55 protein-coding genes and 2 tRNA genes (1 of these 57 cut by a window edge) are annotated in these 54919 nt (G+C 68.3%); 30 read left to right on the top strand and 27 right to left on the bottom strand.

The features are described from left to right. Positions 1 to 204: 204 nt before the first annotated feature. Entirely contained in the window at positions 205 to 1788 is a 1584-nt protein-coding gene (locus ML539_RS13260) for a methyl-accepting chemotaxis protein (protein WP_243324600.1), read from the bottom strand. 250 nt (positions 1789 to 2038) lie between these two features. Here ML539_RS13260 and ML539_RS13265 point away from each other — a divergent pair, with 250 nt between their 5' ends. Beyond that, positions 2039 to 2881, top strand: a complete 843-nt coding sequence (locus ML539_RS13265; RefSeq protein WP_243324602.1) for an RMD1 family protein — start codon at positions 2039 to 2041, stop codon at positions 2879 to 2881. 10 nt (positions 2882 to 2891) lie between these two features. Here ML539_RS13265 and ML539_RS13270 read toward each other — a convergent pair whose 3' ends face one another. Together ML539_RS13270 and ML539_RS13275 are read right to left on the bottom strand one after the other, a co-directional pair. Beyond that, positions 2892 to 3413 carry a DinB family protein gene (locus tag ML539_RS13270; protein WP_243324604.1) on the bottom strand — a complete coding sequence of 174 codons (522 nt, stop codon included), beginning with the start codon at positions 3411 to 3413 and terminating at the stop codon, positions 2892 to 2894. 52 nt (positions 3414 to 3465) lie between these two features. Continuing rightward, positions 3466 to 4989, bottom strand: a complete 1524-nt coding sequence (locus tag ML539_RS13275) for an acyl-CoA carboxylase subunit beta (protein WP_243324606.1) — start codon at positions 4987 to 4989, stop codon at positions 3466 to 3468. A gap of 55 nt (positions 4990 to 5044) precedes the next feature. Between ML539_RS13275 and ML539_RS13280 the strand changes: the two genes are divergently transcribed. From ML539_RS13280 to ML539_RS13310, 7 genes are all read left to right on the top strand, one after another. Next, on the top strand, positions 5045 to 6244 hold the full coding sequence (locus tag ML539_RS13280; RefSeq protein ID WP_243324607.1) for an MFS transporter: 1200 nt from the start codon (positions 5045 to 5047) through the stop codon (positions 6242 to 6244). A gap of 29 nt (positions 6245 to 6273) precedes the next feature. After that, positions 6274 to 7401, top strand: coding sequence for an MFS transporter (locus tag ML539_RS13285; RefSeq protein ID WP_243324608.1), 1128 nt, complete (start codon positions 6274 to 6276; stop codon positions 7399 to 7401). A 133-nt stretch (positions 7402 to 7534) separates the two neighbouring features. After that, positions 7535 to 7972, top strand: a complete 438-nt coding sequence (locus ML539_RS13290) for a MarR family transcriptional regulator (protein ID WP_243324609.1) — start codon at positions 7535 to 7537, stop codon at positions 7970 to 7972. 1 nt (position 7973) lies between these two features. Further along, complete coding sequence (locus tag ML539_RS13295; protein ID WP_243324610.1) at positions 7974 to 8744, top strand: HAD-IIB family hydrolase; 771 nt, start codon at positions 7974 to 7976, stop codon at positions 8742 to 8744. Next, positions 8734 to 10197 (top strand): trehalose-6-phosphate synthase, encoded by a 1464-nt coding sequence (locus ML539_RS13300; protein WP_243324611.1) that lies wholly within the window; start codon positions 8734 to 8736, stop codon positions 10195 to 10197. The genes ML539_RS13295 and ML539_RS13300 overlap by 11 nt, the downstream gene beginning before the upstream one ends. Before the next feature lie 28 nt (positions 10198 to 10225). Further along, complete coding sequence (locus ML539_RS13305; protein ID WP_243324612.1) at positions 10226 to 10648, top strand: MscL family protein; 423 nt, start codon at positions 10226 to 10228, stop codon at positions 10646 to 10648. 53 nt (positions 10649 to 10701) lie between these two features. Next, entirely contained in the window at positions 10702 to 12330 is a 1629-nt protein-coding gene (locus tag ML539_RS13310) for a mechanosensitive ion channel family protein (protein WP_243324613.1), read from the top strand. Between the two features lie 54 nt (positions 12331 to 12384). Here ML539_RS13310 and ML539_RS13315 read toward each other — a convergent pair whose 3' ends face one another. Further along, entirely contained in the window at positions 12385 to 13152 is a 768-nt protein-coding gene (locus ML539_RS13315) for an SDR family NAD(P)-dependent oxidoreductase (RefSeq protein WP_243324615.1), read from the bottom strand. Between the two features lie 17 nt (positions 13153 to 13169). Next, complete coding sequence (locus ML539_RS13320) at positions 13170 to 14525, bottom strand: aminotransferase class I/II-fold pyridoxal phosphate-dependent enzyme (RefSeq protein ID WP_243324617.1); 1356 nt, start codon at positions 14523 to 14525, stop codon at positions 13170 to 13172. Between the two features lie 162 nt (positions 14526 to 14687). Here ML539_RS13320 and ML539_RS13325 point away from each other — a divergent pair, with 162 nt between their 5' ends. The 3 genes from ML539_RS13325 to ML539_RS15580 all read left to right on the top strand — a co-directional run bounded on the left by ML539_RS13325 (position 14688) and on the right by ML539_RS15580 (position 18157). Further along, positions 14688 to 15833, top strand: a complete 1146-nt coding sequence (locus ML539_RS13325) for an acyl-CoA dehydrogenase family protein (RefSeq protein ID WP_243287611.1) — start codon at positions 14688 to 14690, stop codon at positions 15831 to 15833. Between the two features lie 382 nt (positions 15834 to 16215). Beyond that, positions 16216 to 16419 (top strand): cold-shock protein, encoded by a 204-nt coding sequence (locus ML539_RS13330; protein WP_243287612.1) that lies wholly within the window; start codon positions 16216 to 16218, stop codon positions 16417 to 16419. 58 nt (positions 16420 to 16477) lie between these two features. Then, the gene (locus ML539_RS15580; RefSeq protein ID WP_279341659.1) at positions 16478 to 18157 is read left to right on the top strand and encodes a tetratricopeptide repeat protein; all 1680 of its coding nucleotides are present in this window, start codon (positions 16478 to 16480) and stop codon (positions 18155 to 18157) included. A 10-nt stretch (positions 18158 to 18167) separates the two neighbouring features. On the opposite strand, the gene ML539_RS13340 is transcribed toward ML539_RS15580, so the two are convergent. Beyond that, positions 18168 to 19226, bottom strand: coding sequence for a tetratricopeptide repeat protein (locus tag ML539_RS13340; RefSeq protein WP_243324618.1), 1059 nt, complete (start codon positions 19224 to 19226; stop codon positions 18168 to 18170). Positions 19227 to 19300: 74 nt separating this feature from the next. Here ML539_RS13340 and ML539_RS13345 point away from each other — a divergent pair, with 74 nt between their 5' ends. The 5 genes from ML539_RS13345 (at position 19301) to ML539_RS13365 (ending at position 24190) form a co-directional block, all read left to right on the top strand. After that, positions 19301 to 20221, top strand: a complete 921-nt coding sequence (locus ML539_RS13345; protein ID WP_243324620.1) for a formyltransferase family protein — start codon at positions 19301 to 19303, stop codon at positions 20219 to 20221. Positions 20222 to 20307: 86 nt separating this feature from the next. Beyond that, positions 20308 to 21366, top strand: a complete 1059-nt coding sequence (locus tag ML539_RS13350) for a beta-ketoacyl-ACP synthase III (RefSeq protein ID WP_243324621.1) — start codon at positions 20308 to 20310, stop codon at positions 21364 to 21366. A 49-nt stretch (positions 21367 to 21415) separates the two neighbouring features. Then, positions 21416 to 22615 carry a DUF819 family protein gene (locus ML539_RS13355; protein ID WP_243324623.1) on the top strand — a complete coding sequence of 400 codons (1200 nt, stop codon included), beginning with the start codon at positions 21416 to 21418 and terminating at the stop codon, positions 22613 to 22615. Between the two features lie 60 nt (positions 22616 to 22675). Continuing rightward, entirely contained in the window at positions 22676 to 23026 is a 351-nt protein-coding gene (locus ML539_RS13360) for a hypothetical protein (protein ID WP_243324624.1), read from the top strand. Positions 23027 to 23143: 117 nt separating this feature from the next. Beyond that, positions 23144 to 24190, top strand: coding sequence for an SPFH domain-containing protein (locus ML539_RS13365; protein ID WP_243324625.1), 1047 nt, complete (start codon positions 23144 to 23146; stop codon positions 24188 to 24190). Between the two features lie 94 nt (positions 24191 to 24284). Here the strand turns inward: ML539_RS13365 and ML539_RS13370 are convergent, their stop codons facing one another. From ML539_RS13370 to ML539_RS13385, 4 genes are read right to left on the bottom strand one after another with little or no spacing between them, the layout of a single operon-like run. After that, positions 24285 to 25223 (bottom strand): cation diffusion facilitator family transporter, encoded by a 939-nt coding sequence (locus ML539_RS13370; RefSeq protein ID WP_243324627.1) that lies wholly within the window; start codon positions 25221 to 25223, stop codon positions 24285 to 24287. Further along, complete coding sequence (locus ML539_RS13375; RefSeq protein ID WP_243324628.1) at positions 25223 to 26008, bottom strand: enoyl-CoA hydratase-related protein; 786 nt, start codon at positions 26006 to 26008, stop codon at positions 25223 to 25225. Before ML539_RS13375 ends, ML539_RS13370 begins: the two co-directional genes overlap by 1 nt. Further along, a complete protein-coding gene (locus ML539_RS13380; RefSeq protein WP_243287621.1) occupies positions 26008 to 26220 on the bottom strand; it encodes an acetyl-CoA carboxylase biotin carboxyl carrier protein subunit in 213 nt (70 codons plus the stop codon). Before ML539_RS13380 ends, ML539_RS13375 begins: the two co-directional genes overlap by 1 nt. A gap of 49 nt (positions 26221 to 26269) precedes the next feature. Continuing rightward, positions 26270 to 26506 carry an acetyl-CoA carboxylase biotin carboxyl carrier protein subunit gene (locus ML539_RS13385; RefSeq protein ID WP_243287622.1) on the bottom strand — a complete coding sequence of 79 codons (237 nt, stop codon included), beginning with the start codon at positions 26504 to 26506 and terminating at the stop codon, positions 26270 to 26272. Between the two features lie 130 nt (positions 26507 to 26636). Here ML539_RS13385 and ychF point away from each other — a divergent pair, with 130 nt between their 5' ends. Further along, positions 26637 to 27737 (top strand): redox-regulated ATPase YchF, encoded by a 1101-nt coding sequence (gene ychF / locus ML539_RS13390; RefSeq protein ID WP_243324630.1) that lies wholly within the window; start codon positions 26637 to 26639, stop codon positions 27735 to 27737. A 3-nt stretch (positions 27738 to 27740) separates the two neighbouring features. Here ychF and htpX read toward each other — a convergent pair whose 3' ends face one another. Genes htpX through ML539_RS13410 form a run of 4 tightly spaced genes read right to left on the bottom strand, consistent with a single transcriptional unit; the run spans position 27741 to position 31008 of the window. Continuing rightward, a complete protein-coding gene (htpX, locus tag ML539_RS13395; protein ID WP_243324632.1) occupies positions 27741 to 28580 on the bottom strand; it encodes a zinc metalloprotease HtpX in 840 nt (279 codons plus the stop codon). Between the two features lie 51 nt (positions 28581 to 28631). Beyond that, on the bottom strand, positions 28632 to 30212 hold the full coding sequence (locus ML539_RS13400) for a PP2C family protein-serine/threonine phosphatase (protein WP_243324634.1): 1581 nt from the start codon (positions 30210 to 30212) through the stop codon (positions 28632 to 28634). 17 nt (positions 30213 to 30229) lie between these two features. Next, positions 30230 to 30667: an ATP-binding protein gene (locus ML539_RS13405; protein ID WP_243324636.1), complete on the bottom strand. Its 438-nt coding sequence runs from the start codon at positions 30665 to 30667 to the stop codon at positions 30230 to 30232. Positions 30668 to 30669: 2 nt separating this feature from the next. Further along, positions 30670 to 31008 carry an STAS domain-containing protein gene (locus ML539_RS13410; RefSeq protein ID WP_243324638.1) on the bottom strand — a complete coding sequence of 113 codons (339 nt, stop codon included), beginning with the start codon at positions 31006 to 31008 and terminating at the stop codon, positions 30670 to 30672. A gap of 138 nt (positions 31009 to 31146) precedes the next feature. Between ML539_RS13410 and ML539_RS13415 the strand changes: the two genes are divergently transcribed. From ML539_RS13415 to ML539_RS13470, 12 genes are all read left to right on the top strand, one after another. Further along, complete coding sequence (locus ML539_RS13415; protein WP_243324641.1) at positions 31147 to 32289, top strand: hypothetical protein; 1143 nt, start codon at positions 31147 to 31149, stop codon at positions 32287 to 32289. Between the two features lie 81 nt (positions 32290 to 32370). Continuing rightward, positions 32371 to 32664 carry an FYDLN acid domain-containing protein gene (locus ML539_RS13420; RefSeq protein ID WP_243324642.1) on the top strand — a complete coding sequence of 98 codons (294 nt, stop codon included), beginning with the start codon at positions 32371 to 32373 and terminating at the stop codon, positions 32662 to 32664. A gap of 44 nt (positions 32665 to 32708) precedes the next feature. Continuing rightward, positions 32709 to 33629, top strand: a complete 921-nt coding sequence (locus ML539_RS13425) for an amidohydrolase family protein (RefSeq protein ID WP_243324644.1) — start codon at positions 32709 to 32711, stop codon at positions 33627 to 33629. Between the two features lie 302 nt (positions 33630 to 33931). After that, a tRNA-Arg gene (locus tag ML539_RS13430) sits at positions 33932 to 34008 on the top strand. A 25-nt stretch (positions 34009 to 34033) separates the two neighbouring features. Continuing rightward, positions 34034 to 34118 (top strand) — tRNA-Leu (locus ML539_RS13435). Positions 34119 to 34151: 33 nt separating this feature from the next. Further along, positions 34152 to 35816: a trigger factor gene (gene tig / locus ML539_RS13440; protein ID WP_243324645.1), complete on the top strand. Its 1665-nt coding sequence runs from the start codon at positions 34152 to 34154 to the stop codon at positions 35814 to 35816. 75 nt (positions 35817 to 35891) lie between these two features. Next, positions 35892 to 36488, top strand: a complete 597-nt coding sequence (gene clpP / locus ML539_RS13445; RefSeq protein WP_243294996.1) for an ATP-dependent Clp endopeptidase proteolytic subunit ClpP — start codon at positions 35892 to 35894, stop codon at positions 36486 to 36488. Next, positions 36488 to 37615 (top strand): histidinol-phosphate transaminase, encoded by a 1128-nt coding sequence (gene hisC, locus ML539_RS13450; protein ID WP_243324646.1) that lies wholly within the window; start codon positions 36488 to 36490, stop codon positions 37613 to 37615. Before clpP ends, hisC begins: the two co-directional genes overlap by 1 nt. Next, on the top strand, positions 37616 to 39304 hold the full coding sequence (locus ML539_RS13455) for an ATP-dependent DNA helicase RecQ (protein ID WP_243324647.1): 1689 nt from the start codon (positions 37616 to 37618) through the stop codon (positions 39302 to 39304). A 185-nt stretch (positions 39305 to 39489) separates the two neighbouring features. After that, the gene (locus tag ML539_RS13460; protein WP_243324648.1) at positions 39490 to 40941 is read left to right on the top strand and encodes a NapC/NirT family cytochrome c; all 1452 of its coding nucleotides are present in this window, start codon (positions 39490 to 39492) and stop codon (positions 40939 to 40941) included. A gap of 35 nt (positions 40942 to 40976) precedes the next feature. Next, the gene (gene cmk / locus ML539_RS13465; protein ID WP_243324654.1) at positions 40977 to 41642 is read left to right on the top strand and encodes a (d)CMP kinase; all 666 of its coding nucleotides are present in this window, start codon (positions 40977 to 40979) and stop codon (positions 41640 to 41642) included. After that, positions 41639 to 42193, top strand: coding sequence for a hypothetical protein (locus ML539_RS13470; RefSeq protein WP_243324656.1), 555 nt, complete (start codon positions 41639 to 41641; stop codon positions 42191 to 42193). Before cmk ends, ML539_RS13470 begins: the two co-directional genes overlap by 4 nt. Before the next feature lie 79 nt (positions 42194 to 42272). Here the strand turns inward: ML539_RS13470 and cydB are convergent, their stop codons facing one another. The 12 genes from cydB to ML539_RS13530 all read right to left on the bottom strand — a co-directional run bounded on the left by cydB (position 42273) and on the right by ML539_RS13530 (position 53037). Next, on the bottom strand, positions 42273 to 43319 hold the full coding sequence (cydB, locus tag ML539_RS13475; protein ID WP_243324658.1) for a cytochrome d ubiquinol oxidase subunit II: 1047 nt from the start codon (positions 43317 to 43319) through the stop codon (positions 42273 to 42275). A gap of 9 nt (positions 43320 to 43328) precedes the next feature. Then, complete coding sequence (locus ML539_RS13480; RefSeq protein WP_243324659.1) at positions 43329 to 44663, bottom strand: cytochrome ubiquinol oxidase subunit I; 1335 nt, start codon at positions 44661 to 44663, stop codon at positions 43329 to 43331. A gap of 290 nt (positions 44664 to 44953) precedes the next feature. Next, a complete protein-coding gene (locus ML539_RS13485; RefSeq protein WP_243324660.1) occupies positions 44954 to 45364 on the bottom strand; it encodes an OsmC family protein in 411 nt (136 codons plus the stop codon). A 10-nt stretch (positions 45365 to 45374) separates the two neighbouring features. Next, positions 45375 to 45749 carry a carboxymuconolactone decarboxylase family protein gene (locus tag ML539_RS13490; RefSeq protein ID WP_243324664.1) on the bottom strand — a complete coding sequence of 125 codons (375 nt, stop codon included), beginning with the start codon at positions 45747 to 45749 and terminating at the stop codon, positions 45375 to 45377. Between the two features lie 17 nt (positions 45750 to 45766). Next, positions 45767 to 46117 carry a rhodanese-like domain-containing protein gene (locus ML539_RS13495; RefSeq protein ID WP_243324666.1) on the bottom strand — a complete coding sequence of 117 codons (351 nt, stop codon included), beginning with the start codon at positions 46115 to 46117 and terminating at the stop codon, positions 45767 to 45769. Next, positions 46117 to 46440 (bottom strand): thioredoxin, encoded by a 324-nt coding sequence (gene trxA, locus ML539_RS13500; protein WP_243324669.1) that lies wholly within the window; start codon positions 46438 to 46440, stop codon positions 46117 to 46119. The genes ML539_RS13495 and trxA overlap by 1 nt, the downstream gene beginning before the upstream one ends. Before the next feature lie 56 nt (positions 46441 to 46496). Then, positions 46497 to 46661, bottom strand: a complete 165-nt coding sequence (locus tag ML539_RS13505) for a DUF6132 family protein (protein WP_243304550.1) — start codon at positions 46659 to 46661, stop codon at positions 46497 to 46499. A gap of 5 nt (positions 46662 to 46666) precedes the next feature. After that, positions 46667 to 46879 carry a DUF2892 domain-containing protein gene (locus ML539_RS13510; protein ID WP_243324670.1) on the bottom strand — a complete coding sequence of 71 codons (213 nt, stop codon included), beginning with the start codon at positions 46877 to 46879 and terminating at the stop codon, positions 46667 to 46669. A gap of 9 nt (positions 46880 to 46888) precedes the next feature. Further along, positions 46889 to 50191, bottom strand: a complete 3303-nt coding sequence (locus ML539_RS13515; RefSeq protein ID WP_243324680.1) for an efflux RND transporter permease subunit — start codon at positions 50189 to 50191, stop codon at positions 46889 to 46891. Further along, positions 50181 to 51311, bottom strand: a complete 1131-nt coding sequence (locus ML539_RS13520) for an efflux RND transporter periplasmic adaptor subunit (protein ID WP_243324681.1) — start codon at positions 51309 to 51311, stop codon at positions 50181 to 50183. Before ML539_RS13520 ends, ML539_RS13515 begins: the two co-directional genes overlap by 11 nt. Next, a complete protein-coding gene (locus ML539_RS13525) occupies positions 51308 to 52657 on the bottom strand; it encodes a TolC family protein (RefSeq protein ID WP_243324683.1) in 1350 nt (449 codons plus the stop codon). The genes ML539_RS13520 and ML539_RS13525 overlap by 4 nt, the downstream gene beginning before the upstream one ends. 50 nt (positions 52658 to 52707) lie before the next feature. After that, positions 52708 to 53037, bottom strand: a complete 330-nt coding sequence (locus tag ML539_RS13530; RefSeq protein ID WP_243287650.1) for a metalloregulator ArsR/SmtB family transcription factor — start codon at positions 53035 to 53037, stop codon at positions 52708 to 52710. Between the two features lie 235 nt (positions 53038 to 53272). Here ML539_RS13530 and ML539_RS13535 point away from each other — a divergent pair, with 235 nt between their 5' ends. Then, complete coding sequence (locus tag ML539_RS13535) at positions 53273 to 53791, top strand: HAD hydrolase family protein (RefSeq protein WP_243324684.1); 519 nt, start codon at positions 53273 to 53275, stop codon at positions 53789 to 53791. Between the two features lie 249 nt (positions 53792 to 54040). On the opposite strand, the gene ML539_RS13540 is transcribed toward ML539_RS13535, so the two are convergent. After that, a protein-coding gene (locus ML539_RS13540) for a M3 family metallopeptidase (protein ID WP_243324686.1) crosses the window boundary here: on the bottom strand, positions 54041 to 54919 show its 3' end. The gene runs 1215 nt beyond the window's last position; 879 of the gene's 2094 nt are visible here — the last part of the coding sequence; the start codon falls outside the window, past its right edge — the gene reads right to left on this strand; the stop codon is at positions 54041 to 54043.

The raw sequence follows: 54919 nt of genomic DNA on the forward strand, positions 1-54919 counted from the left end.
GCACGGCCGCCAGGGCGAGGGTGGCGAGCAGGGTGCGGAAGGGGTGTCGCATGGAGCCTCCAGAGATTAGGTGTTTCACCATGCAATTCAGTCTAGGCGCTTCCAATGAAGTTGCAACACCTTTTTTTGAAAATCGCCGCCCCGACCCCTGAACGCCCCGTTTCGCGAGGGGCGATGCTGGGGAACCCAGCGTCTCCGCCTGGGTCAGGTGGCCGCGTTCAGGTCCGCCAGATGGCGGCGGACGCCCGACGGATCGGGCTTCGGGCCAGTATTCATACCGGCATTCGCGCCGGGAGTGGCTCCCGGCCGCTCTCCTCCGGTCCGGAAGAACCCGAGGGTGGCCTGGAGGTGCGCAGCCTGGGCAGACAGCTCCTCCGCCGTCGAGGCCATTTCCTCCGCGGCTCCGGCATTCTCCTGGATCACGCGGCTGAGCTGCTGGATGGCCGAGTTGATCTGTCCCGCCCCCGTGGCCTGCTCCCGGGAGGCGGCGCTGATCTCCTGGACCAGCTCGGCGGTTTTCCGGATGTCGGGCACCAGCTTCGCGAGCATCTTGCCCGCCCGCTCGGCCACGTCGACGCTGGCCGAAGACAGCTGGCTGATCTCGCCGGCCGCCACCTGGCTGCGCTCGGCCAGCTTGCGGACTTCGGAAGCCACGACCGCGAAGCCCTTCCCATGCTCGCCGGCCCGCGCCGCCTCGATGGACGCATTGAGGGCGAGGAGGTTGGTCTGCCAGGCGATGTCGTCGATGATCTCGATCCGGGCGGCGATGTCCTTCATGGCCGCCATGGCCTCCGCCACCGCGGCTCCGGTCTTCCCCGCGTCGCCGGCGGCCTGCATGGCCATCCGTTCCGTCTGGCTGGCGTTGTCCGCGTTCTGCCGAATGGTGGCGTTCATCTCCTCGATGGAGGCGGCGGCCTCCTCGGCCGACGCCGCCTGCCGGGAGGTGCCGCTGGAGAGCTGCTCGGCGCCGATCGCGATCTGATGGCTGCCCCGGGCCACCTCGGCCGCGGCGCCCCGGATCTCCGTCACCACCTGGTTCATGCTCTCCATCATCTTCTTCATGGCGTAGAGCACCCAGCTGGCTTCGTCCCTCCCGGGCACCTGGATCTTGACCGCTAGGTCGCCCTTGGCGAGCTGCTTGACTGCCTCCACGCTCAGGCGGAGCGGCTTGGCGACGCTGCGGGCGATCGCCAGGGTGAACAGGATGAAGAGGAAGCCGGCGAGGCCCAGGCCGATGGCGAGGAGGCTCCGGGTCCTCGCCATGCTGGCGACTTCCGCGTCCTTCTTGGCGGTGAAGACCTTCTGCTGCTCTCCAATGAGCCTGATCAGGAGACCCTTGGCCTCGCGCCAGGCGGGCTTCTCCTTCTGCACCAGCAGCGCCGTGGCGGCATCCTGGTGCCCCAGGGAAGCCTGGCGCTGGACCTCGACCTGAAGGGCGTGGTCCTCGGCCCAGAGGGCGAGCAGGGTCGGCAGGCGTACCCGCATGCCTTCGGGGGCCAGGCGCTCCGCGTGGGCCAGGGCCTCGGCCGACTGCCGGTAGGCTTCTTCGAAATTCTGCCTGGCCTGGTCGTCGGCTGGATCGATCAGGAGATTCCGGGTGGCTTGGCCCATCTGCAGGCCTTCGGCCTGGGCCCGGTTGAGGTCCACGAGCAGCCGGAGGTCCCGATCGACCATCGCCGTGATCGAAGCCTCCATCTGGCGCCGCTGGACATGCGACAGCACCCCGATCGTGCCGAGGCTCAGGACGGTGAACCCGAGGAGCAGGTTCAGCTTCCATCTGATCGTCATGTTCTTGAACACCAGGGGCCCCTCCGGGAAAGGTGACGTAACAATAAATGGCAATGCTCAATAAGTAACAAGCAATATGGGGGCCAGCGACCTCGTCACGGCCCATTTCATGGACCGCATGCAGTTGACGCCTTAAATCGCCCAGAGGCAGAAACATCAGGTCGATCAAATCCTGTCCACCCGGTCAACGCCTGACCAGAAGGCCCCGAATCGGCTCACCCCCAGCCGCCACCGGGCCTACATTGGAGCCATGGACCCGGGATCCCAGGCGCTCCGGCGCGCCCCCCTGCTCTCCGAGAGGCCCGCCGACGGGGTGCTGCTCCGGGCGGAATACTTCCAGGGCCAGATCGACTTCCGGGCTTTCTGCGCGACCTACCCCCACCACCGGGTGCTGTCCACCAACCCCCTGGTGCTGGAACCCGAGGCCGGAACCTGGGTGTACCTCGCCCGGTTCGGGGCGGCGGTGTTCTGGGGCGCCTCCCCCGAGGTCACGGCCTCGGTCCTCCAGGACCTGGCGCGCCTGCCGGGAACGGGCGCGCGGGCCGAGGCCGCCCGGGACGAGCTGCGGGTCCACCTCGGCGCCGAGGCGGACCGGGTGGGCTTCTCGGAGGTCTGGCTGCGGGAGCTCACCCTGGACAAGCTGAAGATCGTCTCGCTCGCCCTCGCCCAGAGCGTGGCCCTGGATGCGGTGGAGGCGGAGGTGAGCCAGGCCCTGGCCCGCTTCGGACCGGTGGTGACCGCCCTCCGCGAGGAGGGACGCCTGGTGCCCGGCCAGAAGGATCTGCTGCGCACCGTGGGCTTCGCCATGGCGGTGCGCGCGGCGGTGCTGGACACCCTCACCCTCTTCGACGACCCGCCGGAGACTTGGGAGAGCGAGGCGCTGGCCCACCTGGATGGGGCCCTCTTCGACCAGTTCGACCTGGAGGAGCGCCTGTCCGCCGTGAACCAGAAGGTGGCCTACCTCCAGGACGCCGGCGCCACGGTGCTGGACGTGCTGGCCCACCGCAAGGACCAGCGGCTGGAGTGGATCATCATCGTGCTCATCCTGGTCGAGGTGGTCCTCTTCGTCTGGAAGGAGTTCCCCCTGAAGTGAGCCGAAAAGGCTACACCTTCGGCGCCGCCATCCCGAACTGGGCCCAGCCCTCCTTCGTCGGCCCATAGATGCTGGGCACATGCAGGCCGGCCTGGCGCATGAGGACCGTCATCTGGCCCCGGTGGTGCGCCTGGTGGCTCACGAGCACGTAGAGCGCGAAGGCGCCCGTCCAGGTCTCGCCGTAGAGCGTGAAGTTCCGCCCCAGCTCCGTGTTGCTCCAGCTGCCCATGTGGTCCAGCAGGGAGTCGCTCACGACGCGGTAGGCGGCGACGATCTCGGCCATGGTGGGCGGCGGCGGCGTGGCGATGAAGCCGTCGGGGCCCAGCCCCACCGGGCCCTTCACCTTCAGGCCCAGGTTCTGGGGCAGCTCCAGGATGGTCTCCACCAGGTGCCAGGCCATGCGCCGCAAATCCCGGTGCTGCTCATCCACAGCCTGGTGGGCCGCGGCGTCCGGAATGGCCTCGAAGACGGCCAGGGTCTTCTCCGCCTCCTGCTGCCAGATGGTCTTGAAGTCCTCCACGCGACGGAACATGCGGCCTCCGGAAAGATCCCCGGAAGCATAGCGCAAACCCGCGCGGAGGAGGTCAGACCGGCGTGACGCTCCTGCGCTTGGCGGGCCAGGACTCGCGTCGGCGGGCGCGGGCGAGGCGGGTGATGAGCTCGCGCCGGAGGTCGGCGGGATCCACGATGGCGTCCACGTGCAGGTCGGCGCCCAGCTTCTTCAGGTCGATGTCCTCGTTGTACTCGTCGCGGAGCTGCTGGACGTAGGCGGCCCGCTCTTCTTCGGGCTTCTCGGCGATCTTGTTGGCGAAGACGGCGTTCACCGCGGCTTCGGCGCCCATGACGGCGATGCTGGCTGTGGGCAGGGCCAGGGTGGCGTCGGGGTCGAAGCCCGGGCCGCTCATGGCGTAGAGGCCCGCGCCGTAAGCCTTGCGCACCACCACGCAGATGCGCGGCGTGCTGCAGGAGGCCATGGCACTGATCATCTTCGCGCCGTGGCGGATGATGCCCTGCTTCTCCACGGCGCTGCCGATCATGAAGCCCGGCACGTCGCTGAGAAACACCAGGGGGATGCCGAAGGCGTCGCAGAGCGTCATGAACCGGGTGGCCTTGTCAGCGCTGTCCACGAAGAGCACGCCGCCCTTCACGCGGGGCTGGTTGGCCAGGATGCCCACGGGCTTGCCCTCGAGGCGGGCGAGGCCCGTGATGATCTCGCCGGCATAGAGCTTCTTCACTTCCAGGAAGCTCCCCTCGTCCACCAGGCCCTCGATGAAATCCTTCATCTGGAAAGGGGAGTTGATGTCCTTGGGAACCAGTGCGCCCAAGGCTTTCGCTTTGGGCGATACCGCCTTCGGCGGAGCGGCGGGCAAGGCGTCTTCGCAGTGCCGGGGGAAGTAGGAGAGATACTGGCGGCAGAGGGCGATGGCCTCCTGCTCGGTCTTGCAGAGGAAGTCGCCGCAGCCGCTCACGGAGCAGTGCATGCGGGCGCCGCCCAGGTCCTCCAGGCTGATCTTCTCGCCGATGACCATCTCCGCCATGCGGGGCGAGCCCAGGTACATGCTGGCGTTGCCCTCCACCATCATCACCACGTCGCAGAAGGCGGGGATGTAGGCGCCGCCCGCGGCCGAGGGGCCGAAGAGCAGGCAGACCTGGGGCACCAGGCCCGAGAGCGCCACCTCCATGTGGAAGATGGTGCCGGCGTGCCGACGGCCGGGGAACATGTCGAGCTGGTCCGTGATGCGGGCCCCGGCGCTGTCCACCAGGTAGAGCATGGGGACCTTCATGCGCATCGCCACTTCCTGGATACGGATGATCTTCTCCACCGTCCGCGCGCCCCAGCTGCCGGCCTTGATGGTGCTGTCGTTGGCCATGAGCGCCACTGGGCGGCCATCCACCGTGGCCGTGCCCGTGATGACGCCATCGGCGGGCAGGTCCTTGTGCAGCGCGTTGGCGAAGAGGCCGTCCTCGCTGAAGCTGCCCTCGTCCACCAGCAGGTGGATGCGCTCCCGGGCGAAGAGCTTGCCGGCCTCCGTGTTCTTCTCGTGGGCCTTGGCCGCGCCGCCTTTCTTGATGCGCTCAACTTCCGAATGGAACTGGTCCAGCTGCATGGGTGCCTCGGGATGGATCCTTCAGCATAGCGGCCCGGCGTGCGATCCTGGAGGGATGCAAGACGCAGACGGGTCGCGGCGGACCGGGTTCCTGACGGTGCCTTTTCTCGTCGTCTGCGTTTTTTATTTCCTGGTCTTCGCCGCGGGCTACCAGCTCTTCCCCGTGGTGCCCCTGCGGCTCCGGGAGTTCGGCGCCAGCCTGGCGGAGAGCGGGCGCTTCCAGACCGCCTTCATGCTGGGCTCGGGCTTCGGGGCGCTGGTTACGGGTCCCCTGGGCGACCGCCTGGGGCCACGCCGCGTGCTGCGGGTCGCCACATTGGCGGTGGTGGGGATCCTCCTCGTCTACGCCCTGCTGAGAGTCCGCTGGGTGTTCTACCTGCTGGCGCCCCTGCACGGCCTGCTCTGGTCGGCCCTGCGCACGGCCTCCGTGGCCAAGGTGGGCGGCATCCTGCCCCTGGCCCACCGGGCCCAGGGGCTCTCGATCTTCGGCCTGACGGGCCCCGGCGGCGTGGCCGTGGGCCCCCTGGTGGGGCTCTGGCTGATGCCCCACCTGGGCTTCTCATGGATGCTGGCCCTGCTGGCGGGCGTCTTCGTGGCGCTGCACCTGCTGATCGGCTTCCTGCCCCGCGAGGAGCCCCGCGAGATCGAAGCCGCGAGCCTGTTCCAATGGCCGGACCGCAGTGTGTGGGGTGCGGTGGCCGTCATGGGCCTGGTGGGCCTCAGCTTCGGCCCCATGCCGCCCTACAGCGCCCAGGAGGCGAAGGCCCTGGGCCTGCCCTGGCCGTCCGCATTCCTGACCTGCTTCGCCCTGGGCATGATGGGCATGCGCGGCCTGCTCGCCCTCACCGGCATGGGCCGGCGGCCCGTGGCCCTGCTGCCGTGGATGGCCGCGCTCACCGCCCTGGGCTACGGGCTGCTGGCCTTCCTGCCGGGGGGCCTGGCCCGGCACCTGTCCTCGGGCCTCGTCTACGGCGCGGGCTACGGCATGGTGCACACGCTCATGCTCACCCATGTCATGGAGACCACGCCGCCCCACCACCGGGGCGCGGCCACCGGCGCCTTCTTCTTCGCCTTCGACGCGGCCACCGCCATAGGGTCCCTGGGCCTGGGCTGGGTCATGCAGCACGCCAGCTTCCGCTGGGGCTGGGCCGTCGGGGCGGGCCTGATGACCCTGTGCGTTCCCGTGGCGCAGCGCGTGGTCCGCAGACCGGCCGTGACATCCGTGCCGGGGGCCTCTGTCATCGTAGAGGGATGACGGATCTTTCGAGCCCGCGGCCGCGCCTGATGACGCGGCAGTTTGCCCTCGTCTGGGCCATCACGTTCGTGACCTTCTTCGCGGCCTTCCAGCTCTTCCCCACAGTGCCGCTGCGACTGCGCGCCCTGGGGGCCAGTCTGGCGGAAAGCGGCCGGTTCATGAGCCTCTTCACCGCCGGCAGCGCCCTGGGCGCGCTCTTCACGGGCCCGCTGGGCGACCGCGTGGGACACCGCCGCCTGGTGGTCACTTCCGCCTCGCTCTATGCGCTCTTCCTGGGCGCCTACGCAATGATGCCGGTGCGCTGGGGTTTCTACGCCCTCGCCTTCCCGCACGGCATCGTCTGGTCCGGCCTGCTGACGGCCACCATGGCTTCCCTCTCCCATGTGTTGCCGGAAGATCGCCGCGCCGATGGCCTCAGCCTCTATGGCCTGGCCAGCCCCGGGGGCGTCATCGTGGGCCCGCTGCTGGGCCTGTGGATCCACCAGCATTGGGGGTTCGCCCCCATCGGGTGGTACCTGGCCGCCCTGTTCCTGGCCCTCGCCGGCCTGGGCACCACCCTGCCCAAGGACCAGCCCCACGGCCGGGCCGAGGGTTTCCAGCGGCCGGACGCGTCGGCCCTGGGCCCCAGCCTCGTGCTCTTCTGCGTGGCCCTGGGCTACGGGGCGCTGGGGAGCTACACGGCCCAGGAGGCCCTGGCCCTCGGCATGCCCCTGCCCTCCGCCTTCCTCTCCTGCATGGCCCTGGGCATGGTGCTGATGCGCATCGCCATGCTGCGGACGGGCTTCGGCAGGCGCCCCATCCGCCTGCTCCCGGCCATGCTGGTGGGCGCCCTGGCGGGCATGATCCTGCTGGCCGCCCTGCCCGGAGCCCTGGCCCGCCATGTGACTTCCGCCGTGCTCTACGGGGCCGGCTACAGCATGGTCCACACCCTGCTCAACGCGAAGCTCCTGGAGACGGCCGACCCCAAGCGCCGGGGCGCGGCCTTCGGGGCCCTCCTCTTCGCCTTCGACTCGGGCATCGGCCTCGGCAGCTTCGGCCTGGGCTGGATCATCGGCCACCAGGGCTACCGCATGGGCTGGGCCCTGGGTGCGGCGGCCATCCTGGCCTCTCTGCCCGTGGCCCTCCGGCTCAGCCGGCCTGCGACCGTCTGCCCCTGACCCCTGGATCTTGGCCTCTGGAAGAGCCAAGTCCAGGCCCCGGCTTGACGTCATTTTAATTTGAGTGCAAACTATTTGAATGCAAATTAATAACTCTGAGACTCAGGAAAAACACCTCCACGCCGAGGAGGTCATGCAAAGCCTGAGGCGCATCGTCAAGGCGCTGCACGACTACTCGATGCGGGTGGAGAAGCAATGCGGGCTCACCGGTCCCCAGCTCTGGGCCCTCTGGGAGTTGAACCGGGCCGGCACGCTCTCGCTGAAGGCCCTCTCGAAACAGATGCACCTCGAACCCAGCACGGTCACGGGTGTGGTGGAGCGCCTCCACAAGCGGGGCCTGCTCACGCGGGAGCCCGACCCCGCCGACCGCCGCCGGGTGATGCTCTCCCTCACGGCGGAAGGGTCCCAGCTCCTCAAGGGCGCGCCGCATCCGGCCCAGGGGCAGCTCCTCTACGCCCTCCACGGCATGGACCTCGACTCCGTGGCGAGCCTCAACCAGTCCCTGAAGCGGCTCGCCTCGGACATGGAGGTGGATGCGACCGACGCCCGGTTCTTCTTTGCGGAGGGCTAGGATGGCGGTCTTCCATCTCGCGACCGACCTGGATGGCACTTGGCTGCCGGACCCCGGCCAAGTTCCCGACCTCCGACGGCTGGAGGCGACCCTGCTCGCGCAACCCGGGGCGGTGCTCACCTTCGCCACGGGCCGAACCTTCCTGTCCGCGCTCGAAGCCATCGAGCGGTGGGGCCTCCTGCCCCCGCAGCACCTGATTTCCGATGTGGGGACGGCCCTCTTCCACCGCAGGCCCGATGGCTCCTGGGAGGAGGACCGCGCCTGGGCCGACCGCGTGGCCGGACACTGGGACGCTGGCGCGGCGCAGCGCCTCCTCGAGGCCGGCCTGCCCGACGGCCTCCAGGTCCAGCCGGGCCTGGCCCCCATCCGCAGGCTCGGGCTTCAGCGGGCCGCAGGCGCGGACATGGCGGAGGCTGGGCGGAAGCTCCACCTGGCCTGCGAAGCTCACGGGCTGAAGGCTGACATTCTGCCGTCCCACGATCTCTACTTCGACGTCCTCCCGCCAGGCGTCCACAAGGGCGCGGCGCTCGCGTTCCTCCAGCAGACCCAGGATCTCCCGCGGCCCGTGGTGGGCTGCGGAGACTCCGCCAACGACCTGGGCCTGTTCGAATTCGCGGACCACCCCGTTCTCATGCCGACCGGGCTCGATGACCGGGAAGCGCCTCCCGCCCTGATCCGCCGGGCCCGCAGGGCCTCCTTCCCCGGCCCCCGGGGGATCCATGAGGCCCTCGCCGCCTTCGGCCTGCTTGATGAGGAGGAACATGACCATTGACCTGATCGCATCCGAACGGGAACCCTCCCAGCTCATCGTGGCCTCGCATCGGGGACCCTTCGCCCAACAGCCCGAGGGCGGGTGGCGCCGCAGGGTGAACGGCGTGTTCGGCGCGATGGAGCCGGTCATGCGCGCCACCGGAGGAACCTGGGTCTGCTGGGGCCTGCGGGAAGAGGGTGAGGTCATGCCGGAGCGGCACCGGACCGTGCTCATCGAGGAGGAGGAGCGGTTCCGGATCCACGAGGTGCTCCTGACGGGCGAGGAGGCCAAGGAGTTCTACGAGGGATTCACCACGGAATCCCTCTGGCCGATCCTCTTCTGCTTCCCCAGCAGGCTCCAGTTCACACCGGGACTCTGGGACACCTACCGGATGGTGAACGAGCGCTTCGCCCATGCCATCGCCCGCCTTGCGGCCCCCCGGGCCACCGTCTGGGTGCAGGACTTCCACCTGATGCTCCTTCCCGGGCTCCTGCGCAAGCTCCGGCCGGACCTCAAGCTGGGGTTCTTCCTCCACACGGCCTTTCCTCCCCCGGATGTGTTCGGCATCCTGCCCTGGCGGGAGGAGCTGCTCGACGGGGTGCTGGGATGCGACCTCGTCGGGTTCCACATTCCGCTCTACGCCACGAATTTCGCCCGGAGCTGCGGCCGGTTCCTGGGCGCCAAGCCCCACTGGCGGAGGAGCAACCTGGAAAGCCACGCCCTCGCCCCCACCCTGGTCTGTGATTCGCTGATGCACGGCGGACGCGCGGTGAAGCTCCTCTCCCTGGGCATCGGCGCCGCGAGGGAGGACCTGGAGCGCCTCGTCGACTCTCCCGAGGCCAAGGCCTACGCCTCCGACCTGAGGTCCCAGATGGCGGTGGATCATCTGCTCCTCTCGGCGGAACGCCTGGACTATGTGAAAGGCCCCGTCGAGCGCGTCAAGGCCATGGAGGCCCTCTTTGACCGGCATCCGGAATGGATCGGCCGGGTGACGCTCCTCCAGATCGCCGTCCCGAGCCGGGAGGGGGTGCCGGAGTTCGAGCGGCTCCGCGATCAGACCCACCAGGCCGTCGGGGAGGTGAACAGCCGCCTCGGCACGCCCACCTGGCTCCCCATCATCAATCTCGGCAGGACGCTGCCCCTCAAGGAGCTGGTGGGTCTCTACCTGGCCGCGGACGTCTGCCTCGTGACGCCCCTGCGCGACGGCATGAACCTCGTCGCCAAGGAATACGCCCTCTGCCGCGAGGACGGCGCGGTGGTCCTCTCGGAATTCGCCGGCGCCGCCTTCGACCTCCCGGGCGCGGTGCTCGTCAATCCCTTCTCCCCCGAGCATGTGGCCGAGGGCATCCACACCGCGCTCACGCTGCCCGCCAGTGAGCGGAAGAAGCGGTTCCGGGCCATGCGCCGCGTCAGCCGGAACCGGGATCTCGGCTGGTGGCGGAAGGCATTCACGAAGGAACTGGAGGAGGCCTAGCCTCCGCCCGGACCGGTTCGGAGTCGGCATGCATGTGAAAAAGGCGCTGGAGGAGTTCGAGGGCTTCGCGCTGCGTGGGAACGTCCTGGATTTCGTCATGGCCGTGGTCATCGGGGGCGCCATCGGACGGATCATCACCGCCTGCGTCGATGGCCTGGTGATGCCCACCTTCGCATTCTGGTTGAGAGAAACCCAGTGGGAGAAATGGACCTACTGGCAATGGCGGATCGGCCCGGTGATCTCGGCGATCTTGGACTTCCTGGCCAAGGTCGGAGTGATGTATCTGCTTCTGATCAAGGGGCTTGGAAGCCTGCGAAGGGGGGCCGAGACCGGGGGTTCGGGGGTGGGATCCAGGGTCTGCTCCTTCTGCAGGGAGCCCATCCACCCCGAGGCCACCCGCTGCCGGTGGTGCGGGAGCAGCCTGCCGGCCCCCCTGGTTCCCGGGAAGTAGCCCGCCCGGCCGATGGAGGTACCATCGAGGCACCTGCCCCACGGGAGTCCGCCATGACACCATGCAGGACCCTAGTCCGGACCGCGACCTTCCTCCTTCTCGGCGTCCTGCTCCCGCTTCAGGCGGTCGCCCCGACGCCCCAGGGCTTCCCTGTGAGCCACCATGGCGTGGAATTGTTCCGGATCTCCACGGGCCTCGGCGCCTTCTCCGCCGAAGAGCGTGCGAAGGCGCTCGAAGGGAGGCTCGCGGAACTGGACAGGAACCCTTTCGCCCCCCTCCCGCCCCTGCGGGTGATCCAGGAGGGGCCTGATGCCCAGGTCACCGCAGGAGACGTGATCCTGTTCACCGTGACGGAGGCCGATGCAGCCGCGGCGGGCACCGAAAAGTCGGCCCTTGCGGAGCAGCGCCGGGCCGCCGTGGAGCAGGTCCTCGTCCAGTTCCGGCCCGCCAACCGCCTGAAGCGCCTGGCCGCCGGCGCCGCCCTGGCGCTCCTGGCCAGCCTGGCGGCCTGGGTCCTCTACCGGCTGATCCGGCGCCTGATGGGGGCCCTCAGGATCAGGCTTGAGCCTCGCGCCCTGGCCATGGCCGCCCAACTGAGATTCCAGGACCTGGAGCTGATCCCGAAGGACCGGGCCCGCCAGCTCCTGAACCTCCTCGGAGGGGGCCTGCAGATCCTGGTGCTCCTCGTCGTGGGCTACGCCTACCTGAGTGTGCTGTTCGGGATGTTTCCCTGGACCCGCGGGCTGACCTGGCGGTTGTTCCATGCCGTCCTGCAGCCTCTGAGCGTGGCAGGGCGCGCCATCCTGGACTACCTTCCGAACCTGTTCTACCTGGCCATCATCTTCCTGGGAACCCGGTACGCGCTCCGGTTCCTCCGCCTGATCTTCGAAGCCATCCAGGACCATCGCCTGAAGTTCGCCAGCTTCCACCCGGACTGGGCCGACCCCACCCACAAGCTGGCCAAACTCGTGACTCTGGCCATCGCCCTCGTGCTGGCCTTCCCCTACCTTCCCGGTTCGGGGTCCGAGGCCTTCAAGGGCGTCAGCCTCTTCCTCGGCGTCATCGTCAGCTTCGGTTCCTCGGGCGCCATGGGGAATGTCATCGCAGGCGTCCTGCTCACCTACATGCGCCCCTTCCGGATCGGGGACCGCGTGCAGATCGGCGACGCGACCGGCGACGTGATCGAACGTTCGGCCCTGGCCACGCGGCTCCGCACGATCAAGAACGTGGAGATCAGCATCCCCAATGCCACCATCCTCGCAAGCCAGGTGCACAACTACTCCGCCAGCGCCGGGGAGGGCGGCCTCATCCTCCACAGCACAGTCACCATCGGGTACGACGTGCCCTGGCGAACGGTGCATGGCCTGCTGTTGGATGCGGCCGTCGCCACAGAGGGCCTCCTGGAGGTCCCCGCGCCGTTCGTCCTCCAGACCAGCCTCGACGATTTCTACGTGTCGTACCAGATCAACGCCTACACCCTGGAACCCAGGCGCATGGCCGACCTCCAATCGAGCCTTCACCAGCACATCCAGGAAGCCTTCAACCGGGCCGGGGTGGAGATCATGAGCCCCCACTACCGCGCCCTGAGGGACGGGAACACCGCCACGGTCCCCGAGTCCCATCGCCCTCCGGATTACCGGGCTCCCGCCTTCCGGGTGGACCTGGAGCGGGAGGACACCTAGAGGGCCCGGGGAGGAAATCCCTCCCGCGCAACCGGCCTGTCGGATGGGTGAACGTCAGCTCCGGCGGTGCAGCTTGTAGGCGCTGGCCTGATCGACGCACTTCACGAGGATCTCGTCGATGTTCACGTGGTCCGGGAGCATGAGGCACCAGCGCACGCACTCGGCCACATCAAAGGCACTGAGGGGCTTCACACCCTGGTAGACCGCGGCGGCCTTGGCGCCGTCCTTGAGCCGGACGTTGGAGAACTCGGTCTCGGCCATGCCGGGGTCCACGGAGGTCACGCGGATCTGCTCGCCGTTCAGCTCCAGGCGCAGGCTGTGGGCCATGGCCTTCACGCCGAACTTGGAGGCGCAGTAGACGCTGCCGCCCTCGTAGGGCTGATGGCCCGCCGTGGACCCGATGAAAAAGACGTGGCCCCAGCCGGCCTTGCGCAGGTGCGGCAGGCCCGCACGGACGGTCTTCACCACGCCTTCGACGTTGGTGCGCATCATGGCTTCCAGGTCCTCGTCCGGCGTTTCCCACATCTTGTAGGTGCCGCTGGCCAGGCCCGCGTTGGCGATGAGGACGTGGAGGCCCCCCAGCTCGGCGGCGGCCTCCGCCACGAACGTATCCACGCTGGCGGTGTGGCGTGTGTCCACGGCCCCGGCAAAGACCTTCACGCCATGGGCCTTCTGGAGCTCGTCGGCCAGGGCCTGCACGCGCTCCACCCGGCGGGCGCCCAGGGCCAGGTGGCACCCCTGCGAGGCCAGCAGCCGCGCCATGGCTTCGCCGAAGCCGCTGGACGCGCCGGTGATGAGGACGATGGGGTGCTCAGGGCGCATGGCGTCTCCTGTGGGATTCAGCGGTAGTTCCGGTGGAATTCGCCCAGGGCTTCGACGACCTTCTGGAGCTTGTCCGTGGGCGGCAGGATGGTGGTGCGGAAGTGGGCCGTGCTATCGGCCTGGCCGAAGCCGGAGCCGGGCACCACGCAGATCCCCGTCTGCTCGAGCAGCGCCATGGCGTAGTCGAAGTCCGTGCGGCCGGGCGGCAGCGTGATGCTGGGGAAGGCGTACATGGCACCCGCGATCACGTTGCAGGCGATGCCCTCGATGCGGTTCAGGCCCTCGGCCAGCAGGATGGCCCGCTGCTTCAGCGCGCCGAGGATGGCGGCCTTCTCCTCGGCGTACCGGGCGTACGAGGGCATGCCCGGCTTCGGAGGACGCACCATCGCGCAGGTGGCTGCCTGGCCCGCCAAGTTGGCGCAGAGGCTCACGCTCTGGAGCTTGAGGATCTGGGCGGCCACGTCCTCGGGCACGTTCCGGTACTCGAAGTAGCCGCCGCGCACGCCGCACTCGCCCAGGAAGCCTTTGGAGCAGGAGTGGAAGCTGAAGAGGGAGACCTCCTTCGCCTCCATCTGGTGGAGCACCTTGGCGAAGGACACGAACTCGTCGCCCGGCAGGTAGATGTTCTCCTGGTAGACCTCGTCGGCCAGGATCGAGAGTCCGTGATCCCTCGCGAACCCGATGACCATCTCGATGTTGGCCTCGTCCAGCACCGCGCCCGTGGGATTGCCCGGGTTGATGACGCAGATGGCCTTCACGTGGGTGCCTTCGGCCTTCGCCTGGGCCAGGGAGGCCTCCAGCATGGCGCGGCTCAGCTTCCACCCGTTGGCCTCGTCCAGGTAGTAGGGCACCATGCGCCCCTCGTACAGCGTGATGGTGGCCGAGTACAAAGGGTACTGAGGGATGGGGATCATGATGCCGTCCTGGGGGCCGGCGATGAGCAGGCGCAGGATGGTCTGCACGCCCTTGCTGGCGCCGTCCGTCAGGAAGATGGCGTCGGGATCCACCCGCATGTGGTCGCGCTCCAGGATGAATTCGGCCACCGCCTCGCGGATGAACCGCACGCCGCGGCTCTCGCTGTAGGCGCCGAGGCCGTGCTTCGTCCCGGCGAGGATGGCCTTGGCGGTCTCGATCACATCGGGCGGGAAGATTCCGGGGGCCAGGTCCATCAGCGCCGGATATTCGCAGAGGGCTAGGATCTGGCGGTTCCAGGTGAGCGCCTTCTGGCCCAGGGACTGGGGGTTCCCGATGTTGCAGTAGATGATCTCGCGGCCCTGCTTCTCCAGTTCCGCGGCCCGGGCCACGATGGGGCCCCGCACGGCGTATTCGGTCTCGAGGACGGCCTTGCCGAGGTCGGTCAGATGAATGGTCATGGGCACTCCAACCCTTGAGTTTAACCCGGGGCCGCACTGTGACCGCCGTCATCCTACTCCGCGACAGGGCCTCCGGCCTTGGGCGGCGCGGGGTGGGCCGCTAGACTGGACCCTCCGGACCCATCCGCACGCCATTCCACCTCCCTATCTGAAGAGGCATCCATGCTCGGTTTCTCGCTCACCCCCGAACAGCTGGCCGAAAAAGAACGGGCCCATACCTTCGCCGAGAAGATCATGCGCCCCGTGGCCCGCAAGTACGACGAAACCGGCGAGTGGGCCGTGGACGTCTACAAGGCCGCCTTCGACTACGGCTACCTTCAGGCCCTGGTGCCCGAGGACTGCGGCGGCCCCGGCGCTTCCCAGATGGATGAGGCCATCGTCTGCGAAGAGCTGTCCTGGGGCTGCGGCGGCCTCTACACCTCCATCATGGCCAACGGCCTGGCCATGACGCCCCTCCTCATCGCGGCGAGCCCCGAGCAGAAGAAGAAGTGGCTGGGCATGATCGCCGAGGAGCCCAAGTTCGCGGCCTTCTCCCTCTCCGAGCCCAACGCTGGCTCCGACGCTGGCGGCATGAGCTGCCGCGCCGAGAAGAAGGGCGACAAGTACATCATCAACGGCACCAAATGCTACTGCACCAACGGCGGCTACGCCGACTGGTACGCGCTCTTCTGCAGCACCGACCCCAGCAAGGGCGCCCGCGGCACCAGCTGCATCGTCGTGCCCCGCGATACGCCGGGCCTGGTGGTGGGCAAGGCCCTGGACAAGATGGGTCAGCGCGCCAGCAACCAGGTGGAGCTCTACTTCAACGACGCCGAGGTGCCCGCCGAGAACCTCCTCGGCAAGGAGGGCATGGGCTTCGTCATCGCCATGAAGACCCTGGACCAGACCCGCGCCGCCGTCGCCGCCGGGGGCGTGGGCGTGGCCCGCGCCGCCTACGAGATCGCCCTGCAGTACGCGAAGACCCGCATCCAGTTCGGCCAGCCCATCTTCGCCAACCAGGCCATCAGCTTCATGCTGGCGGACATGGCCAAGAAGATCGAGGCCGCTCGCCTGCTCACCTGGCAGGCCGCCTGGATGACCGACAACGGCATCAAGAACTCCAAGCAGAGCGCCATCGCCAAGACCTTCGCCACGGACACCGCCATGGAAGTCACCACCGACGCCGTGCAGATCCTCGGCGGCAACGGCTACAGCCGCGACTACCTGGTCGAGAAGTGCATGCGCGACGCCAAGCTGCTCCAGATCTATGAAGGGACGAACCAGATCCAGCGGCTGGTCATCGCCAAGGAGATCCAGCAGGGCAATTAGGCCGCTGGATCGTCCGGGTCGCGAGCGGACAGCGCACCGGCGCTGTCCCGAGCGGGGACCCGGCGTTCGTCCATAACCAGATCCAGCGCCTGGTGATCGCGAAAGAGATCCAGCAGGGCAACAAAAGGGGCGAAGCCCCCATGCGCAGAAGGCGGCCCGTGGCCGCCTTCTGCGTTTTGGGTCTTGAAGACCGCAACCCCCGACCCTAGAATCCCTGTCAACCATCCATCTTTACCAGCTCAACAGCCGTGAAAAGTGGGGGAGGGACTCCCGCCGGGGATCCCGGTTTCACTTGGGCGCAAGCCCCCGCGATCCGCATGCCTGGTGCGTATCGCGCGACCAACCTCCAGGCTTATGGGGCTTCGTCCCCGGGAAGAAAGTCATGTCCGAAGGTACCGTCAAGTGGTTCAACGCCGAGAAGGGGTTCGGGTTCATCACCCCCGATGAGGGTGGGGCCGACATCTTCGTTCACTACTCAGCCGTCCAGGCCAAGGGGTTCCGCACCCTCGAGGAGAAGCAGCGGGTCAGCTTCGATGTGGTGCAGGGCCCCAAGGGACCCCAGGCTGCGAACGTCAACAAGATCTGATCCCCGTTTTTCCCCCGGGCCCCGGTTCCGGCCGGGGCTCGTCGCGTACCCTGGAGCCATGAAGAAGGTCTCCCTCCGCCCGGTCCTGGGCATCCTGCTGATTGCCGTGGTGGTCTTCCTGTCGCTGGAGGGATTCCGCCGCGACCCCCGGTTCGGGTGGATCCTCCCGCTCACGGTCCTGGCCGGGGCCTGGCTGGGCTGGGCGATCCGGCAGGCCTGGCTGTACCCGTCGCGGCTGACCCGCGCCGAGGCCATGTGGGCCGCCGGCGAACCCGCCTCGACCGTGGCGGAGTGCCTCTCCCGGGCGCCCCTGGCCACCGGCGAGCTGGGCTATCGGATCCGCCTCCTGCAGAGCGCGGCGCACCAGTCCCTCGGCTACCGGGACCGGGCCTGGCTGGACGCCCTGGATGCCCAGCTCGCCCGCCTTCCCCTATGGAAGCGCCTGGTGGTGTCCCAGGCCTTCCGGCGGGTTCCCGACGCGCCTTCGTTCCGCCGCATCGCCTGGGGAGACCGGTTCATCCGGCTGGCTCCACGGATGGCCCGGCTGCGCCACCTGCAGGGCATCCTCCTCCTGCGCTCCGGCCGAGAGGATGCGCTGCATCAGGCCTGGACGCGGTTCGAGGACGCCCTCCCCCTGGCCTGGGATGATCCGCTGGTGCTCGAGGACCTGATGCTGGCCGGGTTCCAGCATGGACGGGAGGACGTGGCTGAGCGCGCCCTGGCGACGCTGATCTCCCGCCATGGCGACCCTCGGCTCCCCTGGGACCGGGGGGCGGCGGGCATGTACCTGCTGCGGAACGGCCGGCCCGCCGAGGCCCTGGGCCTGGTCGGGGGCCTCCCCCGGGACCGCCGGAACCAGCCCCTGCCCTGGCTCGTGGAGTGCCTCTCCCGGCGGCGCATGGGGGACATCGGCGGAGCCTGGCGGACGGTGGAGGATGCCGTCGGACAATTGCCGGACGCCTTCCGCCTATGGATGGAGCGGTACCAGATCGCACTCGACCTGGAGCGCGATGCAGAGGCGCTCGGGAGCCTGGCGCGGGCCTGGCGGACCCTCCCGGAGGGGACGGAGGGGGATCTCCTCCGCGAAGAGTGGCAGCTCCGCCGGGCGGAGTTCGCCTTCTGGTGGGAGGGCGATCCGGCCTTCGCGAAGCAACTCCTCGAGAAGATCCCGCCGGATCGCCGGGGCGACCATCGTCCGCCGCTTCTCCTGCAGGTCCGGGTGGCCCTGGGGGAATACGAAGCCGCCTATGGAGAAGTCGCGACCCTGCTCCAGCAGGCCCCCGACGACACGGACCTCCTGCTTCTCCAGGCCGACTGCCTCGCCGGCCTGGAAGCCTGGGAGGCCCTGCTGCCCTATCTGAATGGCCTGGGGGAGTCCTGCCGGGAGCGTGCAGAGTTCTGGCACCTGCGGGGGCTCGCCCGGGCCAACCTGGCCGATCACGTCCCCGCCCGCCTGGACTTGGAACATGCGGTGCGGATGGACCCCCGGAACCTGGGGTTCCTCATGGACGCGGGGCATGCCTGCGCGGAACTGGGCGATTGGGACCGGGCGGAAAGCCACTGGCGGCAGGCCCTCCAGGTGGACAGCCAGTCCGAGGAGGCCCTGATCCAGCTGGCGGAGGCGAGGCGTGAACTGGAAGACCTCGACGGAGCGCGCCGCTACCTGCGCGAATGCCTGCTCCACCACCCCGACAGCACCGATGCCCAGGCCCGCCTGGCGGAGCTGGAAGCGAACTGACCTCCCGGGATCACTCGGGTTTGATGTTCCGGAGCAGCGAGAGCTTGCTGTCGTAGCGGGCCTGCGCCTCGGGCTGAGCCCACTTGCGGGCCTTCTCCAGCGACTTGATGGCGTCCTTCGTCCGGCCCTGGGCCAGGGCCACCCGGGCCTGGATCCAGTAGAACTCCGGTTCATAGGGAAGCAGCCGGATGGCCTGCTTGATGCGCCGCCCCGCCTCGTCCCACTGCTGCTCCCCGAGGGCCTCTTCGGCCAGGAAGGCGTTGAAGAAGGGGTCCCGCTTCCGGATCTCCAGACCACGCTCGCGGTAGGCGATCGCTTCCTCCGTGCGGCCCTGGGCCCGGAGGAGGTTCTCCAGGTTCCCGCAGGGGGCGCCGTCCTTGGGATCTTCCGAGAGGGCCTTCCGGAACGAGGCCTCGGCGTCGGCGTCGTGCCCCTGGGCCCGCTGGACCACCCCCAGGATGTTCCAGCCCACGCCCAGGGCCGGATCCACCTCGATGGAATGGCGGGCGGCGTGGAGGGCTTCCTCCTGCTTCTCCTCCGCCAGCAGCTCCACCGCCCGGTTGCTGAAGTAGAGGGCCTTCACCCGCTTCGGCTCGAGCGGGGCGATCAGCAGGCTGTCCCGGCGAACTTCGGGCAGGAAGTCGGCCACCAGCTCCTGCCCCAGCGTCCCCGACTGCACCACGGCCACCACGTGCCGCTCGAACCGCACCGTCGTGCCCACCCGGCGCCAGCGGCTGATCCGCAGGGGCTCGCCGTACCGCACCTCGAGGCCGATCGACTTGCAGGCGCCCACGAAAAGCGCAGTCAAGCCCAGGCAGTTGGCTTTGCGATCCCGCCAGACCTCCTTGGGCGTCCGGGTGTAGGCATTGTCATAGACGATCCCCAGCCCGCCCTCCTCAGCCGGAGAGAAAAAGGCTCGGAGCAGGGTGGAGACCTTGGAGGAGATGCTCGGCCGGCCATTGGTCTGCTGGCGCGCAAAGGCCTGGACCTCCGGAGGCGGCTCGAAGGGATCCTCGCTAGCCGCCAGCAGCACGGCGCCGAACAGCAAGGGCAGGACACGCAGGCGCATGGAAGCTCCCGGCACAACATAGGGCTACGGACAGGAAGGTCAACGGGTTATGAGATGCTGGACGTGGAGGGATTATGCCGCGCCCGACTGCTGTTGTGTGTGCCTATTCCAGCGTGGGGACCTCGGCCCTGCAGGGGCTGCTGGAGGCCGGGGTGGAGGTGAAGGCCCTGTACACCTACGCCCAGGGGGCCGATGAGCAGTGGTTCACGCCGCCGGCGGTCGTGGCCGGGGCCCACGGGATCCCGGTCCACATGGCCCCCGCCTTCAACGCCGACGAGGTGTTCGAGGCCATCCATGCGCACCGGCCCGACTTCCTCTTCAGCTTCTACTTCCGGGAGATGATCCAGGCGCGTTTCCTGGAGATTCCGAGGCTGGGGGCCTACAACCTGCACGGCAGCCTGCTGCCGATGTACCGGGGCCGGGCGCCCATCAACTGGGTGCTGGTGAAGGGCGAGAGCGAAACCGGCATCACCCTGCACGCCATGACGCCCAAGCCCGACGACGGCCACATCCTGGCCCAGGCCCGCCTCCCCATCGACTGGGACGAGACCGCCCTCAGCCTCACGCAGAAGGCCGCGGACGCCGGTCGGGGTCTCGTGCGCGAGACCATCCCGGGCCTGGTGGATGGGAGCCTCCCCCGCATCGACCAGAAGACCCTGGGACCCTCCACCTACTTCGGAGGGCGGAAGCCCGCCGACTCCCGGCTCGATTTCGCCATGACGGCCCAGGAGGCCTTCAACCAGATCCGGGCCGTGGCCGACCCCTGGCCCAACGCCTTCCTTGAGACCGCCGAGGGCTCTGCCAAGGTGGCCTGGGCGCTGCCCACGGACCTGCCCTGCCCCCAGGGACGCTTCCTCGCCCTGAGGGATGGCGTGCTGCTCGGCTTCGCGGACGGGGCCCTGCGTCTCCACACACTCAAGGTGGAGGGAGCCCGGCTGGAGCGCCCCAGTGAGCAGGCCAACGCCCTCCGGGTGCTCGGGATCAGCGAAGGCTGAGCCGGCCTTCCGGGCCTCCCGGCCGGATCTGGCTCCGCCCTGGAATCCGGGGTATGCTGTCGCGCCCTCACGAGAAAAGGAAATCCATGCGAAGCGTGATCACTGGAACCGGCATCGGCCTGCCTCCGCACGTTGTCACGAACGCGGCCCTGGCGGGGATCATGGACACCTCGGATGAGTGGATCCGGACCCGCAGCGGTATCCAGGAGCGGCGCTTCGCGGAGCCCGGCCAGGGCTCCACCGACCTGGGCGTGCTGGCCTCCCGGGCCGCCCTGGCCGATGCCGGGCTGGCGCCCGGAGACCTCGACGCGGTGGTGTTCGCCACCATGACGCCCGACCACGTCCTCCCCGGCGATGGCCCCCTGCTGCAGGCGGCGCTGGGCCTCCGTACGGACCTCCCCACCTTCGACATCCGGCAGCAGTGCAGCGGCTTCCTCTACGGGCTGGAACTGGCGGACCTGCTCATCCAGAGCGGCCGGTACCGCAAGGTCCTGCTGGTGGGGGCCGAGGTGCATACGGGCTTCATGCCCTGGCACCTGGGCTGGGACACAGTGATCGGCCGTTCGACACGCGAGGTCACCGACGCGGAAAAGGCCGAGAACACCGCCAGCCGGGATCGCACCGTCCTGTTCGGCGACGGGGCCGGCGCCGTGGTGATCGAGGCGCGGGACGAGGACCGCGGCCTCCTGAAGACGAAGCTCTTCACCGATGGCACCGGGGCGGGCGTGTTGACCATGCCGGGCGCCAGCTTCAAGCGCCGGCCCTTCGTGGACCAGGCGCAGATCGAAGCCGGCGAGACCCTTCCGGTGATGTCCGGCAAGGAGGTCTTCCGGTCCGCGGTGACCCTCATGCCGCAGGCGGTTCGGGACGTCTGCGACGAGGGGGGCGTCACGGTGGCGGATCTGGACCTGGTGCTGGTCCACCAGGCGAACCTTCGCATCATCGAGGGCGTCCAGAAAGCGCTCGGCCTGCCGCCGGAGAAGGTGCCCCACAACATCGAGCGCTACGGCAACACCACCGCGGCCACCCTGCCCATTCTCTTCCACGAGTGCCGCCAGCAGGGCCTGGTGCGCCCCGGCGGCCTGGTAGCCTTCACCGCCCTGGGCTCCGGCCTGCACTGGGGCGCCGCCCTGTACCGGGCCTGAGAACGCCTGACGAGACCCCCCTGGATACGGATCGGGCCAAGGAGGAGCGATGACGCTCATCAAACCGGACGACACCTGGGCCCTCTGGGCCTTCCTCTTCGCCTGGGCCGCGGTCAGCATCCACCTCGAGCAGCGCTACCGCTGGGCCTCCGCCGTCTCCGGCTGCATCCTGGCCCTGGGCGGGGGACTGCTGTTCGCCAACCTGGGCGTGGTCCCCATTGCGAGCCCGGTCTACGACAGTGTCTGGACCTACGTGGTGCCCATGGCCGTGCCTCTCCTGCTCTTCACGGCGGACCTGCGGAAGATCTGGCGGGAGAGCGGGCGAGTCTTCGGGGCCTTCCACATTTCCACCCTCGGCACGGTCCTGGGCACCATCCTCGCCACGGCCCTGCTGGGGCGGAGGATCCCCGAGATCGGCGGCATCTCGGCCATGTTCTCCGGCAGCTACATCGGCGGGAGCGTGAACTACGTGGCCATGTCCGAAGCCTTCCGCGTCTCGCCGGGCCTCATCAACGCGGGGCTGGTGGCGGATAACCTGCTGATGGCTGTCTTCTTCGGACTGCTCACCGCCCTGCCCAGCGTGGTCTTCATCCGGCGGAAGTACCCCACCCCCCTCCTGGACCAGCTCGAGGCCGCACAGGGGTCTGGAACCGACAACCCCGCCTCCAGCTACTGGGGCCGCAACGAGATCTCCCTCAAAGACCTGTCCGCCGCCCTGGCCTGCGCCCTGCTCATCGTCACGGTCTCCGTCAAGCTCGCGGCCGCCGTCGGGGCCAGCGGCCTCCCGCCGCTGCTGAAGGGGCTCATCGGGCAGAAATACCTCCTGATCACGGCCCTGACCGCCGGCCTTGCCACGGCCTTCCCCCGGTTCCTGTCCGGCATCCGGGGGGCCCGGGAACTGGGCACCCTCCTCATCTACCTCTTCTTCGTGGTCATCGGGGTGCCGGCCTCCATCTCAAACGTCCTCCGGGAGAGCCCCATCCTCCTGGCGTACGCGGCCATCATCCTGGCGGTGAACCTCCTCGTCACGCTCCTTCTGGGAAAGTGGACGCGCCAGGATCTGGAGGTGCTGCTCGTGGCCTCCAACGCCACCATCGGCGGCCCCACCACCGCCGCGGCCATGGCCATCGGCAAGGGCTGGAACAGCCTTGTCCTTCCAGCGCTCCTCACGGGAGTCTGGGGCTACGTCATCGCCAGCTACCTCGGCTACTACATCGGCACCTACGTCGGCGCCGTCTTCGGCCGCTGAAGGTCGGTTGCCTCGGCCGCCCCGGACCGCCTAGAATCCTGGCAAACCCCGGAGTCCCATATGCGTGCCCTTGCCTTCGGCGCCGCCCTGGCGCTGGTTCCCGCCCTCATCCTGTCCGCAGGCACCCCCAGATCCCGCAAGCACTCGGGCGGGCCGGTGAAGACCGCTGGCGAGGCCAAATCCATCGCCGAGCGGGAGACCGGCGGCCGAGCCATCAGCGCCCGGCGCATCCCGCTGAATGGCGCTTCCGGAGGCTGGGAGGTGGACCTCCGCATGCCCGGCGAGGAGCGGGGCTGGCGCTGCATCATCGACAGCGACACCCACATGGTCCACAGCAAGGCCCGCATCGACCAGCCGGGCGCCAAGGGCAAGGCCGACGGCACCGTCCGCATGGTCAAGGGAAGCCGCTGACGGAGGCTCCCCGATCTGCGGCGACCGTTCACCGGTTTTTCCCACCGCACGGCCTGTCCGGCTTGACAGCCCGGCCTAGAATCGTACGTGCGGCCGATGCCGCAAGGAGAACGACACATGGGTCTGATGGACTGGGGCAAAGCCCAATTCCTCGACATCCTCGAATGGCTGGATGATTCCAACGACACGCTGGCCTGGCGCTTCCCCATGCGGGGGCAGGAGATCCAGAACGGCGGCAAGCTGGTGGTGCGCGAAAGCCAGGAGGCCGTCTTCGTCAACGAGGGCCAGCTGGCGGACGTGTTCAAGCCCGGCACGCACAACCTCACCACCCAGAACCTGCCCATCCTCGCCACGCTGAAGGGCTGGAAGTACGGCTTCGAGAGCCCCTTCAAGAGCGACGTCTACTTCATCTCCACCAAGCTCTACAACGACCTGAAGTGGGGCACCTCGAACCCCATCATGATGCGCGACGCCGACTTCGGCATGCTGCGCATCCGGGCCTTCGGGATCTACTCCATCAAGGTGGTGGACAGCGGCACCTTCCTCAAGCAGCTGGTTGGCACCAACGGCGTCTACACCGTCCCCGACATCTCCGAGCAGCTCCGCAAGACCATCATGAGCCGCTTCACGGACACCCTCGGTGAGGCCAAGATCCCCGCCCTCGACCTGGCCGCCAAATACGACGAGATCTCGGACCTGGTGAAGCAGAAGCTCCAGGACGAGTTCAAGACCATGGGCCTGGAGCTCTCCAAGTTCTTCGTGGAGAACATCAGCCTCCCCGAGGAAGTGGAAGCCATGATGGACAAGCGCACCGGCGTGGGCATGATGGCCCCCGTCATGGGCGCCTACACGCAGATGCAGGTGGCCGACAGCATCCCGCTCGCCGCCCAGAACCCCGGCGGCGTCGCCGGCATGGGCATGGGCGTGGGCCTGGGCTTCGGCATGGGCAACATGATGGGCCAGCAGATGACAGGCGCCGCTCAGCAGATGGGCCAGCAGGGCTTCCCTGCCGGCAGCGCCCCTGCCGCGCCCGCGGCTCCCGCGAAGTCGCTCAAGGACGAGCTGACCGAGCTCAAGGAGCTCTTCGACGGCCAGCTCATCACCCAGGCCGAGTACGACACCCAGCGCGCGGCCATCATGAAGAAGCACGGGATGGGAAGCTGAGTCCTCAGGCCTCGGTCCTCAGTCTTCAGGAAAGGGCGGCCTGGGCCGCCCTTTTTGCAGTTACCGAGGACTGAATACTGGGGACTGACCACTCCTAGTGGTGATGATCCGCCTCCACCTCGTGCCGGTGGATGAACCGGTGGTGGTGGTGGTCCGCCATCTCTCGGGTTTCGAAGTGGACTGTCAGGTGGCGGACGCCGTGGCGATCCCACAGCAGGCGTTCGATGCGCTCGAGGTGGGCCTCGGTGTCTCCCAGCCGATCCGCCTCCACGATGATGTGGGCGGTGGCGATGGTGAGGTGGCTGCACATCTTCCAGCTGCGGAAATCCTCCACGCCGAGGATGCCCGGCAGCGCCATCAGCTCCGCCTTCACGGACTCGTGCTCGAAGGCGGCGCGATGCATGAGGATCCCCACGGCGTCCCGCAGCAGCAGCACGGCGCCCCGCAGGATGACCGCCAGGATCACCAGGGCGATGGCCGGATCCACCCAGCGCCAGCCCGTGAGGCGGATGAGGATCATGCTCCCCACGAGGGACACGCTGGTGAGGCTGTCGGCGAAGGCGTGTAGATAGGCGGCGCGGAGGTTGGCGTCCCGCTCCAGCAGGCTGCGGTCCCGGGGCACCAGCACCACCGTGGCGGCGATGTTCAGCAGGAGGCCGATGCCCGAGAACACCAGCACCCAGCCGGTCTGGATGGGCACCGGGTGGCGGAAGCGGGCCAGGGCCTCCCAGCCCACGGCCCCGGCGAGAAACAGGAGGAATCCCACGCCCACGAGGCTGTTGAACACTTCCAGGCGGTGCCAGCCGAAGGTCCAGCGGTCGTCGGGGTCCCGCCGGTTGGCCAGCCAGAGGCTGAGGATGCCCAGGCTGTTCACCAGCACATCGTTCAGGTTCTCCAGGCTGTCGCTCACCAGGCCGATGGAGCCGGTCCACCACCCGCCGAGGCCCTGGAGGACGAAGCTGGCGAAGAAGATGCCGGCGCTCCAGGCCAGGCGCCCGGTGGTGCTGGGCCCGTGATGGTGGTGGTCCGACATCATTCGCCCCGGTACTGGGGTTTCCGCTTCTCCCGGAAGGCGGCCAGCCCCTCGAGCCGATCCTTGGTGGGGATCACCTGGGCGTAGCAGGCCTGCTCGAAAGCGAGGCCCGAGTCCCGGTCCAGCTCGAGACCCCGGTTCACCGCCAGCTTGGCCATGCGCAGCGCCACGGGCCCATTGGGGAGGATCTCCCGCGCCAAGGCCAGGGCCGCGTCCAGGGCGCCGCCCGCGGGAACCACCCGGTCCACGATCCCCAGGCGCCCGGCCTCCTCCGCTCCGATGCGGCGGGCCGTGAAGATCAGCTCCTTGGCGCGGGAGGCGCCGATGAGCCTCGGCAGCCGCTGGGTGCCTCCGGCGCCCGGGATGATCGCCAGGGCCGTCTCCACCAGGCCCAGTTTCGCCTCGGCACCCGCCACGCGGAGGTCCGCCGCCAGGGCCAGCTCCAGCCCGCCGCCGAAGGCCGCCCCTTCCAGGGCCGCGATGACGGGCACCGGCAGGTCCTCCAGCTCCGTGAAGGCGCTCCGCAGGCCGTGGACAAAGGCGGCGGTCTCGACTGGGGACATGCCCGCTCGCTCCTTCAGGTCCGCCCCCGCGCAGAAGACGCCGGGCACCAGGCTGTGCACCACCACCACCCGGACCTCCGGGTCGAAGCACAGGTCCGCGAGGGCCTGGCGGAACTCCGCCATGAGCTGCCGGCCCAGCGCGTTCTTGGCGGCAGGCCGATCGAGGCCCAGCAGGACTAGACCCGCATCGGCCCCCCCCAGGCGTTCGACGCGGATCTCCATCAGCCCAGCTCGACGATGGAATCCCCCTCGTTCAGGAACTGGTCCGGGGTCACGAAGACCTTCTTGACCGTCCCCTCCTCGGGGCTCCCCACGGGAATCTGCATCTTCATCGACTCGATGATCACCAGATCCTGGTCCTCGCCCACGGAATCCCCTTCCGCCACGCAGACTTCCAGGACCTTCCCAGCCATCTCGGCCCGCACCAGCGCCATCCAACACCTCTCGAAAAGGACGATGGCCCCAGTGTAGCGGTCTGCCGCGTCATTCGTCCTTGTCGGAGTCGCCGATCACCACCAGGTCGTCGTCCTCGTAGGCGAAATCGCCTTCCTCCATGAGGACCTCGCGGACCTTCCCGCACTCCGGGGCGTTGATGTAGAAGGCGGTGCGGGAGGCGTCCGTGCCCTCGAGGATCATCAGGGGCTCGTCCTCCTCCACCTCCTGGCCGGGGCGGACAAGGACGTCCACCACATAGCCCGGCCATTCCGCCCGCACGATCATGCTGCCTCCCTTTCGCCCATCCGCGACCTTGGCGGGGAGGTTATGGCGGACGGGCTTCCCGCGCAAGGGCCAGAAGCCGTTCTTTTCGTCACATCTCCGGTAGGCGATACTGGAGGGCTTGGAGGATGGAATGGCTGTCGCCTGTGGCATCGTGGGTCTCCCCAATGTGGGAAAGTCCACCCTTTTCAACGCCCTCACCCGTGCGGGCGCGGCTTCGGCCAACTACCCCTTCTGCACCATCGAGCCCAACACGGGCGTGGTGGATGTGCCGGACCCGCGGCTGGCGGCCCTGGCGGAGATCGTGAAGCCCCAGCGCATCCTCCCCGCGGCCCAGGAGTTCGTGGACATCGCGGGCTTGGTGCGCGGCGCCAGCAAGGGCGAGGGCCTGGGCAACGCCTTCCTGGGCCACATCCGGGAGACGGACGCCATCGTGCAGGTGGTCCGCTGCTTCGAGGACGGCAACGTCACCCACGTGGAGGGCGGCGTGAACCCCGAGCGGGACCTGGGCATCATCGAGACCGAGCTGGTCATCAAGGACCTGGACGCGGTGGAGAAAGGCCTGGAGCGCCACCGGAAGATCGCCAAGACCGGCAACAAGGAATCCCAGGCCCTGGTCGCCGTGCTGGAGCGGGTCTTCGCCGCCCTGGACGGGGGCAAGTGGGCCCGGACGGCCGGCCTGTCCCCGGAGGACAAGGCCCTGATCAAGTCCTACGGCCTGCTCACCCTCAAGCCCACGCTCTTCGTGGGCAACATCGGGGAGGAGGACATCCGGAACCCCGAGGGCAACGCCCACTACCGGAAGCTGCAGGAGCTGGCCGCCGAGCGCCAGGCTCCCTGCATCCCCATCTGCTCCAAGCTCGAGGCCGAGATCCAGGACCTGCCGGAGGAGGACCGCCCCCTCTTCCTGGAAGAGGCCGGCCTCTCCGAGCCCGGCCTGAACGTGCTCATCCACGCCAGCTATGACCTGCTGGGCCTCCAGACCTACTTCACCGCCGGGGTGAAGGAGGTGCGGGCCTGGACCATCCACAAGGGCGACACGGCCCCCCAGGCCGCCGGCGTCATCCACACGGACTTCGAGAAGGGCTTCATCCGCGCCCAGGTCATCGCCTACGAGGACTTCATCCAGTACAAGGGCGAGCAGGGCGCCAAGGACGCCGGCAAGATGCGCACGGAGGGCAAGGACTACATCGTCAAGGATGGCGACCTGATGAACTTCCTGTTCAACGTCTAGGGCCTACCGGGCCTCGATCGGCATGCGCCGCAGCCGCTCCACCCGCACCTCCATGGGGGGATGGGTGGAGAAGAGGCTCATGAGGCCGCCCCCGCTCAGGGGGTTCACGATCATCATGTGGGCCGTGGCGGGCTCGGCGGACGCCATGGGCAGCTGCTGGTTGTAGGCCTGCAGGCGCTCCAGGGCCGAGGCCAGCATGTCCGGCCGGCCCGTGAGGTGGGCGCTGTAGTCGTCCGCCAGGTACTCCCGCGACCGGCTCACCGCCATCTGGAGCAGGATGGCCGCCAGGGGGCCCAGGATCATGATGGCGATGCCCGCCAGGGGGTTGGAGCGGCCCTCTTCGTCGCGGGGCGAGATCCAGAAGGCCATGCGGGAGAGGAACATGATGGCCTGGGCCAGCACGGCCGCCAGGCTGCCGATGAGGATGTCCCGGTGCTTCACGTGGCCCAGCTCGTGGCCGAGGACGGCCTCCAGCTCGGGTCGGCTGAGGATGCGCATGATGCCCTCGGTCACGGCCACCACGGCATGCTCGGGGTTCCGGCCCGTGGCGAAGGCGTTGGGGGTGTCCTCGGGGATGATGGCGATGCGGGGCGTGGGCAGGCCGGCACGCTGGGCCAGGTTGGCCACGATGGCGTAGAGCTCGGGAGCGTCGGTCTGGTCCACCACCTTGGCGCCGTAGCTGGCCAGCACGATCTTGTCGGAGAAGAAATAGCTGATCCCGTTCATCACGAGACCGATGGCCAGCGCCAGCACCATGCCGGACTGCCCGCCGAAGTAGCCGCCGATCCACACCAGCAGGCCGGTCATGGCCACGATGATGAGAAGGGTTTTCGCCTGGTTCATGAAGTTGCCTCCAGGTACCAGGATACGAAAGGAATCAAGCGCCCCAGTCCTTTAGGCGCCAGGTAGGCCCATGCGCTTGACGACCACCAGGGTCACGTCGTCCCGGAAACGGCCGTCCTCCAGGTGCTGGAAGGCCTCCACCAGCAGGGCCTCGAACAGCTCCTCCGCCCCCGCCTGCGGACGCCGCAGGACGACGTCGGCCAGGCGCCCGTCGCCCAGCTCCTCGCCGGCGGCGTTTTCTGCCTCCACCAGGCCGTCCGTGAAGATCACCAGCGCGTCGCCCGGCCCCATGGAGGCCCGGCCCTCGGCGAAGGCGGCCCCGGGGAGCAGGCCCACCATGGGGCCGGTGGGCGCCAGCCGGACGACTTCGCCGCTGGCCCGCACCACCAGGGGCGGGTTGTGTCCCCCATTCACGAACCGGAGGTCACCGGTCAGGGGATTGAGGCTCGCGGCGAACAGGGTGGTGTAGCGATTGCCGTCCCGCACGTCGTTCATGCGCCGGTTCAGGCGCTCCGCCAGCTTGCCCCAGTCCTGCACGCGCCGGCCGCCGAGGGCCCGGAGGAAGGCGGAGAGCTGGGTCATCATCAGGGAGGCGGGGAGGCCCTTGCCGGAGATGTCGCCCACGGCGATGTGGAGCCGCTCGCCCAGCTCCTCGTCGCGGGCCATCCACAGGTCGTAGAGGTCGCCGCCCACGGCCTGGTAGGGCAGGTTCGCGGCGGCGCACTGCCAACCGCTGGGCTCGGGAAGCGCCTTGGGGAGGAGGCGGCGCTGGATGTCCCGGGCCAGGTCCAGGTCCTTCTCCAGGCGCTCGGCCTGGCGGCGGGCCTCCCGGAACTCCAGGTTCGAGAGCTGGGAGGAGGTGAGGTTCAGCAGGGTGTGCAGGAAGACCTCATCGTCATCCGACAGTTTTCCCACCGCCGGGTCCGCCGCATAGGCGAAGCCGTGGCTGTGGTCCTGATCCTGCAACTCGACGGCGTGGACCAGCCCCTTCGCCTCCACCATCTCATGGAGGGAATCGCCTTCCAGCACCCCCGGAACCGTGCCGAGCCCCTTCGCGTGCAGCACGGTGCCCTGGGCATCCACCACCAGGAGGCGCATGATCCTGAATTCGCCCATGAGCGTATTGGCCATGAGCCGGACCAGGTCCTGCCGGGTCTCCACCTGGCCCAGGTTGCGGGTGAGTTCGAACACTGTGTTCAGGCGGGAAAGCTGCAGGGCCAGGGCCTGGTTCTGGGAGCTGCGCACAGCCTCGGCCCGGCGCCAGGCCAGCAGGGGGGCGCTGATGGACAGCAGCAGCGGCACGGCCCCTGGCGGCTCCTCGGCGCGCAGAACCAGGTGGCCGTAGATCTCCTCGCCGTAGGCCCAGGGCAGGACCTGCCAGCCCTCGCCCGGGTGGGTGGGGAAGGCTGGCGCACCCCCCCGCAGGAACAGCCACTTGCCGCCGTCCCACAGGCCACCCTGACCCGTCTTGGCGATGCCCATGGCGGTGATGCCCACCAGGTGGACGAGGTCCTCCTCTGTGCCCTGGTCCGGAAAGGTCTCCAGGAAGTCGATGAGCGGGAGCAGCTCCTGGGCCCCCTCCGGGATCTTCAACGCCAGCTGGCGGAGACGGTCGAAGGGGTTGGTCGGCATGGGGGGCGGACCTGGCGTCAGTCCAGCTTCTTGATCAGACAGCACTCGTTCCGACCGGAGGCCTCATCCGCCTTGAACCGCACCTCGTCCATGAACCGGCTCATGAGCAGCAGGCCGAGGCCGCCCTTCCGGGGATGCTTGATGTATTCCTTGGGATCCGGCAGCACCACCTGGTCGCCGCGAAGGCCCTGGCCGGAGTGGAGGATGTGGATCTCGAGCGCCTCCTCCGTGAACCGCAGCTCCAGCTCGACGCTGTGCTCCCCCTCCCCGTGGTAGGCATGGAGGATCACGTTGGTCACGGCCTCGTCCACGGCGATGCTCACCTTGGCGGAGGTGGCGTCGTCGAGGCCGGCCACCAGCGACGCCCGCTTGGCCAGACCCGTCACCAGGTTCAGGTAGCGGGTCTGACTCGGGATCACGAGTCGGAACTCGGCTGGCTCCATGCTGACCGCCACGCTCACCCCTTCCGCTCGGGCGCGACCGCGGCGAGCGCCTGGTCCTCATCGCCGAACACGCGGTAGAGCTGGGTGAAGCCGAGGGTGTCGAAGATGGTGAAGACGTTCGGCTGGAGATCGGACAGGAGGATGTCCCCCTTGTGGTCCCTGACCGTCTCGATGAGGCCCATGATGGCCCCGAGGCCGGCCGAGCTGATGTAATGGAGATCCCTGCAGTTGAGAAGGATGGTGTACCGTCCGTCGCGGACCAGCCCCTCCAGGGCCTCCTCGAACTCGCGGACCGTGTGGGCGTTGATGAAGCCGGCCGGAAGCAGGATCGCCACATCACCGGCCTGTCTCATCGCAATGGAAAGATCCGCCATCCGCCATCTCCAAGGAACCTGGGCCATCCTATCGGTTCCCCAGGGCAAATACCAGCAAACGGGGTTCCCACCCGAACTTGGGATACCCTGGATCCGAACCTTTCACCCGAGCCCCCCATGAGCGCCGCCCGTCCTGAGGACCAGCCCATCCACGCCGCCCTCCGTGGCCTGGTGGAAAACTGGGTGAACCAGAAGAACCAGAGCCTGCTCGAGGAGGTCATCGCCACCTGGCAGCTGGCCATGGACCGGTTCCATCCCGACGACGCGCTGATCGAGAAGCTCCGCCAGGCCATCCCGGCCCAGGCTTCGGCTGAAACAGATGGGGGCGGAACCATGGGATCCATGGCCGCCTTCTCCTCCGCCCTCGACCTGGTCGAAGGCGCTCCCTCCCAGAGCGACCTTCTGAAGCGCCTTCTGGACGGCCTGGACCCCCTCGTGGAGCGCAGCGCCCTCTTCATCGTCAAGCAGGGGCTGGCCTCCCTGTACGCCCACCGGGGCTTCGAGGCGGGCGCCCCCCTGAAGCCGGGAGCCGTGGTGCCCCCCCCGGACCTGGAGTCCGTCATCCAGGGCCTGGGGCGATCCCTGAGGAAGAAGGGCGCCGGCTATTCGGCCCTCGTCTCGGTGCTCAGTTCCTTCGAGGCCGCGGACCTGGTCGTCCTGCCCCTGCGCCACAAGCGGAAGACCGTGGCCCTGCTGCTCGTGGACAGCGGCCTGCGCCAGAAGATCGACCACCCCGAGCTGGTCCGGGCCCTCGTGCTGGCGGCCTCGGCCGCCCTGGGAGGTCTGGCGGCAGGGAAGGATGAGGCCGCCCATGCCCTGCCTCCGCCCCCGCCAGCAGGCTTGCCGCCTTCAGCCCCGCCTCCCTCGGCTCCGCCGTCATCGGAGCTGCCGCCCGCCTCGCCCCAGCCGCTGCCACCCCTTCCCAGCAGCCACTCGAGCGCCCCCACGCAGATGGTGCCCGAGCCCATCGAAGCCCCCGCGGCCTTGGACCTGGACCCCAAGACCCGGGCCGCCGCCGAGCGGCTGGCGCGGGTCCTGGTGGGGGACGTGGAGCTCTATTTCCCGACCAAGGTCGCCCAGGCCCAGACCCACGGCAACCTGTATGGGCTGCTCCGGGAGGAACTCGAGCGGAGCCGTGCCACCTTCGTGGAGCGCTTCGGAGAAGACGTCGAGGCCCATCACCGGATTTTCACCAGCACAGTCGTGAACCAGTTGTGCGAAGGCGATGCCTCCAAGCTGGGACCGGCCCCCTGGGCCTGAGATCTCCCACCATAAGAAGTGACAACCGGATCAGAGTCTGGTAGAACCTTGTTCCTTTGGGCATGGGCGAGGAACAAGTCAATGGCGGATCTCGGCAAGAAGTACACGTGTTTCCAGTGCGCGACGAAGTTCTACGACTTCGGCAAGCCGGAGGCGGTCTGTCCCAAGTGCGGCGCGAACCAGAAGGCCGCTCCGGCCAAGCCGCGTGCCGTGAAGAAGGAGAAGAGCGTCCACGTCATCGAGGACGACTTCGCGGCCGAGCCTGAGGCGGAGAACCTCGAGGAGACCTTCAACGAGAGCGGCGTGCCCCTCGAGCGGGGCCGCGGCGAGGGCTTCGATCCCGGCGACCTGCGCATGGACGACTACGACGAATAGGCCCCTTCGCTGCGCTCATGGGTAGGGGAAGTGCTGGAGGGGGCGTGATTCACCCGCTCGTGGATCGGCATACGCATCTTGAAGGCGCCCTGGCCCCTGCCTGGGTCCGGAGCGAAGCGGAACGCCGCCGGCTGGCGCTGCCCGGACCGCTGGAAACCCTTTGGTCCGGTGGCTCCGTGCCGTTCGAAGGGTTCATCGAGGCCTTCCTCTTCGGCGCCGCGCTGCTGGACAGCCGGGAGGCCGTCCGAGAGGCGGTGCGGGCGGTGGTCCAACGGACGCATGCCTGCGGCGGGTCCGGCTTCGATCTCTGGGCTTCTCCGCATTTCCTCGTGGCGCACCGTGGCCAGATCACCCTCGACGCCTTCTGGCGCGGGGTGGAGGAGGGCCTGGCCGAGGCCGCGGTCCAGGGCGTCCGGGGCTGCGTGGTGGTGGATGCCGTGAACCACTTCGGCCCCAAGCATGGCCACTCTGTCCTCGACCTGGTGCTGCCGGAGCTGCCGCCCTTCGTGAGGGGCTTCTCCACGGGCGGCCTGGAGGGCAGTCCCTTCCGGGACTGGGCCCCCGTCTTCGACCGAGCCCGGGACGCGGGCCTGCGCGTCGCCGCCCATGCGGGCGAGAACGGGCCGGGTTCGAATGTGCGCGAGGCCGTGCTGGAGGGGGGCGTGGCCCGCATCGTCCATGGCATCCGGGCCGACGACGCCACCCTGGACCTGCTGGCGGACCGGGGCGTCCCTGTCGACATCTGCCCCACCTCCAACCGGGCCCTGGCCGCCGACGTGGCGCCCCATCCCCTCCCCCGGATGCTGGCCGCCGGCGTACGCTGCGCCCTGGGCACGGACGACCCCGGTGTGGCCCCCTGCGACCTCCGCACTGAAGCTGCCGCAGCCCGATCCATGGGCCTGGATGCCACCGCCCTGGAGACCCTCCGCCGGAATGGCGCGGAGGACGCCTGGTGCCTGGCCTGACACCCCGGCGGGTGGCATGGTTCCCTCGCCGGATCCTCGCTCCATGGCCTGCCCCGCAGGCCATTCTGCGGTCCGCCGGTCGACCAGGGCTCGAAGCGCCCAGAGCTTCCAGGTAGACTAGGAGATTCGGTGCGCGCCCGGCTCCGGCCTCCGCGAGCGAGGCGAGCGGGAGGACGCGCCAGAAGGCGCGTCTAATAGGCCACGGGCGAAGCTGGATAGAGCCTTCAGCATCCGGCGCTCTATCCAGCCAACCCGGGGGTCGAAGCGCCCGGAGCTTCCAGGTAGACTAGGGGATTCGGTGCGCGCCCATAGCTCAGCTGGATAGAGCATCAGGCTTCGAACCTGAGGGTCGGGCGTTCGAGTCGCTCTGGGCGCACCACCGGCAATGACAATTCGGCAACCCTGCGAGCGTGGCGGAACTGGTAGACGCACTGGATTTAGGTTCCAGCGGTTCACACCGTGTCGGTTCGAGTCCGACCGTTCGCACCACATCGTATGACCCTCGCATCACACGGAGCATCCATGTCCGCCACCCTGCATCACCAGTCCCCCACCCGCAAGGCCGTTGAAGTGACGGTGCCCGCCGCCGAGGTGAGCGCCACCTTCAACGAGGTGGTGGCCAAGATCGCGCCGAAGGTCCGCATCCCCGGCTTCCGCCCCGGCAAGGCCCCCCGGCCCGTCCTGATGCAGCGCTACGCCCGCGAGATCCAGTCCGACGTGGCCCAGCAGCTCGTGGAGAAGCACTTCTGGAAGGCCGCCCAGGAAGCCGGCGCCCTGCCCATCTCCCATCCCTCCCTGGAGAAGCTGGACCTGAAGGAGGGCGCCGACGCCGTCTTCCGCGCCCAGTTCGACGTGGCCCCCGAAGTGGCCCTGCCGGACTACAAGGCCATGGCCCTCACCAAGAAGAAGCGGGCCATCGACGAGTCCACCGTGGCCGAGCACCTGGAGGGGCTCCGCCAGCGGGCCACCAAGCTCCTGCCCGTGGAGGACGGCGCCGTGGCAGAGGGCCTGGTCGTCACGTGCGACATCCGCGTGAAGCCCCAGGGCCTCAAGGCCCAGACCTACCAGGACCAGGTGCTGGAGATCGACGGCAAGCGCCCCTTCGACGCCCAGATCCTCGGCATGAAGGTCGACGAGAAGAAGGCCTTCAACCTCACCCACCCGGATGACGACGCCAACAAGGTCCTCGCCGGCAAGTCCCTGGCCTACGAGGTGCAGGTCAAGGACATCCGCCGCAAGGACGTGCCCGTCCTGGGCGACGACTTCGCCAAGGACATGGGCGCCTTCGAGAACCTGGACGCCCTGAAGGCCGCCGTGAAGAAGGACCTGGAGGAGGCCGCCGAGCGTGACGCCGTGGCCCGCCTCCACGCCAACATGCTCGACACCCTGCTGGAGGCCGCGCCCTTCGAGGTGCCCCGCTCCATGGTGGCCCTGCAGCTCGATGATTACTGCCAGGAGTTCGCCCAGCACGTGGCCCGCCAGGGCATGGACCCCAAGAAGGTGAACTGGCAGGGCTACCGCCAGTACCGCCTCAACGACGCCGAGCGCGCCGTCCGCAGCGGCTACCTGCTCCAGGCCATCGGCAATGCCGAGAGCATCGAAGTGCCTGAGGCGGACATCGACACCGAGATTCGGAACTTCATGGCCGAGAACCAGGTGCAGCAGCCCTTCGAGGCCTTCAAGGCCGAGCTCGAGCGCCGCGGCAACACCACCGAGATCAAGGGCCGCCTCCGCACCGACCGCATCTTCACCCACCTGCTCGCCACCGCCAAAGTCACCGAGGAGCAGCTGGACAAGGCCGCCTTCGAGGCCCTGGTCGAGCTGGAGCGCAAGCGCGAGGCGGGCCTGCCCGTGAACCGCTTCGACGCCGGCGGCCTGGAGGGCGGCGACCTGGAGGGCCAGGAGGGTGGCGAGCCCGCCGCCGTGGCCCCCGCCGGCCACGTCCACGGCCCCGACTGTGACCACGACCATGATCACGGTCACGAGCAGGGCCACGAGGAGGAGGCGGCTCCCGCCAAGAAGCCCGCGGCCAAGAAGGCCAAGGCCGAGCCTGAAGCCGAAGAGAAGCCCAAGAAGGCCGCCAAAAAGGACGAACCCGCCGCCGAGAAGCCCAAGAAGGCCGCCGCCAAGAAGGACGAGCCCGCCGAGGACAAGCCCAAGGCCAAGAAGCCCGCGGCCAAGAAGTAGCGGTCTGCGCAGATCACCCAGAGAAGGCGCCTGCTGGCGCCTTCTTGCTATCCTGATGAGCCAGCCGGAGGGCCCATGCCCAGCAGCTACTATCCCCCCATCGTCATCGAGCAGACGCCGCGCGGCGAGCGCAGCTACGACATCTATTCGCGCCTGCTGAAGGACAACATCATCTTCCTGGGCACGGCCATCGACGACAACGTGGCCAACGCCATCGTGGCCCAGATGCTCTTCCTCGAGAGCGAGGACCCGGACAAGGACATTCAGATCTACATCAACAGCCCCGGCGGGAGCGTCACCGCGGGCCTAGCCATCTACGACACCATGCAGTTCGTGAAGAACGACATCGTCACCTACTGCATCGGCCAGTGCGCGTCCATGGGCGCCCATCTCCTGGCCGCGGGCACCAAGGGCAAGCGCTTCGCCCTGCCCAACGCCCGCATCATGATCCACCAGCCCAGCGGCGGCGCCCAGGGCCAGGCCACGGAGATCGAGATCACCTTCAAGGAGATCCAGCGCCTGAAGGAGAACCTGGCCGCCACCTTCGCCAAGCACACGAACCAGCCCCTGAAGAAGGTCATGAAGGACATGGACCGCGACTACTTCATGGGTGCCGAGGAGGCGCTGGAATACGGCATCGTCGACAAGGTCCTCTCCGAACGGCCCGCCTGATGAACACCAGTCTTTCCGCCCTTCCCGCCTTCGAACACCTGGCGCGGATCCCGCTCTACGTTCCCGGCAAGCCCATCCAGGAGGTCCAGCGCGAGCTGGGTCTCACCTCCATCGTCAAGCTCGCCTCCAACGAGAATCCCTGGGGCCCCACCGATGCCGTGAAGGCCCGGGTGGCCGCGGTCATCTCCGGCTCCGAGTTCGAGGGCCTCGGCCTCTACCCCGTGAGCGACGGCTACTACCTCCGCCAGCGCATCGCCGAGCGCAAGGGCCTGGACCTGGACCGCGTGGTGCTGGGCAACGGCAGCAGCGAGATCCTGGAGATGGTGGCCAAGGCCGCCTTCCTGGATGGCGGCAGCTCCGTCATCCCGAAGCACAGCTTCGCCATCTACGGCATCGCCACCCAGACGGCCGGCGGCCGCGTCATCGAATCCCGCGCCTCGGCCACGGAGCTCGACGCCGACGACATCCTGCGCTCCGTGGCGGCAGATACCCGCCTCGTCTACCTCGGCAATCCCAACAACCCCACGGGCATCCGCTTGGAGAGGTCGGAGCTGGAACGCCTGGTGCGCGAGCTGCGGGAGGACATCGTCCTCGTGGTGGACCAGGCCTACGCCGAGTACGAGGATCCGGACACGTATCCGGATGCCGCGGCCTACCTGGACCAGCGCCCGAACCTGCTGGTCCTCCACACCTTCTCCAAGATCCACGCCCTGGCCGGGCTCCGCATCGGCTATGGGCTCGGGTCCAGGGAGATGATGGGTTTCCTGGAGCGGGTGCGCAGCCCCTTCAACACCAACCACCTGGCCCAGGCCGCCGCCGAAGTGGCCGTGCAGGACCTGGCCTTCGAAGCCTTCTCCCGCCAGAAGAACACCGAGGCCCGAGCGGCCTTCGTGGCGGAAGCCGCGAAGCACCGCTGCCAGACCTCGGGCACTTCGGGCAACTTCATCCTCGTGGAGACCGCCTTCCCCGCCGCCGACCTGTTCAAGGAGCTGCTCCAGCGCGGCGTGATCGTGCGGCCCATGCAGGGTTACGGCCTGCCCAACCACCTCCGCGTGACCTTCGGGAAGCCCGAGGAGATGGAGGCCTTCTGGAAGGCCGCGGGACCGCTGCTTGACGGCGGCTGCTGAGTGGCGCAGGTTCCAGACGAGATTGAGCGGCTGCGCGCCCTGCTCGCGCAGGGTGCGCATGGGGAATGCCGGGAAGGGCTGGCGCGGCTGCGGGCCCGCTACCGCACCGAGCCCGGAGCCTTTGATGCCGAGGCCATCGCAGCGCTGAAAGGCTTGGCGGCAGGACTGGAAGCCCCGCCGGATCTGGAGTCCGCCCTCAAGGCCACCTTCGGCTATGCCTCCTTCCGACCCGGGCAGCGGGCCATCATCGAGGCGGTGATGGCGGGTCGCGACGTGGTGGGCATCATGCCCACGGGCGCCGGCAAGTCCCTCACCTTCCAGCTGCCCGCGCGGCTGCTGGGCGGGGTGACGCTGGTGGTGTCGCCCCTCATTGCCCTCATGAAGGACCAGGTGGACGCGCTGACCGAGGCCGGACTCCGCGCCACCTTCCTCAACTCCAGCCTCGACGCGGAGGCGCGCCGCGAGCGCATCCGCGCCCTCAAGAACGGCGAGCTGGAGCTGGTGTACGCGGCGCCCGAGGGCCTCGAGCTCTACCTCGCCGACCTGCTCCGCGAGGTGGATCTGCGCCTCATCGCCGTGGACGAGGCCCACTGCATCAGCCACTGGGGCCACGATTTCCGTCCCGCCTACCGCACCCTGGCCGGCCTCAAGCGGCGCTTCCCGGGCGTGCCCGTCCTGGCCCTCACGGCCACGGCCACGCCCGAAGTGCGCCGCGACATCGCGGAGCAGCTGGAGATGCGGAAGCCCGTCGAAGTGCAAGGCTCCTTCTTCCGTCCCAACCTGCGCATCAGCGCCTACCGCAAGGGCGCCGAGGGACTGCCGCCCGTGCGCGAGGCTCTGCTGCGGCTCGTACTGGCGCGGCGCGGCGAGAGCGGCATCATCTACTGCCTGTCGCGCAAGGCCGTGGAGGGCACGGCGGCCTTCCTGCGCGACGAGGGCGTCCTCGCCGCCGCCTACCACGCGGGCATGGACGCCGCGGCGCGCTCCGCGGCCCAGGAGGCCTTCCAGCGGGATGACGTGGATGTCATCGTCGCCACCGTCGCGTTCGGCATGGGCATCGACAAGAGCAACATCCGCTACGTCATCCACCGCGACATGCCCAAGAGCGTGGAGGGCTGGTACCAGGAGATCGGCCGCGCGGGACGCGACGGCGCCGACGCCGATTGCGTCATGTTCTACGGCTGGGGCGATGTGCTGAGCTACGACCGGTTCACGGATGGCTTGGAGGCGAACCTGGCTCAGGCCCAGCAGCGCCAGACCCGGGATCTCTTCCGCCTGGCGGATGCCACGCGCTGCCGCCACCAGGCCCTGCTGGCCCATTTCGGGGAGCGCATGGAGCCCTGCGGGGCGTCCTGCGATGTCTGCTCCGGGGCGGATCCGCTGGAAGCCGCGCCGAAACCCGGCAAGGCCAAGCGCGGCTCGCCGCGCGGAACCCGCCCGGCCCTGCCCGAGGGACCGGTGGACGGCGAAGAGGCGCTCTACCGGGATCTGAAGGCCCTGCGGAAGCAGCTCGCCGATGCCCGGGGCGTGCCCGCCTACGTGATCTTCAGCGACGCCACACTCCAGCAGATGGCCCGCTTCCAGCCCGCCACCGAGGCGGAATTCCTGGCCCTGAGCGGCGTGGGGCCGAAGAAGCTCCAGCAGTACGGCGAGTCCTTCCTCCGCCTTCTGCGTGAAAAGACGATCTAATGGTAACCTTCCAGTAGCCTGGGCCTCTGTCACAACCTGGAACGGCCCCCGTTGATATCAAAGGAGATAAGGCCTCCTTGACCCTGCCCTGTCTTGCGGCTGATCCCGGAGGAATTTAGGGTGGGATGAGGCATTGCCCACTCGGGTGTCATTTGTCTTTTCCCCCACGTCGCGGAGGTGGATCCATGAGCTTGAAAGAACGCATCAGAGACCTCGCCAGGCTCTGCTTCCAGCTGGGGAACAACTGGATCACCCTGCTGGGCGTGGCCCTGACGACCAGCTCCGCCTTCACGCTCGTCTGGTTCTGGTTCATGGAGCTGACCAGCCCCCGGGCCGTCCACCCCTACGTCGGCATCCTGCTCTTCCTCGCCCTTCCCGCCATTTTCCTCGTGGGCCTGGTCCTCATCCCCGTGGGCATCCTCCGGGTGCGCCGCCAGCGCCGCCTGTCGGGCGAGGCCCCCACACCCCTCCAGAAGGTGGACTTCACCCAGCCTGGCATCCGCCGCCTGCTGCTGGTGGTGGGCGCCCTCACCTTCATCAACGTCGGCATCCTCGGCACCGCGGGCCTCAAGGGCGTGGAGTACATGGACTCCAACCGCTTCTGCGGCCTCACCTGCCACACCGTGATGAGCCCCGAGTACACCGCCTTCCTGAATTCGCCCCACTCCCGCGTGGGCTGCGCCCAGTGCCACATCGGCCACGGCGCCCCCGCCCTGGTGCGGGCCAAGATCTCCGGCACCCGTCAGCTCTTCGCGGTGGCTTTCGGCACCTACTCCCGCCCCATCCCGAGCCCCGTCGAGCACCTGCGTCCTGCCCGCGAGACCTGCGAACAGTGCCACTGGCCCCAGAAGTTCACGGACGACAAGCTGCTCATCCGCACCAAGTTCGCCGATGACGAGGCCAACACCCCCTCCACCAGCATCCTCCTGCTGAAGATCGGTGGGCACACCGCCAACGGCACCACGGGCATCCACGGCCGCCACCTCGACGCCATGGAGCGCATCAGCTACATCAGCACGGACCACCGCCGCCAGGAGATCCCCAAGGTCACCTACCGCGACGACAACGGCCAGCTCGTGGAGTACATCACCGACGACTACAAGAAGCTCACGCCCGACCAGCTGGCCAAGGCCACTGAGCGCAAGATGGACTGCATCGACTGCCACAACCGGCCCACCCACACCTTCGAGCTGCCCGACCGCGCCGTGGACAAGTCCATGGCCAACGGCCTCATCAGCCCCGAGCTACCTTATATCAAGAAGAAGGCGGTGGAGCTGCTGAAGGTCGAGTACGCCAGTCAGCAGGAGGCGGGTTCGAAGATCGTGCTTGGCATCAACGAGTTCTACCGCACCACCTACCCCGACGTGTTCAAGCACAAGCGGGCCCAGGTGGACGCGGCCGCCGAGGCCGTGAAGGCGATCTACATGCGCAACGTGTTCCCCGAGATGAAGCTCACATGGGGCACGCACCCGAACAACATCGGGCACGAGGAATCCGTGGGCTGCTTCCGCTGCCACGACGGCAGCCACACCGCCGCCGATGGCCGCACCATCAAGGGCGACTGCGATACCTGCCACACGATCCTGGCCCAGGACGAGAAGGATCCCAAGGTCCTCAAGGATCTCGGCATGAAGTAATGGCAAGGCCGGGAGCGGTCCCCCAGAATGAAGGCATGACCGCTTCCGCCCTTCCCCTGATTGCGATCGACGGCCCGTCCGGCGTGGGAAAGTCCACCACAGCCCGACGGGCCGCCGCGCGTCTGGGCTGGCAGTACCTCGACACCGGCGCCATGTACCGCGCCGCCACCCTGGCCCTCCAGCGCGCGGGCCTGTCCCTGGCGGACCGCCCCGCGCTGGAACGCCTCCTGGTGAGCCTGGACCTCGCCCAGGAAGGCACGCGCATCTTCCTCTCCGGCGAGGATGTCAGCGAGGCCATCCGCAGCCAGGACGTCACGCGCGCGGTGACGCCCGTGAGCGCGGATGCCCGCGTGCGCGAAGTGCTGGTGGAGCAGCAGCGCCGCATCGGCGCCTCCGGTCGCTGGGTGGTGGACGGCCGCGACATCGGCACGGTGGTCTTTCCTGGCGCCTGCTGCAAGATCTTCCTCACCGCCAGCCCCGAGGCCCGCGCCCGGCGCCGTTTCCTCGAGCTGGAAGCCAAGGGCCAGACCCCGGTGTTCGACGAGGTGCTCGCCGATCAGCGCCGACGCGACGAGGCCGACAGCACCCGCGCCGTGGCGCCCTTGCGCAGGGCCGCGGACGCCGTGGAGCTGGATTCCAGTGCCATGACCCTCGACCAGGTGGTGGACTGGATCGTGGCAAGGCACCTGGCGCATCCGTGACGCCCCTTCTGGAACCGCTGGCCGAAGCCTGGGAGGCCGAGTGGCAGCCCGTGGGAACCGCCGCCGTGGCCGGCGTCTCCCTGGGTTTCCTCCTGCTCGCCGTTCTCGCGATCCGCGCCGACCAGGGCTGGATCCCGCTTCTGGACGGCGTGAATCTGGTGTTCCACGAAGCCGGCCATCCCATCTTCGGCCTCCTGGGCTGGGAGGTCCTGACCATCCTCGGCGGGACCTTCATGCAGCTCCTGGTGCCCCTGGTCGCGCTTGGGACCTTCTGGCTGCGCCGGGATGCGGTGGGCACCGCGGCCACGGGCATCTGGGCCTTCGAGAACCTCCTGAACATCGCGCGCTATGTGGCGGACGCCCGCGCGCAGGTCCTCCCGCTGGTGGGTGGAGGCGAGCACGACTGGGCCACGCTGCTGGGGCGCTGGGGCCTGCTGACCCAGGACACGACGCTGGCCCGCGGGCTCCAGGGTCTCGGCTGGCTCGGCATGGTGGCCTGCTGGGCCTGGCTGGCCTGGCGGTGGCACCGGAGCCGCCCGGACCGCGCCTAGGGGCAGCCGCCATCACGCCTTTTCCGCTTCAGAAAACGGGCGCCTCCTGGCGCCCGTTTTCTGAAGCATGAGGACAAGCTCAGTAGCCCTCGCCCTCCGCCGCCGCCTTCACCTTCCCCCGATGGAAGCGGAAAAGGAAGGTCAGGTAGGCGATGGCGATGGGGAAGCCGATGAGCCACCAGACCAGGCCCGCGCGAAGGCCGTGGGAGCCCACGCTGGCGTTGAGGGCCGTCAGGTCGAACCGGGGGTCGAGGGTGGATCTCAGCATCACCGGGTAGACGCAGGCCGCGCTGGCCGCGAGGAGGCCGAGGATGAAGGCCCCGGATCCCAGGAAGGCCATCAGGAACCGCTCCCGCTTGAGACCCACGAACACCAGGCCCAGGCCCGCAAGGAAGATGAGGGAGGCCACCCAGCCCAGCGGGGCCTGCGGGAGGCGGTGGAAGATGCCGGGGTTCACGGCCGAGGTGGCGTAGCTGGCCACGATCCACAGGACCAGCACGGCGCCCCACAGCTTCATGCCGAGCCCCTTGGCACGGTCGTGCACGGCGCCCTCCGTCTTCCAGGCCAGGAACAGGGCGCCATGGCCGGCCACGGTCACCAGGGCGAACACCCCGATGAGGACGGTGTACCAGTCGAGGATGCCGGGCTGGGGGCCCTGGCGGAAGTTGGTCCAGAGCGCCATCTCGAAGTAGCCGCTCCCGTCCACGGGCACGCCCCGGAGGACATTGCCCAGGGCCGCGCCGAACAGGATGGGGAGCAGCACGCTGGAGAACGCGAAGGCCCCGTCCCAGAAGTGCCGCCAGAGTCCATCCTCCAGGTGGGACCGGAACTCGATGGAGATGCCGCGGGCCATCAGGCACCAGACCACCAGCCAGAGGGCGAGGTAGAAGCCCGAGAACCCCGAGGCCAGCACCTTGGGAAAGGCCAGGAACAGGGAGCCTCCGCCCGCCAGCAGCCAGACCTCGTTCCCATCCCACAGGGGGCCGATGGCGCCCAGCACCTCGCGGCGTTCCTCATTGGTCTTGGCCACCACCAGGTGCAGGATGCCGGCGCCGAAGTCGAAGCCGTCCATCACGACATAGATGGCCATCATCACGGAGACAAGCCAGAACCAGAGCATTTCCATGGCAGCCTCCTAGGCCTTCTGGGAGTGGGAGACGGGGCCGTGGGCGATCTCCCGGCCGATGAGGAAGAGCCACAGGACGCTCAGCACCACGAAGATGCCGGCGAATCCGAGCGTCGTGAACGCGGTGTGGCCTGCGTTCACCGTGGGGGAGCCGCCCTGGATGGTGCGCAGCAGGCCGTAGATGAGCCAGGGCTGGCGGCCGAACTCGGCCACCGCCCAGCCAGCGGCCGTGGCGATGTACGGGAAGGGGAAGGCCAGCATCAGTACCCAGAGCATGGGTCGCGCGGTATCGAGGCGGTTCTTCCAGAGCAGCAAGGCGGCCAGGCCCGTGATCGCGATCATGATCGTGCCCAGGCCCGCCATGATGTGGAAGCTGTAGTAGAGCAGCTCGATGTTCTGTGGCCACTGGTCCTCGGGGAACTCGAGCAGGCCCTTCACGTTGCTGGAGAAGCTGCCGTAGGCGATGAAGCTCAGCACGGCGGGCAGCTGGATGGGATTCTCGATCCGCCGCTGGGCCACGTTGGGCTGGCCCACCAGGGTGAGGTTGGCGCGGGGCCCGCTCTCGAAGCGGCCTTCCATGGCCGCCAGCGTGATGGGCTGGTACTTCGCCACGAGCTTGCCGGAGATGTCTCCCGTGGGGAAGGCCACGAGCACGCTGAAGATCAGGCCCAGGATCGTGCCCGCCCGCAGGTTTAGCCGGGCCTGCTCCAGGTGGATGCCCTTGAGGGTCCAGTAGGCGCCGATGGCCGCCACCACGAAGGAGGCCGTCACCACGGAGGCGATCATGTTGTGGGCGTACTGGCCCAGCGCCCAGGGGTTGAGCACGAAGGCCCAGAAGCTGGCGAGCTGGAGGCTGCCGTCGGCGGCATGGGTGTAGCCCACGGGATGCTGCATGAACGCGTTGGTGGCGATGATGAAGTAGCCCGAGAGCCAGCTTCCGATCCACAGCGCCAGGGCGGCCCCGAAGTGGCCCTTCGGCGAGAGCTTCTTCTCGCCCCAGATCAGCATCCCCAGGAAGCTGCTCTCCAGGAAGAAGGCGAACATGCCCTCCATGCCCAGGGTCTGGCCGATGATGCCGCCGGAGAATCGCGAGAAGGCGGCCCAGTTCGTGCCGAACTGGAACTCCAGCGGAATGCCCGTCACCACGCCCACGGCGAAGTTGATGCCGAAGATCTTGATCCAGAAGCGAGCCGCGTCGTTGTAGCGCGCCTCGCCCGTGCGGAGGCCCATGGCCTTCAGCACGACGATCACCAGGGCGAGCCCCATCGTCAGCTGCGGAAACAGGTAGTGGTAGGTCGCCGTGAAGCCGAACTGAAGCCTGTGCCAGAAAAGCGGATCACCCATGGTTTCTCCCGGAATGAATGGCCTGCGACGCCTCTGGATCCATGATGCGCGGCCAGTATCCCATGCCGGCCTGGATGGGGCCCACCCAAAGACTTGAAACCAAACGGGAAACCGTCGGTGATGGAAATCACTTTGTTTTTAATAGTCTTAAATCGTTATTTAGTCATATCCTATTTTCATCCCAGCGCTGGACCGCTCGCGGTTCCGGAAAGCTCAGGGGTAGGGGAGGCGGGCCCGGGGTGGGCCCGCCGTTTTATTGGTCCAGCCTCCGCGCCGGGGTTGACCGCCGGTCAGCCCTCGACCACGATCTCCGAGGTGATGGGCACGGCCGGCCGCAGCATGGCGGACACCCCGCAGTAGGTCTCCTCGGACAGCTTCACGGCACGCTCCAGCTTGTCCATGGGCAGGTCCCTGCCCCGGAACACATAGCGGACATGGATGCCGGTGAAGATCCGGGGATGCTCCTCCCGGGCCTCGGCGCTCACCTGCACCTCGAGGCCGTCCAGCTTCACGCGCATCTTCTCGAGGATGCTCACCACGTCGATGGCGGTGCATCCGCCGAGCCCGGCCAGGACGAGCCCCTTGGGCCGGGGCCCCTTGGTGGGCGCCCCGTCGCCGGCCGGCACGTCGATGTGGTACTGGTGGCCTTCCTGGTCCACCCGGAACGTCAGGCCGGATTCCCAGCGGACCTTGGCTTCCATGCGCGCCTCCCTACTCCGCCAGATCCTCCAGGATCGGGGCGGCCGCGTCCAGGATACCGGCGGCGATCAGATGCCGGGCGATGCGGACGGCGTCCAGGACCTCCTCCCGGGTGGCGCCCTCCTGCATCGCCATGCGCGCCTGCGACCGGGCGCAGCTCGCCTGGCGGCGGCCCAGCGCCGCGGCCACGGCCATGAGGTGCCGGTACTTCAGGGGGATCGTGCTCTCCGGCCGCTGCACACTGCCGTGGGAGAGCTGCGCCGTGGACATCAGCAGGTCTGGAGCCAGCTCCTTCAGCTGCCCCGGCCACTTCGGAAGGGTGTCTCCCATCTTCCCCTGCATCATCTGCAGGATCTGGTCGGGGGTGGGCGGGGTCTGGACGCTCATGGCAGGTCTCCGGGGGGTCAGGACAGCAAGGTGGCGATGCGGCGCCAGGAGCCGAGGTTGTGCACTTCCTTGAAGCCCTTGCGCTTGAGGATGGCGACCGCGAACCCGCTACGGCTGCCGCTGTCGCAGCAGAGGAGCACGGGGCGCTCGGGGTCGAGTTCCTTGGACCGCTGGTCCAGCTGGTCGGCGGGGATGTTGACGGCCTTGGGGTGCGAGGCGGTGCGGTACTCACCCGCGGTGCGGACATCCACGATCTGCGCCCCCCGCGCCAGCAGGGCCTTCACGTCCGCCGCCGAGGCGGAGCGGCGGCTCCACAGCAGGTAGCCGATGGCGGCCACCGGGATGAGGTAGATCCAGTATTCGGCCATCAGGCGCCCGCCTGCTGGAGGGCCGCCAGGAGCGTGTGCGCAGGCTGGACGCCCACCATGCGGCTCAGGATGCGGCCATCCTTGAGCACCACGAGCGTGGGAATGCTCTGGACGCCGAACTGGCCGGCCAGCAGCGGCTCCTCATCCACGTTGACCTTCGCCACGATGGCCTTCGCGCCCGCGGTCTTGGCGACTTCGTCAAGGATGGGCCCCTGCATGCGGCAGGGGCCGCACCAGGGGGCCCAGAAATCGATGAGCACGGGGTTCCCGTGAGAAGAGACCTTGTGGAAGGCCTCGGTGGTGAGGTGGATGACTTCAGACATGGCGACTCCAGAATCAGGGGGAAGAAGAGTTGTGGACACAGCAGTCCGCGCGGGTCCTACTTCGCCGCAGCCCAGAGCAGGCCCATCACGGCGCCATAGGTGATGGCGCGCAGCGGTGTGGCCGTGAGCGGGCAGGTGCCCGTGCTGCAGCCCACCAGCCGCTGGTAGGCGTAGCCCAGGACTCCGCCGACTGCGAGGCCCAGGAGGATGCGGAGGGCCATGGGCTTCACCGCGAGCATCCCACGCCCTGACCTTCAGGCACGCCGAGCTTGCGCAGGATGGTGGACATGAGGCACCAGTTGGTGAGGCCGCTCTGGAGCAGGTTCGCGCCCACGAACACGGTGAACCAGATCCAGTTCGGGTTGTGGAACTTCGCCAGGGCGAGGCTCAGCAGGATGAAGGTGCCGGCAACGGTGTGGACGATGCGATCGACGTTCATGAGTGGCTCCTATTCGCTGACGGGGGTGGAGGCCTCGCGCTGGAGGTCCGCGGCGCGGCCCCGGCGGGCCACGAGGTAGTAGAGGACGGGGATGGACGGCACAGACAGCAGGGTGGCCGCCACCGAGCCCGCCATGAGGCTGATGGCCAGTCCCTGGAAGATGGGATCCGCCAGCATCACCAGTGAGCCCACAATCACGGCCGCGGCAGTGAGGAGGATGGGACGGAAGCGCACCACGCCGGCTTCCTCCACCGCCAGCGCCAGCGGCATCCCCTCGCGCAGCTTCAGCTCGATGAAGTCCACGAGGATGATGCTGTTGCGGACGATGATGCCGGCGCCGGCGATGAAGCCGATCATGCTGGTGGCCGTGAAGAAGGCGCCGAAGAGGCCGTGGGCGGGAATGATGCCGATGAGGGAGAGCGGGATCGGCACCAGGATCACCCAGGGAATCTCGAAGCTCTCGAACCAGCCGACAACCAGCACGAAGATCAGCACCAGCACGGCGGCGAAGGCCATGCCGAGGTCCCGGAAGACTTCGAGGGTGATGTGCCACTCGCCGTCCCACTTCATGATCAGGTTCTCGGTGTTCTCGGGATGGGCGAGGCCCAGGCGGACCACCTCTGCGCCGCCGGTGCCCTTCATGGCGTCGATCTTCTTGTTGAGCGCCGCCAGGGCGTAGACGGGGCTTTCGATGGCGCCCGCCAGATCGGAGAACACATAGGTGACGGGCATCAGGTTCTTGTGATGGATGACCGGCTCCTCGGCGCCATCCTTCACCGTCACCAGTTCGCGGATGGGCACCATGCCCCGGGCCCCGGGAACGTAGAGCTGGAGGATCTGGTCGAGCCGCTGGCGCTTCTCGGCCGGGAGCTGAACCACCACCGGCACCTGGCTGGAGCCGCGCAGCACATGGAAGGTGCCGGCAGTGTGGCCGTAGCCGGCCATGTAGAGCGTCTGGACCACATGGGCGGGGGCGACGCCGTGGAGGGCGGCCTTTTCCCGGTCGAGCACCAGGCTGATCTTGGGCGAAGTCTCGTTCAGCGTCGAGTCGACATCCACGATGCCGTCCACGCTCTTGAACGCCCCCAGGACATCGCCGGCCAGCCGTGCGCGCTCGGCATCGGAAGGCCCGTAGACCTCCGCCACGATGGTGTCCATGACCGGCGGCCCGGGCGGGATCTCCACGAGCTTCATGCGGGCCCCGGCGGGCTTGGAGATCTTCTCAAGCTCGGGACGCAGGCGCACGACGATGTCGTGGCTCTGCTCCTTCCGGTCGCCCTTGGGCACCAGGTTCACCTGGATGTCCACCATCTCCGCCGCCTGGCGGAGGAAGCTGTGCCGGACCATGCCCACGAAGGTGAAGGGCGCGGCCTCTCCGGCGTACACCTGGACGTTGCGGACGGTGGGCTCCTTGAGCAGCCGGCGGGCGATGTCCTGGCCGGCGGCAAGGGCGTCCTCCCTCGGTGTCCCGGCGGGCAGGTCGAGCTGGACCATGAACTCCGACTTGTTGTCGAAGGGCAGCATCTTCACCTTCACCACGCCGAAGCCCACCAGGGACATGGCCGCCAGGAGCAGCACCACCACGCCGCCGAAGAAGGTCCAGCGGACCTTGGGCTCGTTGATCAGGGCCCGGATGGCCTTGCGGTAGAGCGCGGAGAACTTCGTGTCCGGCGCCACTTCGGGGTTCTTGTCCTGCCAGTCGTGCTCCGGCTCGGGGGCAGCGGTTTCCGGGGTCGCGGGATGAAGTCCGGACTCGTCCGTATCCGGCAGGTGCGCCTCCTTCTTGAACACGTTCAGGCTGGCCCAGGGGCTGATGACGAACGCGATGAGCAGGCTGAAGATCATGGCCACGCTGGCGCCGATGGGGATCGGGCGCATGTAGGGGCCCATGAGCCCTCGCACGAAGGCCATGGGGAGGATGGCGGCGATGACCGCGAAGGTGGCCAGGATCGTGGGATTGCCCACCTCGTCCACCGCCTCCACCACCACCGTGGCGAAGCTCTTGCGGAGGCCCGGAAGGTGCATGTGCCGGTGGATGTTCTCCACCACCACGATGGCGTCGTCCACCAGGATGCCGATCGAGAAGATCAGGGCGAACAGGGTGACCCGGTTCAGCGTGTAGCCGAACAGGTAGGTGATGAGCAGGGTGAGGGCCAGCGTGACGGGCACGGCCACGCCCACCACCACGGCGCTGCGCCAGCCCATGGTGAGCAGGATCAGCGCGATGACGCTCAGGGTGGCGATGAGCAGATGCTCGATGAGCTCGTTGGACTTGTCGCCGGCCGTCTCGCCGTAGTTCCGGGTGACGGTCACCTTGACGTCGTGGGGGATGAGGTTGCCGCGGAGGACCTCCACCTTGGCCAGGACCTGCTCGGCCAGGGCGGTGGCGTTGGTGCCCGCCCGCTTGGACAGGGCGATGCTCACGGCGGGCTCGAAGCCGGGCCGGGCAGCGTCCGCGTAGAGAACCATGGGCGGCTCGGGCTCGGGGGCGTCCACCACCTTGGCGACATCCGCGAGGTAGACGGGCTTCATGTTCCGCACGCCCACCACGAGGCGGCGCAGCTCGGAGGCCTGAAGCACGAAGCCGGTGGCCTCGAGCTCCGTGCGCTTGCCGTGGTCGACGAGCGCGCCCGCGGGCAGCTGGGCCTCGGCGGCCTGCAGGGCCGGCTGGAGCTCTCCGATGGACATGTTGATGGAGCGCAGGCGATCAGGGTCCGGCTCGATGCGGACCATGCGGCGGGCGCCGCCGATGACCTTCACCTGGGCTGTGCTTGGAACGTCGGACAGCTCCCGCGCCAGGACGTCGCCCAGCTTGCGCAGCTGGCCGGGGGTCTGGGCCGAGCCCTCGCTTCCATGGAGCGTGAGCACCAGGAAGGGCACGTCGTCGATGGTCTGGAGCTTGATGATGGGCTTCATGGCCCCGGGCGGCAGGATCTGGGGGTTGGCCGCCAGCTCCTGGTAGATCTTCACCAGGCTGGGCTCCTGGGGCTCGTTCACCTTGAAGCGCACGGTGATGAGCGCCATGCCCGGCGTGCTCATGCTGTAGAGATACTCGACGCCGGGGATGCCCCAGAGCCGACGCTCCAGGGGCGTGGTGACCTGGCTCTCGATTTCCTTGGGGCTCGCCCCGGGATAGGGCACGTACAGATCGACCATCGGCACGATGATCTGGGGTTCCTCCTCCCGCGGCGTGAGCACCACGGCGAGGATGCCCAGCAGCAGCGACGCCAGGACGATGAGGGGGGTCAGCTTGCTGCGGAGGAAGCCCTTCGCCAGCCGGCCGGCCAGACCCAGCTTGGGTTCACTTGCCATGGCTCACCCCGCCTTTGGTACGGTCCGAGGGGGACCGCCTGCTCGCTTCGCTCGCGAAGTCCCCCCCGGAACCCCCCACCTGCTGCTTCGGCGAAGCCGCAGCAGCAAGTCTGATCTCAACGGGCTGGCCGTCCTGGAGCGCGCCGGGATGGTCGATGAGCTTCTCGCCCTCCTTCAGGCCCGAGCGCACGGGCAGGTAGGCGCCTTCGGCCTCGCCCAGGGAGAGCCAGCGCAGCTCGGCATGCCCGTCCTTGGCGACGAAGACGCCCGTGAGTTCGCCCCGGTGCACGAGGGCGCTGCGGGGCACGGAGAACCCCTGGGAATCGGCCTTCAGGCCGGGCACCAGGATGCGGGCGAAGGAGCCCTGGCGCAGGCCCTTGGGCCTGAGCACCTTGGCGCGCAGGGTGCCCTTGTGGCTGTAGGGATCCCCGCCGGGCGCCAGGCCCGTGATCTGGGCCTCGCCTTCGGCGCCCTCCGATTCGAACTTCACCTTCGACCCGGCCTTGAGGCCCCTGGCCTCATCCTCGGACACGGTGGCGACCAGCTCCTGCTCGCCGTCGCCCACCAGCTCCAGCAGGGGCATGCCGGGCCCGACGAAATCGCCTTCGCTGACCTTCCGGGACTGCACCACGCCGGAGAAGGGGGCGCGGATCTGCGTATAGGCGATGTTGGCCTTCAGCGAAGAGACGCCAGCCTGGGCCTGGGCCACCTGGGCCTCCACCTGCTCCAGCTCGACGGCCGTGCTGGCCTTCTGGGCCTGGAGGGCCTGGATGCGGCGGTGGTAGGCCTCCACGGTCGCAAGTCCGGTCTGGGCCGCCTTGAGCTGGCCCTGGAGATCCTCATCGCCCAGGGCGATGAGCAGGGTGCCGGCAGACACGCGCTGCCCCTCCTGGACGAGGACGCGCTTGACCTGGGCGGCCATGCGGGTGGACATCGTGGCCGTGCGTGCGGACTGGAGGGTGGCGGCCACCCAGGCCCCGCCCTCGGGACCGCCATCAGCCACCAGGGAGACGGCCACCTTGGGCAGCTCCTTCGCCTCGGGCCGGGCCTCCTTGTGGCCGCAGGCCAGTGTCCCCAAGAGCGCGCCCGACAGGGCCAGGGCGGAAAGGGCGGTCTTCATGGCTTCACTCCTTCGATGGGGGTTCCGGTCGCAAGATCAAGGCTGGCGCGGCTCACGCGAAGATCGAACAGGCTCTGGAGAATGAGGGTGTGGGCGCCCTGGACGGCGGCCTCTGCATCGAGCACCTCGATGAGCGGCGCGAGACCCTCCTTGTGCCGGGCCTCCCGCAGCCGCTTGGACTCCTCGGCGGCGGCCAGGGACTCCTTCGCGGCGGCGTAGCGGGCCTGGGCAGCCATCACGCCTTCCCTCGCCACACGGATCTCATGCTCGGCCTGCTGCTGCTTGAAGTCGCGCATCTCGCGCGCAGCGCGCTCCTGGGCGCGGGCGGCCCGGGCCTTGGCCTGATCGGGCGCGGAGAACACCTTCCACTTCACGCCCACGCCGGCCCATGTCCAGTTCCCCTTCTCGGACCAGGAATGGTGGAGGGTGCCCGCCCCCAGCTCCAGCCCCACCTCGGGAAGCAGGCTGCCCTTGGCGGCCTTGGCGCCTTCGGTCGCGGCTCTGGCCTGGAGGTCGGCGGCGAGCAGATCGCCCCGCTGGCCGGAAGGGAGGCCCGCGGCGGGTTTCGCGGGCTCCTTCGAGGGGCGCATGCCCCCCTCGAAATCTGGGGTCAGTGGTGTCGCCAGGGGGCCCTCCACGGGACCGGTGCCTGTGAGCAGGCCCAGGCCCGAGCGGGCCGAATGCACCTGCTTGACCACCTCGGCCTTCTGCGCGTCGATCTGGGCGTGGAAGGCTTTCAGCCGCTGGAGCTCCGACTCCAGCATCAGGCCCTGCCTGACGCGGGCCCCGACGAAGTCTTCCATGCCCTGGATCCAGGTCCGGGAGTCCTCCACCCACTTGAGGGCCTGCTCTGCCACCTGCGTGCCGAAGTAGGCCTCCACCACGGCCTGGGCTGTCTCCTGCTTCCGCCGTTCCTGGCTGGCGGCCTCGGCCTGTGCCATGAAGTCACCGGCACGCCGGGCCGCGGTGATCCGCCCGCCGGTGTAGAGGGGCTGCTGGAGCACGGCCGAACCGCCGTAGGCGCCAATGGCATCCGGATGGTTCAGGCTGTCGGGATTGAAGTCCGCCATGGTGATCCGCGCCTGGTTCAGCTTGATGCCGAAGGCCATCATGGGCTCGTTGGTGCGGACCCCCTGGGCCTGGAGCGTCAGGCTCGGCAACCGGAGGTCGCGGTAGCCTTCGGCTTCCGCCTGGCGGGATTCCACCATGGCCTGACCCGCACGAAGGCCGCCTTGGTCCCGCCAAGCCTTCCGGATGCTGTCGGCCACGGTCAAGCCCTCCTGCCCCAGGAGGCTTCCTCCCGACAACAGCGCCAAGCTCAATCCCGTGATGGCTTTAATGTTCATAAAGGAATACTCCTAAACAAAAAAAAGCAACTGCATATAAAAGCATTCGTTCATTTAAGAGCCTTGTAGGTCATCTTTGCGCGGTCGGTCACATGACCGCACACCAGATCGCAGAGCTCACCCACCAGCGGCATCACGGGGGTGAAGTACACGGCATTGCCCTCGGGTTCGCGGGTCACGAGGCCCACACGCACCAGGCAGGCCAGGTGCTTCGACGCGTTGGCCTGGGACAGGCCCGAGGCCTCGGCCACGGCCCCCTGGCTGAGGGGGCCCTTGTTGTCGAGGAGCGAGCGCAGGATCTTCAGGCGGGAGGCATCCCCCAGGGCGCTGAACAGGCCGCTCACTTCTTCGATCATGGGATTGCTGAGCTGGTGGTTCACGACTTCAACTCCATGCGACTATATTCATCCAGTTTTCGGTCGTGTCAACCCAAAAATCTCCGCCCCACTGAAAAACTGTATATCCATCGGAGCATCCGGCAACCGACATTCCAGCCTTCTGCAGGGGTTTGCGGGGATTTCGTGATGGACATCATCCCTTTACCGGGAATATCCACCCGAAGCTCCGGGGGATGCCCTCCCGACCGCCAATGCTAGGCTGAGGAAGGAGGCCCCCGTGGAGGACCTGGACGCCCGCGCAGCAAAGATCCGCCTGCTCTGCACCGACATCGACGGGGTCCTCACCGACGGGGCCCTTCACTATGGCCCGGAACCGGGCCATACCAAGGCTTTCCACGTGCGGGACGGGGCCGCCATCAAGCATCTCCAGCAGGCGGGCATCCGCGTGGCGTTCATCTCGGGCCTGGACGCCGGGGCGACCGTGAACCGGGCCCGGGATCTCGGGGTGGAGGACTGCTTCGCGGGGCACTTGGAGAAGCTGCCCATCCTGGACCAGCTCTGCGCCAAGTACGGCCTGGCCTACGATCAGGTCGGTCACCTGGGGGACGACCTGCCGGACCTGCCCCTGCTCCGCCGGGTGGGCCTGGCCTGCTGCCCTTCGGATGCGGCGGACGAGGTGAAGGCAGTCTGCCACTGGACGGTGCCCGTCCCCGGCGGCCGGGGCGTGCTGCGCCAGGCGGCCGAGCGGATCCTGAAGGCCCAGGGGCGGTGGGACGAGATCGTGGGACGGTACTAGCCCTTCGGCCCAAGGGCCTTCAGGATCTCCACGAAGGGCACGAAGCAAAGCTGAACGCGAAAATCACGAATACGCCCTTCGGGCGTGCGAAGGGTGCGAAGAGGAGCCGACTCACCGCGGACGTCCCTCGCGGGCGGGGGCCCGGATGTCCTTGCCAAGGCACTGGGGAGAATGCCTTCGTGGCCTGCATTGGGCCCGGCGGGCCTATTTGTGTCCATCGTGGAGTTCGGTAGAAGCTCGAGTGGGCCGCTACTTCAGCCCGCGCTTCTCTAGCAGGGGCCCCACCTTGGGATCGCGGCCGCGGAAGTTGCGATAGAGCTGGGCGGGGTCGATCATGCCGCCCTTGGACAGCACCTCGGCGCGGAACCTGGCGGCGGTGGCGGGGTCGAAGAGGTTGCCTTTCTCCTTGAAGGCCTGGAAGGCGTCGCTGTCGAGCACGGCGCTCCAGATGTAGCTGTAGTAGCCCGCCGCGTAGCCGCCCATGATGTGGTTGAAGTAGGGGCTGCGGTAGCGGGGCGGGATCTCGGCGAGGAGGCCCCACTTGGCCAGGGAGGCCTTCTCGAAGGCCGCCGTGTCCTGCGGCTTGGCGGTGGTCAGCGTGTGCCAGTCCATGTCCAGCAGCGAAGCCGCCATGTACTCGGTGGTGGCGAAGCCCTGGCCGAAGGTGGCGGCCTTCTTCATCTTGGCCACCAGGGCATCGGGGATCACCTCGCCGGTCTTGTAGTGCCTTGCGTAGAGCTTCAGCATTTCCGGCTCCATGGACCAGTTCTCCATGACCTGGCTGGGCAGCTCCACGAAGTCGCGGGGCGTGCCGGCGGTGCCGCGGTAGCGGCCCTTGTAGAAGAGGCCGTGCAAGCCGTGGCCGAACTCGTGGAAGAGCGTGCGCACCTCGTCGGAGGTCAGCAGCGCCGGCCGGTCGCCGGCCGGGGCCGTGAAGTTGCAGACATTCACCACCACGGGATCCACCTGCTTTCCGTCCTTCACCCAGGCGGAGCGGTAGCTGCTCATCCAGGCGCCGCCGCGCTTGCCGGGCCTGGGGTGGTAGTCCACGTAGATCAGGCCCAGATGACGCCCGTCCTTCTCCTTCACCTCGAAGCAGCGCACATCCTTCTGGTAGACGGGCAGGTC

The sequence above is a fragment of the Geothrix sp. SG200 genome, assembly GCF_022808935.1.
Classification (GTDB): domain Bacteria; phylum Acidobacteriota; class Holophagae; order Holophagales; family Holophagaceae; genus Geothrix; species Geothrix alkalitolerans.

Excerpts from the sequence above, each read along its gene's own strand:
- ML539_RS13520 (WP_243324681.1), bottom strand. The coding sequence starts at position 51,311 with ATGAAGACCGCCCTTTCCGCCCTGGCCCTGTCGGGCGCGCTCTTGGGG.
- ML539_RS13515 (WP_243324680.1), bottom strand. The coding sequence starts at position 50,191 with ATGGCAAGTGAACCCAAGCTGGGTCTGGCCGGCCGGCTGGCGAAGGGC.
- ML539_RS13420 (WP_243324642.1), top strand. The coding sequence starts at position 32,371 with ATGGCGGATCTCGGCAAGAAGTACACGTGTTTCCAGTGCGCGACGAAG.
- ML539_RS13370 (WP_243324627.1), bottom strand. The coding sequence starts at position 25,223 with ATGTCGGACCACCACCATCACGGGCCCAGCACCACCGGGCGCCTGGCC.
- ML539_RS13280 (WP_243324607.1), top strand. The coding sequence starts at position 5,045 with ATGCAAGACGCAGACGGGTCGCGGCGGACCGGGTTCCTGACGGTGCCT.
- ML539_RS13315 (WP_243324615.1), bottom strand. The coding sequence starts at position 13,152 with ATGCGCCCTGAGCACCCCATCGTCCTCATCACCGGCGCGTCCAGCGGC.
- ML539_RS13325 (WP_243287611.1), top strand. The coding sequence starts at position 14,688 with ATGCTCGGTTTCTCGCTCACCCCCGAACAGCTGGCCGAAAAAGAACGG.
- ML539_RS13340 (WP_243324618.1), bottom strand. The coding sequence starts at position 19,226 with ATGCGCCTGCGTGTCCTGCCCTTGCTGTTCGGCGCCGTGCTGCTGGCG.
- cydB (WP_243324658.1), bottom strand. The coding sequence starts at position 43,319 with ATGGAAATGCTCTGGTTCTGGCTTGTCTCCGTGATGATGGCCATCTAT.
- ML539_RS13415 (WP_243324641.1), top strand. The coding sequence starts at position 31,147 with ATGAGCGCCGCCCGTCCTGAGGACCAGCCCATCCACGCCGCCCTCCGT.
- htpX (WP_243324632.1), bottom strand. The coding sequence starts at position 28,580 with ATGAACCAGGCGAAAACCCTTCTCATCATCGTGGCCATGACCGGCCTG.
- ML539_RS13290 (WP_243324609.1), top strand. The coding sequence starts at position 7,535 with ATGCAAAGCCTGAGGCGCATCGTCAAGGCGCTGCACGACTACTCGATG.
- ML539_RS13365 (WP_243324625.1), top strand. The coding sequence starts at position 23,144 with ATGGGTCTGATGGACTGGGGCAAAGCCCAATTCCTCGACATCCTCGAA.
- hisC (WP_243324646.1), top strand. The coding sequence starts at position 36,488 with ATGAACACCAGTCTTTCCGCCCTTCCCGCCTTCGAACACCTGGCGCGG.
- ML539_RS15580 (WP_279341659.1), top strand. The coding sequence starts at position 16,478 with ATGAAGAAGGTCTCCCTCCGCCCGGTCCTGGGCATCCTGCTGATTGCC.
- ML539_RS13380 (WP_243287621.1), bottom strand. The coding sequence starts at position 26,220 with ATGGCGCTGGTGCGGGCCGAGATGGCTGGGAAGGTCCTGGAAGTCTGC.
- ML539_RS13410 (WP_243324638.1), bottom strand. The coding sequence starts at position 31,008 with ATGAGACAGGCCGGTGATGTGGCGATCCTGCTTCCGGCCGGCTTCATC.
- ML539_RS13295 (WP_243324610.1), top strand. The coding sequence starts at position 7,974 with ATGGCGGTCTTCCATCTCGCGACCGACCTGGATGGCACTTGGCTGCCG.
- clpP (WP_243294996.1), top strand. The coding sequence starts at position 35,892 with ATGCCCAGCAGCTACTATCCCCCCATCGTCATCGAGCAGACGCCGCGC.
- ML539_RS13270 (WP_243324604.1), bottom strand. The coding sequence starts at position 3,413 with ATGTTCCGTCGCGTGGAGGACTTCAAGACCATCTGGCAGCAGGAGGCG.
- ML539_RS13260 (WP_243324600.1), bottom strand. The coding sequence starts at position 1,788 with ATGACGATCAGATGGAAGCTGAACCTGCTCCTCGGGTTCACCGTCCTG.
- ML539_RS13485 (WP_243324660.1), bottom strand. The coding sequence starts at position 45,364 with ATGGAAGCCAAGGTCCGCTGGGAATCCGGCCTGACGTTCCGGGTGGAC.
- ML539_RS13300 (WP_243324611.1), top strand. The coding sequence starts at position 8,734 with ATGACCATTGACCTGATCGCATCCGAACGGGAACCCTCCCAGCTCATC.
- ML539_RS13490 (WP_243324664.1), bottom strand. The coding sequence starts at position 45,749 with ATGAGCGTCCAGACCCCGCCCACCCCCGACCAGATCCTGCAGATGATG.
- ML539_RS13375 (WP_243324628.1), bottom strand. The coding sequence starts at position 26,008 with ATGGAGATCCGCGTCGAACGCCTGGGGGGGGCCGATGCGGGTCTAGTC.
- ML539_RS13350 (WP_243324621.1), top strand. The coding sequence starts at position 20,308 with ATGCGAAGCGTGATCACTGGAACCGGCATCGGCCTGCCTCCGCACGTT.
- ML539_RS13345 (WP_243324620.1), top strand. The coding sequence starts at position 19,301 with ATGCCGCGCCCGACTGCTGTTGTGTGTGCCTATTCCAGCGTGGGGACC.
- ML539_RS13320 (WP_243324617.1), bottom strand. The coding sequence starts at position 14,525 with ATGACCATTCATCTGACCGACCTCGGCAAGGCCGTCCTCGAGACCGAA.
- ML539_RS13275 (WP_243324606.1), bottom strand. The coding sequence starts at position 4,989 with ATGCAGCTGGACCAGTTCCATTCGGAAGTTGAGCGCATCAAGAAAGGC.
- ML539_RS13460 (WP_243324648.1), top strand. The coding sequence starts at position 39,490 with ATGAGCTTGAAAGAACGCATCAGAGACCTCGCCAGGCTCTGCTTCCAG.
- ML539_RS13505 (WP_243304550.1), bottom strand. The coding sequence starts at position 46,661 with ATGGCCCTCCGCATCCTCCTGGGCCTCGCAGTCGGCGGAGTCCTGGGC.
- ML539_RS13385 (WP_243287622.1), bottom strand. The coding sequence starts at position 26,506 with ATGATCGTGCGGGCGGAATGGCCGGGCTATGTGGTGGACGTCCTTGTC.
- ML539_RS13310 (WP_243324613.1), top strand. The coding sequence starts at position 10,702 with ATGACACCATGCAGGACCCTAGTCCGGACCGCGACCTTCCTCCTTCTC.
- ML539_RS13360 (WP_243324624.1), top strand. The coding sequence starts at position 22,676 with ATGCGTGCCCTTGCCTTCGGCGCCGCCCTGGCGCTGGTTCCCGCCCTC.
- ML539_RS13305 (WP_243324612.1), top strand. The coding sequence starts at position 10,226 with ATGCATGTGAAAAAGGCGCTGGAGGAGTTCGAGGGCTTCGCGCTGCGT.
- tig (WP_243324645.1), top strand. The coding sequence starts at position 34,152 with ATGTCCGCCACCCTGCATCACCAGTCCCCCACCCGCAAGGCCGTTGAA.
- ML539_RS13525 (WP_243324683.1), bottom strand. The coding sequence starts at position 52,657 with ATGAACATTAAAGCCATCACGGGATTGAGCTTGGCGCTGTTGTCGGGA.
- ML539_RS13265 (WP_243324602.1), top strand. The coding sequence starts at position 2,039 with ATGGACCCGGGATCCCAGGCGCTCCGGCGCGCCCCCCTGCTCTCCGAG.
- ML539_RS13480 (WP_243324659.1), bottom strand. The coding sequence starts at position 44,663 with ATGGGTGATCCGCTTTTCTGGCACAGGCTTCAGTTCGGCTTCACGGCG.
- trxA (WP_243324669.1), bottom strand. The coding sequence starts at position 46,440 with ATGTCTGAAGTCATCCACCTCACCACCGAGGCCTTCCACAAGGTCTCT.
- ML539_RS13400 (WP_243324634.1), bottom strand. The coding sequence starts at position 30,212 with ATGCCGACCAACCCCTTCGACCGTCTCCGCCAGCTGGCGTTGAAGATC.
- ML539_RS13495 (WP_243324666.1), bottom strand. The coding sequence starts at position 46,117 with ATGGCCGAATACTGGATCTACCTCATCCCGGTGGCCGCCATCGGCTAC.
- ML539_RS13330 (WP_243287612.1), top strand. The coding sequence starts at position 16,216 with ATGTCCGAAGGTACCGTCAAGTGGTTCAACGCCGAGAAGGGGTTCGGG.
- cmk (WP_243324654.1), top strand. The coding sequence starts at position 40,977 with ATGACCGCTTCCGCCCTTCCCCTGATTGCGATCGACGGCCCGTCCGGC.
- ychF (WP_243324630.1), top strand. The coding sequence starts at position 26,637 with ATGGCTGTCGCCTGTGGCATCGTGGGTCTCCCCAATGTGGGAAAGTCC.
- ML539_RS13355 (WP_243324623.1), top strand. The coding sequence starts at position 21,416 with ATGACGCTCATCAAACCGGACGACACCTGGGCCCTCTGGGCCTTCCTC.
- ML539_RS13285 (WP_243324608.1), top strand. The coding sequence starts at position 6,274 with ATGACGCGGCAGTTTGCCCTCGTCTGGGCCATCACGTTCGTGACCTTC.
- ML539_RS13510 (WP_243324670.1), bottom strand. The coding sequence starts at position 46,879 with ATGAACGTCGATCGCATCGTCCACACCGTTGCCGGCACCTTCATCCTG.